Below are 57,671 nucleotides of genomic sequence, written 5' to 3' on the forward strand. Positions count from 1 at the left end.
CGGCGAAACTATCGACTACGGCCCGTGTGCAATGATGAATACCTTTGATTTTGATACCGTGTTTAGCTCAATTGATAAGCAAGGTCGCTATGCCTATGGTAATCAGCCAAATATTGTAAGTTGGAACTGCGCGCGTTTAGCTGAGAGCCTAATCCCGCTAATAGATGAAGATGACGAACAAGCTGTAAGTTTAATGACGCCGCTAATTAATCAGTTTTCTACGTTATTTAACGCGCAATATAATCAAATGTGGGCACAAAAATTAGGCTTAGCAGGTTATAACGAAGACGATGTAGAGCTTGTAAGTAAGTTATTATTGTTATTTCAAGAGCATAAGCTCGATTACACCAATACCTTTGATGCCCTAACCGAGTCGCTAAAGGCTGGCAAAGTGCCAGATGAATTAACGCAATGGGCTCCGTTATGGCAAAAAAGATGTGATGAAAACAGCTATAATCTAATGAGAGCGGCTAACCCAAGGGTTATACCGCGTAATCACATCGTCGAAGAAATACTTGCGCAATATAATCAACACGGCGAGAGCGAACTACTAAGCGACTTCTTAGCGGTGATGAGTAACCCATATGATAAAACAGCTAATTTAGCCCGCTTTCAAGAGAAAGGTAAAGATGACAAGGGCTATCAAACTTTTTGCGGTACTTAAGTATTGTAATTAATTGTAAGTTTTTGATTATAAATAGTCATTTTTGAATAATGCAGTGTACAATGATTGAGCAGTTACACACTCGGTGGTATTGTGCGCATTCATAAAAAGTAACTATTTATAAATTACCATAATTTATTAATTGCAGATTAGGTAAAAATTTTTACTTAACCTACAATTGGTGGTTGGAATGCCTGTAGATCGTTGAAAAAATTTATAAACTTTATTTTTCGTTAAGTATCGATTAACAAAAGCTCGGGTAGTGTGTACAAAACTGGTTGAGCTAGTATTGATTAGCTACAATTTTCTAAGTTGTTAAAATGGGAAGAAAACAATGAAATTAAAATCACTTACAATTGCAATTGCGTTAGCTGCAACTAGCGCGTCTACATTCGCTGCCGATAAAGAAGAAGGTTTCTACATTGGTGCATTTGGTGACTACTATGATGCGTCATGGGAAAACATGCGCGCTCAAGCTGGCCTTGACGTAAACGAGTCAACTGGTTGGGGTGTAGAAGCAGGTTACCGTTTCAGCGATTACTGGAGCGCACGCCTTGAGTATGCAGATATGGACTTTAACGCGTTCGATAAAGCTGCGGGCAATCGTAATAATATCGACGGCGAGCGTTACGGTATTGATGCGCTTTACCACCTTGACGGCGGTCCTTTCTACGGTCTATTCGGTATTAAAGAAATGGACGTAGTAGATGACAACACATTCTTAAACGCAGGTGTTGGTTACCAACACTTTATTACTGATGGCTTTTTCGTAAACGCTGAAACTGCGGTATACCAAGGTCTTGATAAAGGTTACACAGATGTAGGTGCTAAAATTGGTATTAACTACTTATTTGGCCAAAACTCTATGCCTGCACAGCCTGTAGAGCCAGCGCCTACAGCAGTAGTAGAAGTACCTGTAGAACCTAAAGACAGCGACAACGACAACATCCTAGATAAAGATGATAAATGTCCTAACACGCCAATGACAGACGCTGTTGATGGCGATGGCTGTACTTTATACGAAGACCGTGAAGTAACAACAAGCTTATTAGTTACTTTCCCACATGATTCTGCACAAGTTGGTCAACGTTACTTTGACGACATTGCATCAGTATCTGAGTTTTTAAAAGAGCACGAAGATACAACTGTACTACTTGAAGGCCACGCGTCAGCGGTAGGTAATGCAAACTACAACAAGATGCTTTCTAAAAAGCGTGCTGATGATGTAGCACAAGAGCTAATTAAAGATGGCATTGCTGAAGATCGCATTACAACTGTTGGCCTAGGCGAAGAACGTCTTAAAAACACAGCTAACACGAAAGAAGCTCACGCTGAAAACCGTCGTGTAGAAGCACATGTAAAATCTATTGAACGTGTAAAAGTTAAGCGTTAATAGTTACTTACTTTATTTTAAAAACCCAGCTTAGTGCTGGGTTTTTTTATGCCTTTAAAACAGCATATGCAGTATTAGCCTGATTAAACAAGAATGATTATTACTTAACAAACATTCACGAAAATAGAATTTATGCTTACCACTATTCATAATATTTATAGTCGGTATAATCAGTTGCTTAGCTGGATGGATTTTCATCTATACATAAAAGCTTTATAATCCCGCGTTAGAATACTATAAGTATTGGGTTACTTTTTTTGCGCATGAGGCGCTACCGAATACTTTCACGTCACCAAGAGGGCAATATTGTGCTACAAGAATATCGTAAACACGTAGAAGAACGTGCCGCGTTAGGTATCGTACCAGCGCCATTAGATGCTCAGCAAACGGCTGATCTTATTGAACTAATTAAAAACCCACCAGCGGGTGAAGAAGAGTTCATCTTAGATTTACTAATCAACCGCGTACCACCAGGCGTTGATGATGCAGCATACATTAAAGCAGGCTTTTTAGCGGCAGTTGCTAAAGGCGAAGCACAATCTCCATTAGTATCTAAAGAAAAAGCAGCAGAATTATTAGGTACAATGTTAGGTGGTTACAACATCGCCCCAATGATTGAGCTACTTGATGACGAAACACTTGCGCCTATCGCTGTAAAAGGTCTATCAAACACATTATTAATGTTTGATGCATTTTACGACGTAGAAGAAAAAGCAAAAGCAGGTAACGAGCACGCTAAAAAGATTATTCAATCTTGGGCAGACGCTGAATGGTTTACTAACAAGCCAGCTGTTGCTGAAAAAATCTCTGTTACTGTATTTAAAGTAACCGGCGAGACAAACACTGATGATTTATCACCTGCACCAGATGCATGGTCACGTCCAGATATCCCACTTCATGCTTTAGCAATGCTAAAAAATGAGCGCGACGGTATCACTCCTGACAAAGCGGGTGAAGTAGGTCCAATCACTAAACTTGAAGAATTAAAAACTCAAGGTTTACCGCTTGCATACGTAGGTGACGTTGTAGGTACTGGTTCTTCTCGTAAATCTGCAACTAACTCTGTGCTTTGGTTTATGGGTGATGATATCCCATACGTACCTAATAAGCGCGTTGGTGGTGTATGTTTAGGTAACAAAATTGCGCCTATCTTCTTCAACACAATGGAAGATTCAGGTGCGTTACCAATCGAGTTAAATGTTGATGAGTTCAACATGGGTGATCAAATTGATATTTACCCATACGAAGGTGTAGTTAAGCGCCACGGTACAGATGACGTTATCTCTACTTTTGAGCTTAAATCAGACGTAATTTTAGATGAAGTACGTGCCGGCGGCCGTATTCCTCTAATCATTGGTCGTGGTTTAACAGACAAAGCACGTACCTCTTTAGGTTTAGGTGCTACTGACGTATTTAAAGTACCAGCAGTAACAGAAGTGTCTGATAAAGGCTTTACACTAGCGCAAAAAATGGTTGGTAAAGCATGTAACGTAGCAGGTATTCGCCCTGGCCAATACTGTGAGCCAAAAATGACGACTGTAGGTTCGCAAGATACTACAGGTCCTATGACACGTGATGAGCTTAAAGACTTAGCATGTTTAGGTTTCTCTGCAGATTTAACAATGCAGTCATTCTGTCATACCTCTGCTTACCCTAAACCAATTGACGTAAACACCCACCATACGCTTCCTGATTTCATCATGAACCGTGGCGGTGTTTCACTTCGCCCAGGTGATGGTGTAATTCACTCTTGGTTAAACCGTATGTTATTACCAGATACTGTAGGTACTGGTGGTGATTCACATACACGTTTCCCATTAGGTATTTCGTTCCCAGCGGGTTCAGGTGCAGTAGCGTTCGCAGCAGCAACAGGTGTTATGCCACTTGATATGCCTGAGTCTATTTTGGTTCGCTTTAAAGGTGAAATGCAACCAGGTATCACTTTACGTGACCTAGTACACGCAATCCCTTACTACGGTATTAAGCAAGGCTTATTAACAGTAGAGAAAAAAGGTAAAATCAACGAATTCTCTGGTCGCGTACTAGAAATTGAAGGTGTTGAGCACTTAACTGTTGAACAAGCGTTTGAATTATCAGATGCATCAGCAGAGCGTTCAGCAGCAGGTTGTACTGTTAAGCTTTCTAAAGAGTCTATCAGCGAATACCTTGAGTCTAACATTGTTATGCTTAAGTGGATGATCTCTGAAGGTTACGGCGATGTACGTACAATCGAACGTCGTATTAATGCAATGCAAGAGTGGTTAGCAAACCCAGAACTTATGGAAGCTGACGCTGATGCAGAGTACAAGCACGTTGTAGAAATCGACCTAGCAGAAATTAAAGAGCCAATCCTTTGTGCTCCAAATGACCCAGATGATGCGCGTTTACTTTCTGATGTTACTGGCGAGAAAATCGACGAAGTATTCATCGGTTCTTGTATGACTAACATTGGCCACTTCCGTGCTGCGGGTAAATTACTAGATGGCTTTACTGGTCGTATCCCAACTCAACTTTGGGTAGCTCCACCAACGAAGATGGATAAAGACCAACTAACTGACGAAGGTTACTACGGTATCTTTGGTCGTGTTGGTGCACGTATCGAAACGCCAGGGTGTTCACTGTGTATGGGTAACCAAGCACGTGTTGCTGATAAAGCAACGGTTGTTTCTACCTCAACACGTAACTTCCCTAACCGTTTAGGTACAGGCGCAAATGTATTCTTAGCATCAGCTGAGCTTGCTGCAGTAGCGGCAATTTTAGGTAAATTACCTACACCAGCTGAGTACCAAGAATACGCAGAGAAAATCAATGCAACGGCTGCAGATACATACCGTTACTTGAACTTCCACCGTATGCCTCAGTACACTAAAAAAGCAGACAACGTAATTATTCAGCAAGCTGTATAATTTAAAGCTGTTTTAAAAAACCCGCTTAGGCGGGTTTTTTATTGGCTGAAATAAAATTGAATATTTCATGCTGTAATAAGTTTTAAATGAATTAAATATAACCATTACCCACTTTTTATATAAATAATAAAGCAAATATTCCTTTCTACATGCATTAAAATCTCTTTCAATATTCTCATTATTTTAAGCGAGATTTTATGACTGCATTAAACAACCAGAATTTACTGCAACTTCGTTTTATTAACCAAGCAAATATTGATTTGGTTAAGCCTTCTTTTGATAACCTACCTGCTAATCCATATGCAGATGGTGAATTTCGTAAGCGTCGTTACTCGGTAATTAAATTTCAAAATGGTGAGCTAAAACTACAAGCTGCCAAAGCGTTTGTTCAAGACGATTCTATTAATACCTTTCAGGGTAATGTTGAGCGTACTTATGAAAACTTAGAGCAAAGCTTACTTGAGTCAGAAGGTATGAAAAGCATTGTAAGTGAGTTTTGTGAGCTTACCGGCATTGATGAAGGCCGTGATATTGAAATTCACCAATTTAGAATGCTTGCCATTGATAGCGATACGCCCGCAGCACCTGAAGGTGTGCATCAAGATGGGTTTGACCATGTTTGTGTATGTGGTGTTTCTCACGAAAACTTAGAAGGCGGCGAGCTGCTTGTATACGAAAACAAGCAAGCAGAACCGTGTTTTAAAATGGAAATTAAAGACGGAATGTTTGCACTAATAAACGACCGTCAAGTTTGGCACAATGCAACGCCAATGAACAAAGTAGATACAAACAAGCCAGGTTACCTGGATTGTTTTGTACTTACCTCTTAAGGAATGCTCATGAACATAGCGCAATTACGTGAGCAGTTTCCTGCATTAATACAAACCGTTGATGGTAAATCGCCAATATTTTTAGATGGCCCAGGTGGCTCTCAAGTGCCGCAGTCTGTACTAAGTGCAATGACTGCTTATTTAGGGCACTACAACTCAAACTTAGGCGGTGCGTTTTTTTCAAGTGATAAAACCGTTGAGTTAATGGCAAATGCGCGCCAAGCAGCAGCCGATTTACTTAATGCGCCAAGTGCACAAAATATAGTGTTTGGCCCTAACATGACCAGCCTTACCTTTAGCTTTAGCCGTGCTATTTCACGCGATTGGCAAGCCGGCGATGAGATTATTGTGACTAATGCTGATCACTTCTCAAATGTATCGTCATGGCAGCAAGCAGCGCAAGATAAAGGCGTTAAAGTTCAAACAGCTTTAATTAACGAGGCTGATTGCAGCTTAGATATGGCGCAGTTTGAAAGCTTATTAAACAGCAATACTAAACTGGTTGCGGTAACTTACGCTTCAAATACTACGGGTTCTATTAACGATATAAAACGTATTATAGAGCTTGCCCATGCTGTAGGCGCATTAGTGTACGTTGATGCTGTGCATTATGCACCGCACGAGCTTGTTGATGTTCAGGCCCTTGATTGCGACTTTTTGGCTTGTTCTGCATATAAGTTTTTTGGTCCTCACTTAGGCATGGTGTACGGTAAAACACAGCATCTTGAAGGTTTTACGCCTTACAAAGTAGAACCAGCTAAAGATGTAGCACCAGGTCGATGGGAAACAGGCACGCAAAGCTTCGAAGCTTTAGCGGGTTTTATTACCGCTGTTGATTACATTGCTGCAATTAGCGGGCTTGATGAAGGCCACACGCGCCGTGAAAAGTTAGCTGCGGCTTTTGCTAAAACAAAGCAGCACGAAATGGCGCTTAGTGAGTACTTTTTAACGCGTTTAGTTAATTACCCGCGCATTAAGCTATTTGGCATTGATGACCTAGAGCGCTTAAACGAGCGTACGCCTACATTTGCTTTAACCTTTGAAGGGCTAGAGCCGCGTGAAGTGTCTGAGTTTTTAGGCAAACAGCATATTTGTGTATGGGATGGTAATTTTTATGCACAAGGCTTATGTGAGCAGTTAGGCGTACTTGATAAAGGCGGAGTAGTGCGCATTGGTTGTATGCATTACAACACCACCGAAGAGCTAGATAAGTTATTTGATTTGTTTGATCAACTTCTTTGAAACTGACAGATTATACCAATCCGCATAATTAAGTATTATCGCGGATTGGTATGAATACAAATCTGCGCTTTTGAATAACTCTTATTAAAGCTCAAATGCATTAAAGTAGTCAGTGGTTAGTTAGTTTTTGCCCGCTGACTGTTTTAGCTTTTAGGTGTGCCGTATATGTGCTCTGCGCGATTAAATAGCACCCATGAAGTTAATATATATTTATCGTTCGATACCGGCTTATTACCTCGATGGGTATGTGTAAAGTAGCCAGGGGCAATGACCATAGTGCCTTTTTTAGGCGCAATTTTACGTTTTTGATAATAAAACTCTGTTTCGCCACCTTCCTCTACATCGTTTAAATAAAACATAAATAATAATACACGGTGCAGCGCTTCATTGTGTTGTAGCTGTGGATACACTTCACTATGCCAGTAAGGGTAGCCGCCTTTATTTACCTCGTACTTTTGCGCCTGAATGTTCCCAAGTCTAAATATTTGCTGCACCAACACAGAGAGCTGTGGTTTGCCCACTTCGTCAAAGTTATCCTGTGTTAAATCCACCACATCCCCCGTTTTTGGGTGATAAACTTTTAAGCCAAATGCGCCAATTAGCATAAAAAAGTGTGCTTCTACATAGTTAAAAACATGCTGTGCAGTGGTTTGCTGAATATGCTTTAATTGTTGGGCGTATTCTGGGTAACTGTTTAATTGCAGGTCGTGGCTGTCTTTCTTTTTTAAGTCCACACCACCAGAGGTTACACCTTGTTTTACATGCGGGCTGTTAGAGAATGTGGTAATAAAGTTATCGCAAAAATCATCGCTTAACGCGTTATCAATAACGTGGATAAAGTCCGTCATGATTTACCTTTTTATTTAGTTATTATTTGGATTTTTATGTTTATTGAAAAAGTGATGCCGCGCTTTAGCGAAACAGATGCACTCGGACACATCAACAATACCGTACTACCTGTGTGGTTTGAAGCCGCACGCGTCCCTATTTTTAAATTTTTTACCCCCGATCTAAACCCACACGACTGGAAACTGATCATTGCTAAAATAGAAGCATCGTTTGTAGGGGAATTATTTTATGCTCACGAAGTGACGATTAAAACAGCTGTTGAGCATGTAGGAAATAGCTCTTTTACCATTAAGCAAGAGGCGTGGCAGCAAGGTAAATGCTGTGTTGTGGGTAAAACTGTATTAGTGCGTTATAACTTTAAAAACAAAGCTAAACAAAATTTAAGCGAAGCAGAAGTCGCAGCACTCAGCGATCACCTAGTTTAACTAGGTGCATTTACTCCATGCAACGAGGAGCGGTGATGTAAACCACAAGCGACAGCTGTGAATTATTATAGCGTTATTTTAACGCATTTTGATTGAGTTACGCTTCTCACTTATATACTATTTATATTATATATTGTTGCACCGCTATGACAGGTACTGTTGAGCTGGTAGTTTATGGAGAATGAATGTGGCATCTACAACTGGCAATAAATCGTTAGAGGTAATAACGCTTAGCGATGGTAAAAGCTTAACTGCAGAAATATTGCCATTTGGCGCTATTATCAAAAGCATAAAGTTTAATAACCAAGAGATGACACTGTGCGTTAACGAACCTGCTTATTATTTAGAAAACCCATTTTATTTAGGGGCAACAGTCGGGCGCTACGCAAATCGTATTGAAAACGGACGTTTTGTATTATCAGGCACAGAGTACCAACTTAAAGCAAATAATGGCCCAAATAGCTTACACGGCGGCGAAAAAGGCTTTAATAAAGTACTGTGGCAAGTCACTAAACAAAGCAATAATGAAGTGGAGCTCTATTACTGCTCGGCAGATGGAGAAGAAGGCTTTCCTGGCCAATTACAAGTTTGGCAAACAATTACTGCACGCAATGGCGAACTAATCCTCATTTACAAAGCCATTACCGATAAAGAAACTCTCGTTAACTTTACCAACCACTGCTATTTTAATCTTGAAGGCAGTGAGAGCATTAATAATCACCTGCTGCAAATAAATACCGCAACGTATTTACCTATCGATAGTAACAGTATACCGCTTGCCCATCATGAAGATGGCTCGGGCAGCTGCTTTGATTTTACTCACCCTAAGCCCATAGGCGATGCACTTTGCGCACAGCATGCACAGCTTGATGCCGGTAGTGGCTTTGATCATTGCTATATTTTTAGTGATGACAATCGTTTAAAAACAATGGCTACATTAACCTCGCCACACACGGGCGTTAATTTAACCCTTAAAAGTACCCAACCTGGTATGCAGCTTTATACGGCAAATTTTGTAGGTTCTCCTTTTAAAGCACGCCAAGCAGTGTGTTTAGAGGCTCAAAACTGGCCCAATGCAGCAAATAGAAGCGATTATCCAAAAGCTAATTTATTGCCGGATGAAGAATATAATCAGCAAATAATTTTTGCGTTTTCGCAATAACATACTAATTCCACTGTTAAATTAAAGAAAACAAAAAGAAAAATACACGTAACAAAAAGATAGCCATAATTAAGGAAAAGGTTGCACTTTTGCTCAATTTAAAATATTTATATTATAAATAGTATTTGAAGCTATACACACCACACAACGACAAAATGACTACACACAATCAGGAGTTTTTAAAAAATGATAATTAACAATAAGTTATCGTTCAACAAAAAACCGCACTCAGTATTGCTATTACAGGCATATTGGCAAGCGGCCACGTTGCAGCTCAAGGCGCTGAAGGCGACACACCGACAGTAGTAGATAAAGATGTTGAGGTTATCGCAGTAACGGGTATTCGCAGCAGCTTACGTTCATCAATGTTAGATAAAAAAGCATCTAATGTTGTAAGCGATGGGATTAAAGCAGAAGATCTTGGTAAATTTCCTGATTTAAACGTAGCAGAGTCTCTGCAACGTATTACAGGTGTAGCCATTGACCGTAGTGGCGGTGAAGGGCAAGCAGTAACAATTCGCGGTTTTGGCCCACAATTTAACACGGTACTTGTAAATGGTCGTCAAATTGCGACTGATAGTGCAGGGCGTGAATTTAATTTTGATGTATTAGCGGCAGATCAAATCACCGGTGCTGATATTTATAAAAGTAACAGTGCAACGCTTCAAGAAGGCGGCATTGGTGGTACGGTTAACGTAACCACAGCTCGTCCATTCGATTTTGGTGGCTTACATGTGATTGGTTCAGTAAAAGGCATGTACGAAAGCCTTTCTGAAGAAGTATCGCCATCGGCTTCATTTTTAGTAAGTAATACGTTTAACGACGACAAGCTCGGTGTGCTTTTTGCCATCACTAACCAACAACGTAAGCTGCAAAACAACCAAATTTTAACGGCTGGTTGGCGCGGTGGACAAACTATTTCAAATCCACAAGATGGCGTATTGTACGACAATGCATACATCCCACGTAACTGGGACCAAGTTGTAGATGAGCAAGACCGTGAACGTACTAATGCAAGCTTAGTATTACAATATGCACCGTCTGACGATATTACTATTACCGTAGATGGTTTAATTTCAAAATTTGAAGTGGACTCATCAGTACGCGATTTAGCTTCTTGGTTTGAACCAGACCGCGTAGGTAGCGCAACAATCGATCCAGAAACGGGTACCTTGCTTACCTTTACGCAAGAAGTAGGTTTAGGTAACGCCAGTGGCAATCCTGCAACCGACTTTGTATCACACACACGTAACTCGCGTGATGTAACTAACAAAGCATTTGGTATTAACGTTGACTGGCAAGTAAACGAGTCATTAAAAGCAAAATTTGACGTATCTCGCTCAACAGCTGAAAACGACCGTGCTGGTAATGACCGCTTTAACGTAGTGGGTATTATTAACAGCTACAGCTTTGACGGCACCGGTAGCGTTCCTACCGTACAGCATGATGGTTTTGAAAATGGCTCGCTGCCAGATGCAAGCCTTGCGCGTCTTCACTACAACGAAATTGGTAACCAGTTTACTGATGAAGATGAAATTACCGAAATCAAAGCCGATTTTGAATACGTACCAGATAAAGGCCCAGTTGATCGCATTAACTTTGGTGCTTATCGTCAAGAACGTGAAAAATCAAGCTTCCAAATTTTTGGTAGCCAATGTCAATTTTGTGGTTACGGCACTGAAGCGCCACTTGATGAAATTGATTTTGAAGCTTACTCAGCAAGTAACTACTTCCCAGGTTTAATCGATACATTTTATAGCTACGACGGCGACAAAATGCTTGATTACCTTGCTGACCAAGGTTTCCCTGTAGAGCCAACACTACAAAATAACCGTTACACAATTAACGAAGATATCACTAGCCTTTACATGGACTTTACCATTGGTTTCGACCTAGCTGATATGCCAGTTACGGTTAACATGGGTGCACGTTACTCAGAAACTGATATTGAAGTAGCGGCTGTACAAAGCTTTATCAGCGATGTTATTCCTACCTCTGATGCCACTTTATTCCAAAACGTATTTGGCCCGGCAACAGACATTCAAGAAGGGACGAGTTACTCAAACTTACTTCCTTCTTTTAACGTTAAGCTTGAACTGCAAGACAACATGATTTTACGCTTTGCAGCGTACGACAGTATTACTCGCCCTACTATGTCACAGTTATCGCCTGCGACCACGTTTAACGAGCCTCGTCGTCAAAACTTAACAGCAAGTGGTGGTAACCCTGCACTTAAGCCGTTCCAATCTGAAAACTGGGATATTTCTTACGAGTAGTACTACAACGACGCTAACTTATTTAGCTTTGCCGTATTTAGTAAAGAAGTGGATGACTTTATTGTTACCTTAACCGGCGACGAAACATACGACATGACTGACCGTACAGGCCCTGATTTTGCGTGTACAACCTGTACTGACCAAACCGATGCCGAACTTAACGGTAGCTCAGAAGTTTACACTGTAAGTCGCCCGCAAAATGGCGAGTCTGCAACGGTAACGGGTTACGAAATCGGTGTAACTCATATGTTTGAAAACGGCTTTGGTTTTATTGCTAATGCCACGGTAGTAGATAGCGACATTAGTGTTGATGGTGATACAAGCCAAACATTTGCGCTTGAAGGGTTAGGTGATTCACAAAACTTAGTGCTGTTTTACGAGCAAGATAACTGGCAGGCACGCGTTGCATTTAACAACCGTGAGGGCTTTTTACGCTTAGTTGATAACGGCTTTAACGGCGAACCAGTGAACGTAGAAACGTACGGTCAATGGGATATTAGTGCAAGCTACGATATCAACGAAAACTTCACTATTTTTGCCGAAGGCATCAACATTACTGAAGAAGAGCTAGTGCAAACGGGCCGTTTTGCTAATCAAATCTACTCTGTAGAAGATAATGGCTCACGTTACGCGTTTGGTATTCGCGGTACGTTTTAATTGATAGCAGAGGCAGCGATTGCCTCTTAGTTTTCATTGCAGTGCATTATAAGTACTGTTACTAATAAAGTTAGTAGCTAATTTGCACAAAATGAGACTAATTTAAACAAATGCCCGAAAGGGCATTTGTTGTCTAACCGGTTATCAATAAAGTACTCAAAGAGTAGTCCGTTATGAATAAAGCAATAAAAACAATCGCCGTAATTGGTGGCGGCACAGCAGGATGGCTGAGCGCTGCAATTATCGCTTCGTATCACCAAGGTAATAAGGGTGATGGCTTAAAAGTGATATTGGTAGAATCATCTGATATTCCAACAATTGGTGTAGGTGAAGGTACCTGGCCCACTATGAAAAACACACTTCAGCAAATTGGTTTGCGAGAAGTGGATGTATTTAAAGCCTGTAATGCCACCTTTAAACAAGGTGGTAAATTTGTAAACTGGACGCATGGCAACAACGATTTTTACTACCATCCCTTTACGGTACCGCTAGGCTACGGCCGTATAGATTTAGCCCCCTATTTAGATAATGTTGAAAACTTTGCTCAGCAAACTAATTTTCAGCACGATATTTGCGAAGCAAACCTAGCACCGAGAGGTATTGCGCAAGGCGAGTATCAAGCAAATTGTAATTACGCATACCATTTAGATGCCGGCGCCTTTGCTGAGCTATTAAAACAGCATTGTAAGAGCAAACTAGGCATTGAGCACATTATTGGCACCGTTGATCAGGTAAAGCTTGATGAAAGCGGGGCTATAGACACGCTTACCTTAACCGATCAAACCCGCACCATAAACGCTGATTTATACATAGACTGCACGGGTTTTTCATCGCTGTTATTAGGCCAAGCCCTTAACGTGCCATTTAAAAAAATGGATCACGTATTATTTAACGACAGCGCCCTAGCTATGCAAGTCCCCTACGATGAAGGTGATGAGTCACTGGCCAGTCATACTATTGCCACCGCACAAAATGCTGGGTGGATTTGGGATATAGGCCTAACGCATCGCCGTGGTGTAGGGCATGTATATTCAAGCAAGTTTTTATCAGATGAAGAAGCCGAGCAAAACTTACGCAACTATTTAGGTGATGCCGCTAAAGGCTTAACTGCCCGAAAAATAAGTTTTGAGTCAGGCTATCGCGAAGAGTTTTGGCACAAAAACTGTGTTGCAGTGGGAATGTCGGCAGGTTTTGTAGAGCCCCTCGAAGCAACCGCCATTATGTTGGTTGAAATTTCGTCTCGCTTTGTTGCAGAGCACATGCCAGCCGATACCCAAGTAATGCCCATTGTTGCAAAGCGCTTTAATGAGCAAATGGATTATCGTTGGCAGCGTATTATCGACTTTTTAAAACTACATTACATGTTAACTAAGCGCCCAGAGCCTTATTGGCAAGCGCACGTACAACCACAAAGCATTCCGCAAAGTTTACAAGAAGACTTACTGCTTTGGGGGACGCGTGGCACTCTTATTCAAGATTTTCATGGCGCATTAGAGCTATTTCCTGCCGCCAGTTACCAGTATGTTTTATACGGTATGGGCTTTAAGCCCGACTTTACTAAGCAAGCGTATTTGTACTCAAACGATGCGCAAGCAAATCAAATAATTGAACGTAACAGCCAGCTTACACAGCAGATGTTGCAAACGTTGCCGCCTCACCGTGCTTATATTGAGCAGTGGCTTGCGGCTAACCCAGTTTAAGGATGTGTAACTATGGCAATTAGTGAACTATCAAATACTCAACACCAAGCAATAAAAATTAACCCTAATGCGGGTGTTGAATACGCAAAAACACAGCATTTAGTTAATCTACGTGCAAACGAAGTAGCAAAAGCGGCCTGCGATTTACCTATTTTTTTAGCGCGTAACGCACACAACGGCAGCTACACTATTTCGGGCTTAACCAGCTTTAGTGCTCAGCAAAGTTTATTTGTGAGTAACAATCAATGGCAAGCGCTGTACACGCCTGTGTGCATGCAAACCCAGCCGCTTTATTTACTCACTCGTGAGGCAAATAGCAGTGATTACTTTATTGCTATTGATGAGCAAAGCTCAGCCGTTAATACCCAGCAAGGCGAGCCGTTATTTGATGCCAAAGGCAACCCAAGCCTGTATTTAAGTGCGCAGCAAAAGCTACTAGAAAGCGATTTAAAAAATGATTACCAAACGTATCAATTTACCCAAGAAATTGCCCGCTTAGGGCTTATTAAAAACATAGATATTGTTTTGCAGTTTGAACAAGGCGAGGCGCAAACTATTCAAGGTTTGAGCACTGTTGATGAAGATAAACTGCAAACTTTAGACAGCGATACCATTGCCAATTTACACAAACAAGGTTACCTGAGCGTACTTAACAGCATGCTTATTTCGTTGTTTCAGTTAAATGCGTTAGTAAAGCGTCACAACCAGCATCATGAACTTATGCCATTAAAGCAAATTACACGCACTGTAAGGTGCAATTTATTAATTAGCCTTCATAGGTTAATACGTTCACATAGACAGACATTGCGTTTAACGCGCTGGAGACACACACATGTCAGACAACATTTTGCAGTTGGTGGTTTTTTTCTTTGTAACCGCTTTAATTGGTGGACTTACATATTGGAAGTGCCGAGGCCAAAACCGTAATAGTGGTGATAATCAAACAAAAGAGTATTTTTTAGCGGGCGGTGGCCTTACTTGGATGTTTGTAGCAGGCTCAATTACGCTCACAAATTTAAGTACCGACCAGCTGGTGGGCATGAATGGCAATCAAATGGCCCTGCTTGTGTGGTGGGAATTGGCGGCTATTTTAGGGCTTATTATTTTAGCCAAAGTATTTATTCCTGTTTATTACAAGTACAACTGTACAACCACCACGGAGCTGTTAGAAAAACGCTACAACAACAAGCACATTCGCGCTGTTATTGGTGGCTTATTCTTTTTAGGTAATGCGCTAATTTACATGCCTGCGGTTATTTATTCTGGTGCGCTATTTATGCAAACCATGTTTAAAGTTGATATTCCGCTAATGTACATAGCGACCGCATTTGCTTTAGTAGGGGCTATTTATGCATTTTTTGGTGGCTTACGTGCGGTTGCCGTATCCGATACCTACAATGGTTTATTAGTGTTAGGTATGGCAATACTGGTCGTATTTTTAGCGCTTAACGCGATTGATTACGACTTTAGCGGTATTCCACAAGAGCGCTTAACATTAATTGGTGACGCTGACTCGCCAATCCCGTGGCCTACGCTTTTAACTGGTATGCTCTTTATTCAAATGTATTACTGGGGTACTAACCAAACCATTACCCAGCGTGCAATGGCTGCGCCAAATGTTAAAGAAGCGCAAAAAGGGATATTTGCAGCAGCGGGTATTCGCTTTTTAATTGTACCGGCGATTGTGGTGCTACCGGGTATTATTTCGTACAAACTGTATGGCGACATTGGCGATGCAGCTTATGGCCGAATTGTAGGTGATGTAATGCCTGCATGGTTAACGGGTGTGTTTGCCGCAGCAATGGCGGCAGCAATGGCGGCAGCAGTGCTTTCTACTTATAACAGCTTATTAAACTCGGCTACGGCACTTTACGTGTGTGATATTCACGAAGCTTACTTTAATAAAGAGCCAAGTGTAGTAAAGCTAAGTGGCTACGTTACGTTGTTACTTACTAGTTTAACGCTTGTGCTTGTGCCAATTTATCAGCAAGCCGACAGCATTATTAACTTACTTCAACAGTTAAACGGCTTATTAAGTATGCCTATATTCTCAATTTTTGTAGTGGGCTTATTGTTTAAAAATGTGGATGCGCGTGCAGGTATTGCCGCGGTAATTTTAGGCGTGGTTATGTATGGCATGCTGACGTTTGAAAATTCGCCGCTACATACTGAACTACACTATATTCACTTAATGCCAATTACACTTATTGTATGTGTAGCCTTTGCGTTAATCGTTAATAAAGTAGTGTTTGGTTTAAATGCACAGTGGGCAGGCAAAACACCTGCTATTGAAGATACGCCACCAGTGCACGCACCAAAATAACCAGCAATAAAAAGTTAAGTCACTTTTTATTAGCCAGTTAACACATTACTAAATCGGCCTAAGGTAACTTAGGCCGATTTTTATTTATTCAATTAACCGACACTGTAGATAACACCCATGGGCAATAATACTTAATCATTTTGCGGGTCTAAACGTGTGACTACCTGCTGGGGTTTTACAGACTACCCCAGGCTAAAAGCCCCTAAATATAATATTGCTCAAGGTGGTATTAAATTTTTTAACCGCTGTTTAAGTTAATGACTGGTATAGCCAGTAATAATATTGGCTAAATTACACCGTAAACACTATCTAAAAGTAATTTGTATGATATATACTATTATTTTAAAATCACTGACTGCAATTTGATGCAGTAAGCGGCGAGTAAGCACACATATAATGTACTCGCGTATTAAACTCATCTTCATTAAAGAGGACAGGAGAATCATGGCTGATATTAAACCATTCTTTCGATTAGACAGCGCAAACAGCACCGTTATTTTCGACTGCCAGAGCAAAACCCCAGCGTTACTTTATTTTGGTAAGCGCCTATCTGAGCAAACAACTGAAACAATGCTAACTCAGCTTGCTACTCGTCAGGAAGTAAAATGTGCCGTGGTTGAAGAAGCACCTATTTCTCTTTCTCCACTATTAGGTGAAGGCTTTACAGGCGCGCCAGGGCTAGAGCTGTCAAACGACACCATAGCTTGGTCAGTTGGCCCTGCTCTTCAAGATGTTCGTCAGCCAACCCCTTCTAGTTTAGAGTTTGTAAGTGTTGATGAGCTGCGTGGTATTGAAGTAGTGCACAGCATCACACTTGATAGCAACACCGATGTGCTAAGTGCGCATACTGTATTAACTAATTTAAGTGATGCACCGCTAAGCGTTAATTTTTGCGCCGCACCCACGTTCCAACTACCCGATAGCATGAACAAGCTAGTGAGCTTTGAAGGACGTTGGTCTAACGAGTTTCAACGCCAATCGGTTGATTTAGTATTAGGCAGCTTTGTACGCGAAAACCGCAAAGGTAAAACATCGCACGACGTATTCCCTGGTTTATTAGTTCATAGCGAAGGCGCAGGCGAGCAACAAGGCGAGTGTTATGGCTTCCATTTAGGTTGGAGCGGTAACAACAAGCTACGCGCTGAGCTATTACCAGAAGGGCGCCGTTATGTGCAAATGGGTGAGTTATTATTACCGGGCGAGCTAACCCTTGCTAAAGGCCAAACGTATCAAAGCCCAAGTATTTATGGCTCGTTTTCGAGCGATGGCTTTAGTGCGCTGTCGCGTAATTTTCATCGCTTTGTTAAAGCTAACTTACTTAGCCAGGCGCAGCGCGAAAAAACACGCCCAGTGCATTACAACACGTGGGAAGGTATTTACTTCGATCACGATGTAGACACGCTAAAGCAGTTAGCCGATAAAGTAGCGCCATTAGGTATTGAGCGTTTTGTACTGGACGATGGTTGGTTTAAAGGTCGCCGAGGTGATTATGCAGGCCTAGGTGATTGGACCGTAGATTACGAAATTTACCCAGACGGCCTATCGCCAGTGATTGACCATGTAAACAGCTTAGGCACGGAGTTTGGGATTTGGTTTGAACCTGAAATGGTAAACCCAGATAGTGACTTATACCGCGCTCATCCTGATTGGGTATTAGGCTCAGAAAATAACGAGCAACTTAGCTTTAGAAACCAGCTAGTGCTTGATTTAACGCGCACTGAGGTTGTTGAATACCTATACAAAGCGATTGATGACATTTTAGTTGAATACCCAACAATTAAGTACATTAAATGGGATATGAACCGCGATATAAACCACGCGGGTAACTTCTCAGGTAAGCCTGCGGTGCATCAGCAAACACTGGCACTGTATCGCTTAATCGACCGTATTAAAGCGGCGCATCCTGGCCTTGAAATAGAAAGCTGTTCGTCAGGTGGTGCCCGTGTAGATTATGGTGTGCTTGCACACACAGACCGTGTATGGACGTCAGATTCTAACGATGCACTTGACCGCCTTGAAATTCAACGCGGCTGCTCGTTCTTCTTCCCATCGTCGGTTATGGGTGCACATGTAGGCCCTCGTGATTGTCATATCACAGGTCGTAATGTCAGTATTGAAATGCGTGCTGCGGTATCTATGTTTGGTCACATGGGTATTGAAATGGACCCACGCGAGCTGACCGATCACGAATACAATGCGCTTAAAGCGGCTATTGCGCTGCACAAAGAGCACCGTGAATTTATTCATGCTGCCGATTTGTACCGCCTCGATAGCGACGATTTATCAATTAATTTTGGTTTAATCGACGAGCAAAAATCAAAAGCGTTATTTGAGTATAACAGTGTACGCGAAACACCGCGCACTGCGCCTAATAAGCTTCGTTTTGTTGGTTTAGATGCAGATACGCAGTACACACTTAATTTAGTGTGGCCTGTTAAATTTGAAGAATACCGACCTTCGTTTATTGCCGCTGTTAACGGGCAAACCTTTACGGGTGAAGCGTTGATGGAATTTGGCCTACAAATGCCAATTTCATTCCCGCAAACATCGCTTATTTTTGAGCTTAACAAAGCTTAAAATATAGCAAGCAGTAAAAAGGGAGCTAATTAGCTCCCTTTTTTAATAATGTTTTTTAAGCTATTAGTCGAGTTTAGACTCAATCAGCTCAAGCGCTTCTTCTAAAATGGTTTCTACTGCTTTTTTAGCGCGCTCTGGATTGCGCGATTTAATCGTATCTAAAATATCAGCATGCTTTGCAACGTCGGCCCCTGGCACACCTTTAATATGGTTTGTGTAACGAATACTTACGCGCAGCGCAGTGCTAATAAATTCAGTGAGCTGTACAAAAAAGCGGTTATTACTGGCTACTAAAATACTGGTATGAAAGGCAATATCGGCTTCAAGCGGATCGTCTAAGCCTTGATCTGCATCGGCCATGCGGGCAAGTGCGTTGTCTATTTCAGCAAGTTGTTCGGCGCTGGCATTTTCAGCTGCTAGGGCAGCGGCTTGTGGCTCAAGTGCGACACGTACTTGCGTAAACTCTTTTAATAAAGAAAGCGACGGTTTACTGCTTAAAATCCAGCGCAGTACATCTGTGTCAAACATATTCCAGCTGCTTTCTGGCAGTACGCGGATCCCTTGCTTAGGGCGAGAAGATATTAAGCCCTTAGCAGAGAGCATTTTAACTGCTTCGCGTGTTGCACTGCGGCTCACATCGTATTTTACGCATAGGTCAGCTTCTGAGGGCAGGCCTTCGTTAACAGGGTAAACGCCACGCACAATTGCAAAGCCTAAATCATGGGTTAATTGTTGTGTTAAATTTTGACGAGGTTGGCTTTTCATTGAGCGTTATCCGAATGAGTTATTGCTTTATTATATATCATATATCATATTAATGTACGAAAGGATATGTTATAAACTTTGTTAAAGGCAAGTATTTTAACACAGCTGTAACAGTAATCCTCTTTAGCAAATAATTATAAATATTGAGAGGGGCAGTCTGTATTATGGAGAAACGCATTTGAATAATCACGCTCACTACCCCAGTATTTCTGGCAAAGTTGTTTTTATTACCGGGGGCGCTTCAGGCATTGGCCGTGCAATGGTAAAGGCGTTTGCCGCTCAAGCTGCCAAAATTGCCTTTATAGATATTAATAACGAGGCTGCCCAATCTCTTATAGCCTCACTGCCTAACGCCAAATTGTGGTTTAGACAGGTTGATGTAACCGACTCAAATGCTTTACAGCAATCTTTGGTAGATGCATGTGCTGAACTAGGCGCTATTAATGTACTGGTAAACAATGTAGCCAACGACCGCCGCCAAGCCAGTGAAGACGTTACAGTACAAGATTGGGATCAATGCCTACAAATTAACTTAAATCCGGCGTTTTTTGCCTCGCAAGTGGCTATGTCTTTTATGAAAAGCGAAGGCGCGGGGAGCATTATTAATTTTAGCTCTATCAATGCCATCATGGGGCAGCCACAAATGGCGGGTTATGTAACGGCAAAGGCCGGCCGGTTTAATCGGCATGACTAAAGCACTGGCACGCGATTATGGTGAGTTTGGTATTCGGGTGAATGCTATTTTACCGGGTTGGGTTGCCACCGACCGCCAATTAGCCAGTTGGTTTACCGAGCAAGAGCAAGTGAAGTGGATGGAAGCCATGGCACTTAAAAAGTTAGTAACCCCTGAAGATGTAGCTAATTTGGCACTTTTTTTAGCTGCCGACGAAAGCAGTATGATCACCGGCCAAGGTATTAAAATTGACGGTGGGAGGCTCTAAGTTGCAGCACTTAAACCTTTTTATAGCCGTAGATTGGGGCACGAGTCATTTACGCGCCTATTTATGCAGCGTAAATACCACAGGGCAATTAACTTTAATTGCTCAGCGCGACGGCCCAGGTGTGATTAGAGATAAACAAAACTTTGAACATACTTTAATTGGTGTCGTTGCACCATGGACCAGCGAATACGGCGTTTTACCTATTTATATGGCAGGGCAAATCACCTCAAGTATTGGCTGGAAAGAAACCCCTTATTTAGCGTGCCCCATAAACCCCGAAAGCCTGCTTAGTGGCGCAATTAATTTTGATTGTGCAGGTAACAAAGTCAGTGCTTTACCTGGTACAAAATGCACATTACAAAACAATTTATTTGATGTAATGCGCGGCGAAGAGCTGCAAATTTTAGGTTTTTTAAAGCAAAATCCGGCCTATCAGCACGGCAACGTACTCATTTGTTTACCCGGTACCCATACTAAATGGGTGCTATTAAAAGATGGCCAAATTATCTGTTTTAAAACCGCAATGACCGGCGAATTATACGACTTGCTATGTCATCAAAGTGTACTTATTCCTAACGACTGTGAAGCGGGGGAGTTTGATTGGCATGCATTTGAGCAAGGCTGTGAACTCACGTTAGGCAGTGACAGCGGTAATTTGGCGCACGGTATTTTTAGTGTCCGTACGCGCCAGCTTTCAAAAGAGTTAACACCAGTGCAAGCCAAGGCATACTTGTCGGGCGTACTTATTGGTAGTGATGTACGCGCTGCACGCCATGCCAGTGAGTGGCAATTGGTGAATAATTCTAAAGTAGTGGTTATTGGCACAGAGCAACTAAATACCTGCTTTACCCATGCGTTAAATTGCATTGGTGTGCAATGTTTAGAGTTTGACGTGAAAGAGGCTACGTTAAGTGGTTTTAACTACTTATTTAATAGTAATAAAACCAAGCAAACATAAAAAAGCCCCCAATATTGATTGTGCAATCATTGGGGGCTAGTTGTTAAATTAAATAAGGGTTAAAGCTGCTGTTAGGCTGTTTTAGCCGCTTGGCTTTGCGTAATATAATGATTAAGCGTTGCCACTTGTGCTTCATTAAAGCGCAGTCCTAGTTTACTTCTGCGCCATAAAATATTGTAAGCGTTACCCGCCCATTCTTCATTTAGTAAGTAATCGACTTCTGCTGCAAATAAGCCATGGCCAAAATCTTGGCCTAAATCACTGAGCTGGGTTGCACTGCCTAAAATTAGTTTTGCACGAGTCCCGTAGGTACGTACAAAGCGTTTAAGAGTGATTTCTGGTAACCAACTATAAGTCGCTTTAAGCTCATTGGTCAGCGCTTCTACCGAGCTAAAATCGCCACCGGGTAAGGCGCTGTGTTTGGTCCACGCTTCACTCATTTGCGGGTAAAATTCTTCAAGCTTATTCACTGCAGCTTCGGCAAGTTTACGGTAGGTGGTAATTTTGCCACCAAACACACTTAACAGTGGTGTGTGTTTGCCTTCACTTGAAAGCTCTAACTTGTAGTCACGCGTTACTTTTTGTGCATTCACTGATTCGTCATCAAGCAGTGGGCGCACACCCGAAAAGGTATGTACTATGTCTTCGCGTTTAATGTGGTTTTTAAAGTAGCTGTTAGTAATATCGATTAAGTAATCGATTTCTTCATCACTAATTTTTACATCTTGCGCTGCGCCTTTGTGTTCAACATCGGTGGTGCCTACTAGCGAGTAGTCATCTTCAAACGGTATAACAAACACAATGCGCTGATCTTTATTTTGTAAAATGTAGGCTTGTTTTTCATCGTGAATACGTGGCACCACAATATGGCTGCCTTTAACAAGGCGAATATTTTGTGGCGATTTTTCTATCAGTGCTTCGTCAAATAATTTTGCAACCCAGGGGCCTGCTGCATTAACAATACCTTTGGCTTTAATAGTCTGTTGCGCCTTAGTTTGTTGTTGCTCAAGCGTTACTTGCCATTGGTTATCGATGCGTTTTGCACTTACACACTTGGTTTGCGTAGCAATGGTTGCGCCTTTGTTTTGGGCTGCTAAGGCGTTTAAAATTACCAAACGTGAATCATCAACCCAGCCATCTGAGTATTCAAACCCTTTGGTAATTGAAGGTTCTAATACGCTGTTTTCACCAAACTTAATGCCACGCGAGCCAGCAAGTGTTTCGCGCTTAGCTAGGTTGTCGTACATAAATAAGCCAATACGGATCATCCATGCAGGGCGTAGGTGCGATTGATGCGGTAGCCTAAAGGTGAGCGGCCACATAATATGCGGGGCATTTTTAAGCAGCACTTCGCGCTCAGCCAAGGCTTCTTTTACCAATCTAAATTCGTAATGTTCAAGGTAGCGTAAACCGCCGTGGATCAGCTTAGAACTATTTGAAGACGTTGCACTGGCAAGGTCTGATTGTTCACACAATAGAACTTTTAATCCTCTGCCTGCTGCATCAGCTGCTATTCCAGTGCCGTTTACACCGCCACCGACGACGAGTAGGTCGTATTCGTTATCTGCTAATTCCACCGAGCTAACCTTTTTATTTGTAATATAAATAAGGCATATAGCATCATAAAGCTGCGGCTCTTATTTGACAATAGATAACCGCGCTTTTTGCTTGTTAATTTTTAATCCTGATCTTTTTAAAACATACAGCGTACAACGCGCCATTTAAGCGCAGTTGCCGGTGTTTTGTAAGCCGCTAATTTTAATTAGCGGCTAGGCGTATTACGCTTGTTTGCTATCGTCACTAGAGAGACAAACTTGCGCTACACAGTGCTGCCACTTTGCGTATAAATCGTTACGTTCGTCAGCGCTCATTGTTGGCTCAAAGCGTCGGTCGCAGGTCCACATTTTTGCTAATTGCTCAGTTGACTCATACACACCGGTTTGTAAGCCTGCTAAGTATGCTACGCCTAAAGAGGTGGTTTCGGTCACTGTTGGGCGCTCTACCGTTGCGCCTAAAATGTTTGATAAAAAGGTCAGTACCCAGTTATTTTTAACCATACCGCCATCTACCCGTAATACGCTTGGGCGTAAGCCATCACGCTCCATTGCTTTTTGTAAGTCTTTGGTTTGATACCCAACCGATTGCAGCGCAGCAGCAACAATGGTGCTAATGCCCGAATCGCGGGTTAAACCTAAAATAGCGCCACGTGCATTTGGGTCCCAGTAGGGCGCGCCTAAACCTGTAAACGAAGGCACTAAAAATACCCCATGATCAAGCGGTACATCTTTTACTAACGATTCGCTCTCTCCGGCATGGCTTAATAGTTTTAAGCCTTCAACAATCCACTGCATCGTGGCGCCTGCCATAAAAATGCTGCCTTCAATGGCATATGTTGGTTTGCCGTTTAGCCTGTAAGCCACCGTGGTTAGTAAGCGATTTTCTGAGGTAAGCGCTTTTTCGCCGGTATTCAGCATTAAAAAACAGCCCGTACCGTAAGTGCTTTTTGCCATACCTTGCTCAAAACATGCGTGGCCAACAAGGGCAGCTTGCTGATCGCCGGCAATACCACATACGCGTATTGGTGCGCCAAAAATATCGTCGCTGGTTGAGCCAAATTCGTCGGCTGAGTCCATCACTTGGGGCAACATAGATTCAGGAATTTCGAATAAATCGAGGAGTTCTTGATCCCATTGCTGAGTATGAATATTAAATAACATAGTGCGTGATGCATTGGTGGCGTCGGTGCGGTGCTCTTTACCACCGGTTAACTGCCATAGTAAGTAGGTATCAACGGTACCAAACGCCAGCTCACCTGCAAGGGCTTGTTCGCGTGCGCCTTCAACGTTGTCTAAAATCCAGCGTACTTTAGTGGCCGAAAAATACGGGTCTAGCAGTAAGCCGGTTTTATCGCTTATGGTTTGGCAAAGCTCGTCAGTGCTTAGGCTTTCGCAGTAATCGCTGGTGCGGCGGTCTTGCCACACAATGGCGTTATAAATAGGTTTACCGGTTTTTTTGTTCCACACTAAAGTGGTTTCACGTTGGTTGGTGATACCAATGGCAATAATTTCTTCAGGCTTAACGTTTTTATCTGCTAATACTTCGCGGCTGGTACTTAGCACGGTTTGCCAAATATCGTTAGGGTCGTGTTCTACCCAACCATTTTGTGGAAAATGCTGCGAAAATTCTTGTTGTGCTGAGCCAAAAACGTCTGCATCTTTTGTAAACAAGATGGCCCGAGAGCTTGTGGTTCCTTGATCAATTGAGAGTATGTATTTTGACATGATATTTGTGTTATTTATCTTATCTTATATATGACTAGATTGCCTTTAACTTACATTAATGGCAATGATTTTTTCTTAAAATAGCCGTTTAAAAAATAAGCACGCTGTTTTTATTTGCTAACTCTTTTAAATAACAGGTGTTTCATAGCAGCATTATTTTAAGTGCGTATGCGGCTAAATATAAAAATAGCCGCCAAAGTTTGTGTTACTTGGTGCGCGGTTTAGCTTGTTGCCAATCCATACCAGTAGAAAAACGATTATCAAACCCATGCCATGCTGGTAGTGGCTTACCATTAACCACAGCTTGGTCGCCATTTTGTGGTAAGTCTAGGTATTCACATTGGCTGGTAATGCCTTTTACGTGGCAGTCCATCATAGCAAGTACAAAGTGTTTGTTGGTCTCGTTTAGGGTGCGCATTGACCACGATGGCTCGTAGTAATGGCCTATATCTAATTCGCTGCTACGTTTGGCAATAGCAGGAGCAGGGTGCGGCGCAATATTATGGCGCGCATTTTTGTAAGTAAGCAGGTACTTGTCGGGGCTGCCCGTTTGGTTATATAGGTTTTTAATGCCTTCATAACCGGATATATCATCTAAGCTACCCGCTACATAAAGCGAAGGCACTTTAATGTTTTGCATAGCACTGGCATTAAATAAGTTATGTTGCCCGCCCCAAGGCGCAAAGGCCACCATGGCTTTTATGCGTGTATCTACTTGCGGATTTTTATATTGCCCACCCGCACAGCTATTAAGTAATTGCTGCACTTGTTTAATTTGCGCCGAATCTTTTATACCGGTAAACATTACAGTGGCTTGCTCGTTAAAGTCATAACAGCCACCAATTGTATTAACCGCGCCAAAACCACCCATAGAGTAACCAATTACGCCTGCGTTTTTGCTATCTACTTGCTTGCTGGCAAAGTTGTTTTGTTCGTTAAAGTAGTTAAGTACAAATTGTTGATCGCGTGAGCGGTTAATAAGGGTACTAAAAAAGCCCGAAAACGGCGCATTTTTAAAATCAACATCTGCATTGGTTGAGTCGGTATGATCTATGGCTGCCACAATGTACCCATGCGATGCTAAATGTTCGCCCAAGTAATACATAATTGTACGATAGCCGGTATATCCGTGTGAGAGCACAATAACAGGGTAGTGCTCTTTGTTATTAATGGCTACATCGCGCATGGCATCGGCTTGTAAGGTAAAGGCTTTACCTGTACGGGTTATGTCGCTGTAGCTGGTTAAGGGTGCGTTTGCACTGTTTGCTGCTGGGTACCACACTTCTACTTTTAAAGGGCGATCTCTTTTCCCTTGGGTTGCAGGGTCAAACTGCGCGGGATTTACTAAATCAAGCGTTTGTACGCCAACGCGGTAACTACCTTTAGCAGCAAGCTCAGGAAGTACTTCGCTGGTTAAAGGTGGGTAGAGTTGCTCAGGCGTTTTTTGATCTGCAAAAACACTACTTGCTGTTAAGCAGCCCGTTGCTAGCAGCAAGGCTTTTGAAAGCGCCTTTAACGTGTGTGTGGTTGTCATTGTGTATCCTTGTTGTGTGTATTTTTTATTATTAATCTAGCTGATGGGCTTCAACGCTATCGCTGTATTTAAGCTGCCACTGCGCCCGAAGCGTATCCATTATGTGCATTACCCGCAGGCTTGTGCTGAGCGGTAATACATTGCTTTGTGTTTGTTGTTGTAAAATACATTCGCTAACGTGAGCAATTTCAAATTTAAAGTTTTCATCGTCATTAAAACTAAAGTCAAACTGCTGCACTTGCTGGGTGTTTAAATGAAGCTCTAGCGACTGTGCACCGACAAATTCAGCAATGCGAATATACCCGTGCTCCCCTAAAATACAGGCTTCGGTAGGGCCATTTTGTTGTAACGCGCTACTAAGCTGCGCAAATTGCCCTTGGCCGTAATTTATAAGGGTTACACTGCGCTCATCTACGCCGGTCGTGCTTTTGTGTACTAATGATTTAATTTGTTCAGGGGCTTTATTAAATACCACATCGGCAATTGATATAGGGTAAATACCTAAATCAAGCAATGCGCCACCTGCGGTCGCTGGGTTCATTAAACGGTGTGAGTCAGCAAAGTTGCCCGCTAGGCTAAAGTTGGCATTCACACTGTGTACTTTGCCTATTACGCCCTCGCTTAATAGCTGCTGCAGTTTTACTATGGCAGGTAAAAAGCGCATCCATACACCTTCCATTAAAAAGCAGTTTTGTTGTTCGGCTAACTGGCTAAGGGTTGTGAGTTGCTGTGCATTAACAGTTATGGGCTTTTCGCTGAGTACATGCTTATCGTGCACTAAGCATTGCGCAATAGTATTAAAGTGTTGTTCGTGGGTATTAGCAATATATATGGCGTCAATGTGTGGGCATTGCATAAGGGCTTGGTAGCTCTCATAGCCTTTAACTGAATAGTGTGTGGCAAATTCTTTTGCGCGTTGCTCGCTGGTCGATGCAGCGCCAATAAGCTGTGCATTAGCGCAATGCGCAATGCTTTTAGCAAAGGTGTGAGCAATATTGCCACACCCAATAATACCCCAATTAACCTTTGCCATGCTTATTCCTTAATGATGTTTAAAAAGACGTAATTTGTAATCCTGAACCTGCTGAACATACGTAAATGTCGGCATTTAAATTAAAACGTTCAAAGTAGTGCTGCTCAACCGCTGCTTTAATAAGTGGTACTTCTGCATCACGGCATAAACACACAATCGCACCGCCAAAACCGCCACGGGTCATACGTACTGCACCGCGCTCGCCCATCGCTTCTTTACAAATTTCTACTAGACCGTCGGTCGCTGGTACGGTTACTTCAAAGTAATGCTTAAGCGATTGGTGCGATGCCGCCATTAGCTCGCGCAGCGTATCAATGTCGTTATTTTGCAGTGCTTTAGTTGCTGCAATTACACGCTCGTTTTCGCTAATTACATGGTGTGCACGTTTGTATTCGTTTTCGCTTAGTGCATCTTTAGTTGCTTCAAGCGTGTCCATGGTGGCTTTACGAAGCGTGGCTACATTCATTTTTGCAGCTGCTTGCTCACAGTCAACACGACGTTGGTTGTACTCGCTATCTACCAATTTACGTGGGTAGTTAGAGTTAACAATAACAATGTTTAAATCATCGGGTACTTTTACTGATTCAGTCGCTAAGTTTTCACAGTCAATTAAAAGGGCATGGCCGTTTTCACCTTTTGCCGAAATAAGCTGATCCATAATGCCCGATTGGCAATGCATAAAGTCGTTTTCGGCTTCTTGGCCTAGTAAGGCAATTTTTTCTTCGCTTAAACCAAGCTGTGCAATATGGTTAAACATACCACCAATGGCCACTTCTAATGCCGCCGATGACGATAAGCCACTGCCTTGCGGTAAGTTACTGTCAATAAGTAAATCAGCGCCGCGTAAAGTATGGCCCGCGCGCTTTAGTACAAATGACACGGCACGGATATAGTTACCCCATTGCGATTGCCCTTCGCTGATGTCTTCATCAACACTAAAGCTGTCTTTTTCGCCTGGGTAATTTAACGAATGCACAGTAATGATGTTGTCGTCGCGCTCTTTAAACATAACTTGAGTACGAAACTCTAACGAGCACGGAAATACAAAGCCGTCGTTATAATCGGTAAATTCGCCAATTAGGTTTACACGCCCAGGTGCTGCAGCAATACCTTGAGCAGGCGCACCGTACAGTGATAAAAATTGTTGTTGAAAATCGTTAAGCGTCATCTGTGTGTCCTGCTGTTTTTTTGTAGTGTATGGTACTAGCTGCTTGTAAAATAGAGGCAGCTGTTTCTGCGCTTAAATCGCGCTGGCTTTCGCCTAACATTTCGTAGCCAACCATGTGTTTTTTAACGGTGGCAGAGCGAAGTAGCGGCGGGTAAAAATGGGCATGTAAGCGCCAATGTTGCTCATCTGAGCCACGATTAGCCGGTGCATTGTGCCACCCCATAGAATACGGGAAGCTACAATTAAATACGTTGTCGTATTTAGTGGTTAATACTTTAAGCGCTTGTGCTAAGGCGTCTGTTTGCGCATCGTTTAGCTGGCTAAAGTTTTGAATGTTATCTTTAGTTACAAGCAGTGTTTCAAACGGCCATGCTGCCCAAAATGGCACCACAACAAGCCAGTGCTCGTTTTCAAATACGACACGGGTTTTATCTGTTTGCTCTTTTTGCACATAATCGGCAAGCATCGCGCTGCCATGCTTTTTATAATAAGCAAGCTGCTGGGTATCTTCGGCTTCTATTTCAGTTGATAAATGCGCATGTGCCCATACTTGGCCATGTGGATGAGGTTGCGAGCAACCCATGATCTCGCCTTTATTTTCAAATACCTGAACACACTCATAGTGTTGTGCAAGTTCTGTGTAGTTGTCTTTCCAGGTTTTTACTACTTCGTGTAGGGCATCGTGCTCAAGCTCTGGCAGTGTTTTGTTATGCTCTGGTGAAAAACAAATCACACGGCATTCGCCGCTTGCTTCATCAGCAATAAATAAATCGCTGTCTGAGTCTAAGCTTTGCGATTGCTCGCTCTCATTAGGCGTCAGTGCGCCAAAGTCATTTCTAAATACATGGGTGTATTTGTAATCTGGGTTGCTGTCGCCATTTGCACGGGTGTTGCCTGGGCAAAGTGGGCAGCTTTCATCGTGTTTTGGTAATATGCTTTCGTTTACTGCTTCTGTAGCACCTAACCACGGGCGGTTATTACGATGCGGTGATACTAATACCCAGCGCCCCGTTAGCGGGTTTTTACGTCTGTGAGTACTTTCTAATAAAGCCATGTTAACTCTCCAACCCACTTGGGTAATTAGTTTGCCAGCGCCATGTGTCGTTGGTCATGTCGCTTAGTGTTAGTTCTGCGTGCCAGTTAAGGGTGGTTTGCGCTTTTGTGGCATCGGCGTAATTACAGGCAATATCGCCTGCTCGGCGCGGTGCACTTTTATACGGAATATCTTTATTGGCTGATGCGCTAAACGCTTTGATCATATCAAGCACCGAATAACCTTGGCCGGTGCCTAGGTTGTATGCATGAAAGGCGGTATCTGTTTTATGTTGCATAAAGGCCGCTACATGGCCCTTAGCTAAATCTAAAACGTGAATATAGTCGCGCACGCCGGTGCCATCTTTGGTGTCGTAGTCGTCACCAAAAATATTAACCACTTCGCGTTTACCCACCGCAGTTTGAGCAATAAATGGCATTAAGTTATTTGGGATACCATTTGGGCTTTCGCCTAATAAGCCGCTTGGGTGCGCACCAACAGGGTTAAAGTAGCGAAGAGCAATGCCCATAAATTGGCTGTTGGCATTACATACGTCTTGCATGGCTTGTTCAACCATCACTTTAGTCCAACCGTATGGGTTAGTAGCGCGTATAGGGTGTTTTTCATCAATAGGTAGGTAGTCTGGCTCGCCGTACACAGTGGCCGATGAGCTAAATATAATATGGTTAACGCCTACCTCTTGCATGTTTTGTAGCATGCTTAATGTGCCCGACACATTATTTTGGTAATAACGCAGTGGTTGCTCGGTTGATTCACCTACCGCTTTAAGTGCTGCAAAGTGAAATACAGCCTCAGCTTGGCTGTGTTTAAGGGCAAGTTTAAATTGCTGCTCGTCTTGAATGTCACCTAAAATAAACTCAAAACGGGTACCGGTAATTTTTTCGAGTTGATCAAGCACACGGGGGCTTGCGTTAGATAAGTTGTCGTAAATAACTGGGGTAATGCCTGCCTCATGAAGGGCAATACATGTGTGGCTACCTATATAACCCATACCGCCTGTAACTAAAACTTTCATGTGTTTTCTCGAAAAGTGTATTTGTATGATAAATACTACTATTAAGGTAATTTAAAAACAATAGTTATGATTGCCCGTTATTTCAAATAAACGCTTAAAATTCACCCAAGCAAAGGCACAATGGCTATACCTACTTAATAAGGGCGGATAGGTTTATCAATTAATTCTATAAACTGATTCTACTGAGCCACTAATTATTAGTCGCTAAAAGTGGTGGTACTATTAATGAATAGCAGTGAGCTAATGCGTGTGTAATTTGTCGTTATTGCAATGGCCAAAGTCTTAATACAAAAAGGAACGTTCAACATGAAAAAAACAATTTTATTAACCGGTGCCACCGAAGGTATTGGCCTAGAGACCGCTAAAATGTTGTTAGCGCAAGGGCATACTGTATTATTACACGGGCGCAACCAAGACAAGTTAAATACTGTACAAGCAAGCTTAAACGCTGATTACCCGCAAGCAAGCACAGCGACCTACATTGCCGATTTAAGCGATATGGCGCAAGTAAACACCTTGGCTCAGTCAGTGTTAGCCGACTTGCAAAACGCGAATAAAATACTTGATGTAGTTATTAATAACGCCGGTGTTTATAAATTGGCAAATATCACTACTGTAGATGGGCTAGATGCACGGTTTGCAGTTAATACGTTAGCGCCTTATTTACTTACTAAAGCGTTACTGCCTGTGATGAACACGCAATCACGTGTGGTTAACGTGTCATCGGCTGCACAAACCAGCGTTAACTTTGACTCGTTAGTGGGCAACAAGCCGCTATCAGATAGCGCAGCCTACGCGCAAAGCAAATTGGCTATTACTATGTGGTCGCGTCATTTAGGTTTAGCACTTAAAGGCAGCGGGCCGTTAGTTGTTGCGGTAAACCCTAAGTCGTTACTAGGTAGTAAAATGGTAAAAGATGCCTACGGGCTTGCTGGTGGCGACTTAAAACTAGGCGCTGATATTTTTTGCCGCGCCGCATTAAGTGACGAATTTAAAGATGCCACTGGCCTTTATTTCGATAACGATGCAGAGCGCTTTGCACCGCCACATCCAGATGCGCTCAACCCTACTAAAAATCAGCAGTTAGTTGATACGTTAGATAGCCTGCTTGCTCAGCTAAATGCTGATAGCTAGTAGCAATTTAACGCGAAAAAATTCACTCATGCCTTATAAGGCCTAGTTGTTTTTTATAAAGCCGATATGTGCTTTAAATGTTTTACCCTTTGTTGATCGTCAAAGAGTTCACCTAACGGTGAACTCTTTTTTTTTGCGTGCAACATTACTCTTGTTGTAAACGCTCGTACAACCAATCTTTTAATTCTGAACGCTCATGTTTTAGTTGATTCATTTGCTCATCGCTAATGGGCGCATCTTTAAGCTCTAAAACACGAATTTCTTTATCTAGCTTGTCGTATTTATCTGCCTTTTTAGCAAATTCTGTGTCGCTTTTATTTAGCTCTGCAATGGTATTTAGGTACTGTGGAAAGTCATTGGTAAGTGAGTGGTCTTCGCCTAACATATTCGCTCCTTAGTAGGATAAATGAGTTACTTAAGTGAATTACTACCTTTTCATATATTACTCTGGGGCTTAGACAATAATAAATCAACCATAGCTAGCTTAAATTGGTATAGCGCAGCGACTAGTAGGATGTTGTTTAACGCCTACTTTTAAACAGTGATGGAGTGATTTTTAAACTCTATTATAAATATTATTTTGAAACTGATTGTATGTTTAGCCTTATTATCATTTGTAAAGGGTGTGTCTACAATGAAGCTTCATTACACAGTTACTTATCAACAGATAACAGAGGCAATACCCATGAAAGCAATGACAATTAATAATTTTGGTGGCACTGAAGAGTTTGTAGCAGCTGAGGTTGCAAAACCACAAGTAACAGCAGGTAATGTGTTAGTTCGTATTGCCGCAACAAGCGTAAATACAATTGATATGATGATTCGTCAAATGGGTGCTGACTTACCCTTTGCTCCAAAACTACCGGGCATTTTAGGGATGGACTTTGCAGGCACCGTTGAAGCTGTTGGCGAAGGCGTAACAGACTTTGCAGTAGGTGATGAAGTATATGGTTGTGCTGGTGGCCTAGGCGATTTACCAGGTGCACTTGCTGAGTTTATTCTTGCTGATAAGCGCTTAATTGCTCACAAACCTAAAAACCTAAGCATGAAAGAAGCAGCCGCTATTCCACTTGTAGGTATTACAGCACTTGAAGGCTTAACACGTGCAAGTGTAAGTGCAGGCCAAAAAGTATTAGTACACGGCGGCGCAGGTGGTGTAGGCCATTTAGCAGTACAACTAGCCAAGCATTTTGGCGCTGATGTTTACTCAACTGGCGGTAACGCAGAGCAACTAGCACTAATAGAAAGCTTTGGCGCTACAGGCATAAACTTTAAAGACGAAACCGTAGAGCAATACGTTGAAAAGCACACTAATAATGTTGGTTTTGACATAGTATTTGACACCGTAGGTGGTGGTAACCTGACTAACTCATTTGCTGCAGCAAAGCTAAATGCACAGGTATCTACAACGCTTTCTTTATTAGAAGTCGATTTAAGCCCAGTACACTTTAAAGGGTTATCGTTAAACGTAATCTTTATGCTTATTCCAATGATACACGACTTTAACCGTCAAGACCACGGTGACAAACTGACTAAACTTGCACAAATTGTTGAAGCAGACGGTATGCGCCCAGTACTTGATGAGCAAGACTTTAGCTTAGAAGAAGCAGCTAAAGCGCATGACCGCTTAGCAAGTGGCCAAGCTATGGGTAAAGTTGTTATTTCTGTACAATAAATTATACCAATTCGCATAATTAAGTGATCTATTTTGAGGATGGAAAAGCGTGTTGATAGCAAGGCAAAAAATTCGCTATTTAGTTGCTCTAAATGAGAGTTTTTTAACGTAGATAGCGACACGTTTAGCCCCTGAAAATGATTAAGTATTATTGCGGATTGGTATCATTAAGGCCGGCATTCTCGCCGGCCTCTTTCTTTTTTATGCCCGCCTGATTAACGTTTGCGCACCCTTTTTTATAACCAAATATAAACAATAGTGCTTTTATTAATCGTATATAATTACGCTTTAAAATGAGTTGTTAATATTTTAGGGTCAGATCAAGCGTTTATATGAAAATATTCACTAATAAATTTGCCAGTAAAGCTAAGCAGTTTTATATAGGTATTGTGCTGGTAGGCTGTGTACTGTCTGCAATGTTTATTATCAGGCAGAAACCATTAAGCGCACCTCATCGACCTTAATGGAACAACAAATTCCGGCGCTACGCGATATTCGATTAATCGAAACCTACCTAGTAAAGCAAGAGCGCTTATTATATGAGTATTACGCAACGAGTAAGCGTGAACTTTATTTAATCGACTTTTTAGAAAACCATGTACGTATACTTGCGCTAATAAAAAACCTAGATCAAAACCACAGCACATTAGCGCTAGAAAGTAGTTTAAGTGATGAGTTTAAAAGTGGTTTAGACTTAGCACTTAAATTACACGAAAACTTATCAAGCAGCACTAGTTGGGATTTAGCCAGAGCGCAACTAGAGCAACTCACCGAACTGCAAGCCCAAGTGATGGGGCACTTAACAAATGCAGAAACGGTTATTTCAAATGCGGTTGATAGCGGCTACAAAGACACCGAAAGCAACCTGCACACCACAGTCAATATTGTGTTTTTGTTTACGTTTGCCATAGTGCTGGTAAGCATTTATACAGGGCGTTACGCATCTAAATTTATAAAGCTAAGTGCCCGTAACGAGCGTTTAGCGCTATTTCCAACGCGCAACCCTAACCCAATTGTGAGTTTAAGCGCCAACCTTGAGCTTAACTACTGTAACCCTGCCGCTATTGCTATGCATAAAGCGTATGTAAGCGATAAACACAGCACGCCCATTGCATTACTAAGCCCTAATATAAAGCAGCAACTAATAGACACTAAGCAGTCGGCTAGTCATGTTGAGCGTTTTTATACACAGCTAGATAACCATTACCTCACTTACCAAATACATTGGCTGCAAGAAATAGATGCCTTTGATATACACATACGCGATGTAACAGAGCAATTTGAGGCAGAGCGCTCATTAGAGTATTTAGCCTTTCATCACCCGTATTCAAAGTTGCCAAACCAAGCCAGTTTAGAAACATACACCAATGAGCTAATTTCGCTTGAGCAGCCTTTTAGTTTAATGCTGATTGATGTAAGCCACTTTAAGCTATTGCTTGAGCAATATGGTTTATCGGGGGCTAACGAGTGTATAAATGCCTTTGCTATGCACTTATCGCGCAGCGCTAATAAATTTTCTCAGCAGTTAAAAAGTAAAAACAAACTGACCTTTTATCACATTGCCGATGCAAACTTTGTGGTTATTTATACCGAGCAAGATTGCTCAACAACCCTAGATGACTTACTCAAAGGCGTACAAAGCCGTTTAAGCCAAGCTATTAGCACACCGTACGGTGAAATGCGTATGAGCTTTAACTGCGGTGTAACACGCTACCCAACCAGTAATGACTATAAAACGCTTCTACTGCACGCCAATATTGCCTTAGAAGAGGCGGTAAAACGTAATATTCCCTACGCTTATTTTGATACCGAAAGCGGAGTTAAGCATGCCCAGCAGCTGCATATTGCTCGGCGCCTTGATACCGCCATTGAAAAGCAGCAGTTTGAGCTTTATTTTCAGCCTAAAATGCACCTTAAATCGCAAACCATAAACAGCTGCGAATGTTTAATTAGGTGGTTTGATGATGGGAAGTTTGTTTCTCCGGCGCAGTTTATTCCTATTGCCGAGTACAGCGGGTTTATATTGCCATTAGGCGAATGGATACTCGATAGTGCCTTTGCCCAAGCTAAAAAATGACATCAGCAAAACTTAAATATCCGCTTGGCTATTAATATATCGGCAAGGTAATTTACACAGCAAGACTTTGTGCAAAGCATAAAACAGCGGTTGGCACATTTTAACGTGCCCGCGCATTTAATTGAGCTAGAAATTACCGAAACCGCCATTATGGACGATGAAGAGTTTGGTATTTCAGTACTGCAGGCACTGAGTGCACTGGGTATTAGCTTATCAATTGATGACTTTGGTACGGGCTATTCGTCGCTGGGTTACTTACAGCGTTTTCCGGTTAATAAATTAAAAATAGATCAGTCGTTTGTGCGCAATATGGCCACAGACACACGCGATCAGGCTTTAGTATTGAGTATTTGCCAATTAGCTAAAAACTTAGGGCTCGATATTATCGCCGAAGGTGTAGAAGAGCATGCCCAACTTGAAAAACTAAAAGAGTATAACTGCGACCTAATTCAAGGGTACTTGTTAAGCCGGCCAATACCAGCAAACGAATTTGAAGCATTTTTAGCTAAAGGCGTAAGTTTTTAAGGCGTTTTGCTAATGTATGTTGGGTAATTATTAGTGATAGAATGGCCCTATAAAAGCTTCTATCGCTCATTTTACAAGCCGCACATGTGAGCAAAGAGCACTACATTATTAAATAAGGTCGTTGTGTAATGCTGTTGATGATCGACAACTACGATTCGTTTACTTATAACCTAGTACAATATTTTCAGCGCTTAAACCAAGAGGTGCTGGTAAAGCGTAATGACGAAATATCTGTTGCGCAAATTAAGCAACTTAACCCCAAGCATATTGTTATTTCTCCGGGGCCTTGTACGCCAAACGAAGCGGGTGTGTCACTCAATGTCGTTGAGCAGCTAAAAGGCATTTACCCTATTTTGGGTATTTGCTTAGGGCATCAAACCATCGCGCAAGCGCTAGGGGGCAAGGTTATACGTGCTAAGCAAGTCATGCATGGTAAAACCTCACCTATTGTTCATAATAATAAGGGGGTATTTACCGGTTTAGAAAACCCGCTTACTGTGTGTCGTTATCACTCGCTGGTGGTAGAAAAACATAGTTTACCGAGTGAATTAGCCATTACCGCATGGAGCCAAACCGAGCAAGGTGAGTTTGACGAAATTATGGGGCTACTTCACACAGAGCTTGCTCTTGAAGGCGTGCAATTTCATCCCGAGGCTATTTTAACAACTCAAGGGCTCGAATTGCTTGCTAACTTTTTATCTCGCTTCTAACCTTACAGTAACCACCGAATGGTAATACTTATACTGAATGGACTTTATGACTGAACTTGCGTCGCAAAAGCGAATAGCCTCAATGCTTGACCAGCGTGCTCACGACTTGCTGCTTGGCCATAGTTTTGCACATCAACAAATTGGCTTTATTCATACGCTGGAAATTGATTATGGCGAACCAATGAAGCAACGCACTTTATTAGAAGTAGAAGTTGCCGCACAGCATAAACGCCAGCAAAGTAGCACCGCGCATCATAAGTACCGAGCACAAGCGAGCAAGCAACTTCATAAAGTAATAGAAACAGCCATATTTAAGCAATTAGAAGATATGGATGCTGTTATTCAAAACACCATAGGCATAGAAGATAACGTTGCTACCATGCTAGATATACTGGCGGTTAAGTCGGCAAGTGTTGGGCGTTTAGAGCCATTGGTAAATGATTCAAGTTGGCTTGGCCGCGAATTAGTGTCATTGGTAAATCTGCCTTACTACCGAAAGCAGCGCAGCAAAAGTACCTCAGTTAAAGTAGACAGCCCCGCACTTGCACTGCGTTATATTGGCCTTGATAACTTACAATTGGTAATTCCTACTTTTGCTATGCGCCATTGGATGCCACACAGCACAGAGCCATTTCCATTATTAAAACGCCGCCTGCGCGACGCCGCCATGGCCAATGCAATTGCAGCGCAAAAAATTGCAGAGCTTAATGATGTAAACCCCGTACATGCGTTTACACTTGGCATGCTTATAGATGTAGGGCGTATTGCCTTAGTGCGTTTGTACTTAAAAACCTTTGAACAGGTATGGCAACGTAAAGTGCAAATAGCACGCGAAGCACAGCAAAAAGATTTACACACGGCATTGATGGAACTAAAGCCAGATCCCTTATTTTTAACCACGTTGTTAAGTAATAAGTCGCTTGAGTTAAGTGCTAAAGTTATTCGAAAAATGGCTTTTAAGTTTTTGCCGTTTAATCATGTTATGGCGCAACTTGTTCATGGTATTGAGCAAAGTAGTGATGTTTTCCCTATGAGTGAAGTCATGCTTAAAGCGCGATGCTACTCGCAGTATTTAAACCTAAAACAGCACCAACTTATTGAACAAGATGAAATGCAGGCATGGTTTTCGTATCATCAATTCACTAAAAACGAGCTAAAAGCCCTCGAAAACAACAATTTTACCAACCTTGCTATTCAAATTGACTAAAAAGCAGCTTACTCGTTGGTCCTTATATCGGTAATTTGCCGCTGGTGGCAGCAAATTTTCATTAACTATTGAATTTTTTGTTAATTTTTTTGCGACTATTCATTCATTAACATCTCCCCGAGCACACCTCGCTTTAAGCACTTAATGTAAGGCGCGACTCACTGCGCAGGCGCATAAGTATTAAAAAATGGCATTTATTTTCTATGCAGATAGTTATTCACTATCTATGAAATAATATCCCAAGGCCTTTATTTTAAAGGCCTGCATGAAAGTTTTTAACGAGACAGCACCACAAATATCTGAAATAATGAGCGCCTGAAAATTGAACCACAAGGCAGTTTTACGCTCAACCTTTTGCTATTTAGTGCGTAAATATCTTGGTTACATTTATAACCAAACACCTATTTTGATGTTTTGTGTTGCTCACAATTAAGAGGAAAAAAAATGACAGTCAATCGCGAATTATTTGATCACGTAATGGTTCCTAACTACGCGCCTTCAAGCGTTATTCCTGTTCGAGGCGAAGGCTCTCGCGTATGGGATCAACAAGGTAAAGAATTTATCGACTTTGCCGGTGGTATTGCTGTTAACTGTCTTGGCCATTGCCATCCTGCATTAGTAGGTGCATTAAAAGAGCAAGGCGAAAAAATTTGGCACCTATCAAACGTAATGACTAACGAGCCTGCGCTGCGTTTAGCTAAAAAAATGGTCGATGCGACCTTTGCTGAAAAAGTTTACTTTGCAAACTCAGGCGCAGAAGCAAACGAAGCTGCACTTAAATTAGCTCGTCGTTTTGCACTTGATAAATTTGGTGCTGAAAAATCACAAATTATCTCATTTAACAAAGGTTTTCACGGTCGTACGTTCTTTACCGTAACCGTAGGCGGGCAAGCTGCATACTCAGATGGTTTTGGTCCTAAGCCAGGCGACATCGTACATTGTGATTACAATGACCTAGCTGCATTTGAAGCGCTAATTAGCGACAAAACATGTGCCGTAATGATGGAGCCACTGCAAGGTGAGGGCGGTATTATTTCGCCAACTGACGAATTTGCACAAGGCGTTCGTGAGCTATGTACTAAACACAATGCACTGCTTATTTTTGATGAAGTACAAACAGGTGTAGGCCGTACTGGTGAGCTATACGCATACCAAGGTTTAAACGTAGTGCCTGATATTTTAACGTCAGCTAAAGCTCTTGGCGGCGGTTTCCCTATTGGCGCTATGCTAACTACTACTGAGATTGCACAGCACTTAAAAGTAGGGACTCATGGTTCTACTTACGGTGGTAATCCACTGGCGTGTGCAGTAGCCGAAGCCGCATTTGATACTGTAAATACCCCTGAAGTACTGGCGGGCGTAAAAGAAAAAGCAGCATTATTTAACGAGCTTCTTAACGCGGTAAACGAAAAATACAACGTGTTTAGCGAAATTCGTGGCCAAGGTTTATTAATTGGTGCAGCCGTTAACGAGCAATACAAAGGCCGTGCTAAAGAGTTTTTAGTAGCAGCTACCGAGCAAGGGCTTATGTCGCTTGTAGCGGGTGCTGATGTAGTACGCTTTACGCCATCGTTAGTAATCACCGAAGCGGATATTCGCGAAGGTATGGCGCGTTTTGAAAAAGCAGTAGCAAGCGTAGTAAACGCTTAAGCGCGTTAAACCACCTTATTAAGGGCAAGCCTGCTTGCCCTGCATATTCTATTTACCGTTATTGATAAGGGAGCAAGCGGACTCATGATGATCCTTCGCCCAATCCAGCAAAATGATTACGCAGCGTTATTAAAAATTGCCCACGAATCGGGCCATGGTTTTACATCTTTGCCGTTAAACGAAGAGTTACTGCAAAAGAAAATTGACCATTCTGTAAGTTCATTTGCTAAACAAACGTCACAACCTGGTGACGAAGGCTACCTGTTTGTTCTTGAAGATACCGAAACCGGTGAAGTAGTCGGCACTTCAGCTATTGAAGCTGCAGTAGGGCTTGATGATGCGTTTTATCATTACCACTTAAGTAAAGTAATTCACTCATCACGCACGTTAGATGTATACAAAGCGGTTGATATTTTAACCCTATGTAACGACTACACCGGCGCGACAGAACTATGTACCTTATTTTTGAAAGATGGCTATCGTAAAAACTGTAACGGTAAACTTCTTTCAAAAGCGCGCTTTATGTTTATAAAACAACATGAGCAGCGTTTTGCACAAACAGTAATAGCAGAAATGCGCGGCGTGTCTGACGAAAACGGCAGCAGCCCGTTTTGGCAGTGGCTAGAAGAGCACTTTTTCTCAATGGACTTTCCTACCGCCGATTACCTAACAGGTATAGGCCAAAAAGTGTTTATTGCTGAACTAATGCCAAAGTACCCAATTTACGTAAACTTGCTTAGCAAAGACGCTCAAGCGGTGATTGGTAAAGTACACGACAACACACGCCCAGCTATTGAGCTATTAAAAAATGAAGGATTTACCTTCAACGGTTACGTCGATATTTTTGATGCGGGCCCTACAGTAGAAGCAAAAGTAGATAACATTGCCACTATTCGTAATGCAAAAGACTTTAAAGTAGAAATAGGCGAAGCATCGGGCGATACCATGGTACTGCTTGCTAACGGCAAGTTAGAAGATTACCGTGCAACGGTTGCAGCGCTTAGCTTTGATGAGCGTGCAAGCAGCCTTATTTTATCGCAACAAATAGCCGATGCCCTACAGCTACAATCGGGCGACACCGTAAGCGCAACCCCAGTTTAATTAAGGAGAAAGTATAATGACTCATCCTGCACAATTTATTAATGGTCAGTGGTCACAAGGCCAAGGCAACGCATTTAACTCAGTAAACCCTGCAAATAACGACGTTATTTGGCAGGCATCTTCAGCGACTGCAGAGCAAGTAGATAGCGCGGTAAATTCGGCGCGCGAAGCATTTTACAGCTGGGCAGATAAAAGCTTTAACGAGCGCCTAGAGATAGTTAAAACCTTTGCTGCAGCACTTAAAGAGCACAGCGAAGAACTTGCTGTTGCGATTGCCCAAGAAACCGGTAAACCACTGTGGGAAACGCGTACAGAAGCGGGCGCTATGGTAGGTAAAATTGCCATTTCTGAAAAAGCATTTTTAGAGCGCACTGGCGACGTTGAAAACGCTATGCCAGTAGGGCGTGCGATGATCCGTCATAAACCACATGGTGTAGTTGCCGTATTTGGCCCATATAACTTCCCTGGGCACTTACCTAATGGTCACATTGTGCCAGCGCTTTTAGCCGGTAACACCGTGGTATTTAAGCCATCAGAGCTTACGCCAATGGTTGCTGAGCTTACGCTTAAACTATGGGAAAAAGCCGGTTTACCTGCCGGTGTAATTAACCTTGTTCAAGGTGAAGTAGAAACAGGTAAAGCCCTTGCTGCTCATAAAGGCATAGATGGTTTATTCTTTACGGGTTCTTCGCGCACTGGACATATTTTACATGAGCAGTTTGCGGGTCAACCGGGTAAAATTTTAGCGCTTGAAATGGGTGGCAATAACCCACTGATTATTAAAGATGTGGCAGATACTAAAGCCGCGGTACACGATATTATTCAATCGGCGTTTATTTCAAGCGGCCAACGTTGTACTTGTGCTCGTAAAGTATTTTTACCTAAAGGCCAACAAGGCGATGACATTTTAGCGCGCCTTATCACTGCAACTAAAGCCATTAAAGTAGGCAACTACGATGATGAAGATCAGCCATTTATGGGCTCTATGATCTCATCTGCGGCTGCAGCAGGTATGGTAAAAGCACAAAACGAGCTGGTTGAGCTTGGCGGTGAAGTACTAGTAGAGCTTGAGCACACAGCCAATACTGGTTTTGTAACACCGGGTATTATTGAGTGCTCAGCAATTAGCGACTTCCCAGATGAAGAGCACTTTGGCCCATTATTAAAAGTGTTCCGCTTTGATGACTTTGACCACGCAATTGATAAAGCAAACGATACCAGCTTTGGTTTATCAGCAGGTTTATTAAGCGACAGCGAAGCCGACTACAATCACTTTTTACGCCGTATTCGTGCCGGTATTGTTAACTGGAACCGCCCAATTACAGGTGCATCAAGTGCAGCCCCATTTGGTGGTATTGGCGCATCAGGAAATCACAGAGCAAGCGCATATTACGCAGCCGATTACTGTGCATACCCTGTTGCTTCGGTAGAACTTGAAAAAGTGACGATGCCAGCAACACTAAGCCCAGGCTTAAAAATAGATTAATTACTGTTCTATTTGTAGTTATAAAGAATGAGAAAAGCAGCTTAGGCTGCTTTTTTTGTATTGGTATCGCGCAAAGCTAGTAATTAGTGGCGCTTTCTGCTTAAATCTATGCAATTAGTTATTCAAAGGTGAAAATCACAATGGTTTTAGACAGGCAAGGGTACGATGACTTGATCATGTATCTAACTCAAAATTTAGCGTTATTTGAGAAGCCAGGCGAAATCAAACCCGGTGCCCCTACCGTTATGGAACTCATAGAAGACGTAATAGCGCATAACGTTATGCTAATTTGTGAACAACATACCAATCTTAATACCGAACAACGCAGCCAAATAGTGCGCGAGGTAGACGGTATTGTTTACGACTTACAAGAAGTGCTAAGCAGCATAACCTCACAACCCGTTACGGTTGAACAACACGCATTTATAGATGAGTTTGCTGGGCTTATTAAAAACTTATTTGATAACGCGGTAACACAAACCTCTTAACGTTACCCGTTAACACAGCGCAGTATGACCTAATGATTGCGCTTCTATTACTTCTCGCCTTATTAATAACACCACAAAATTTAATCTCAGCGCTCACGTATCGTTGCAGATTGTTATACAATCAACAAAATTTTTTTAGAGATAAACACATGCAAGCAAATGTAAAATGGGTTGAAGGCGACACCTTTATTGGCCGTTCTAATTCTAATCACAATGTAGTTTTTGATGCCGGTAGCGACAGCGCTGCACCAAGCCCAATGGAAATGGTACTTATGTCGGTAGGCTGTTGCTCGTCGGTAGATGTTGTAAGTATTTTAAAAAAAGCCAAACAAGATTTTTCTGATGTGCAAGTACAGCTAAGCTCAGAGCGCGCCGAAACAGCGCCTCGTGTATTTACTAAAATTAATTTACACTTTGTTGTTACAGGCAATAATGTCTCGGAAAAACACCTAGCGCGTGCGGTTTCGCTCTCTGCTGAAAAGTATTGTTCTGTTGCTTTAATGCTTGATAAAACAGTAGAAATTACTCATAGCCACGAAGTTGTGCAAGAACAGGTAAAATAACGCTTTTTCCGTGAGGAAAATTCGTATAAAATCCGCGAACTTTTCATTCTGCAGGTGCAGATTTCACTAATTTATAGGTTGGTTTATCATGAACAAACCCTTCGATAAACTTAAACTTCATGGCTTTAATAATTTAACCAAAAGTTTAAGCTTTAGTATTTACGACATTTGCTACGCAAAGACCGAGCAACAACGTAAAGAATATATTGAATATATCGACGAGCAGTACAGTGCAGATAGACTAACCGACATACTAGGTGATGTTGTTGATATTATTGGTGCTAACATTTTAAATGTGGCGCGCCAAGATTATGAACCACAAGGCGCAAGTGTGACTATTTTGGTTTCGGAAGAGCCGGTAGAAGAGCAGCAAAATTACGATGCTGACGAAGCGCCAGGCCCATTACCAGATTCTGTTGTTGCGCACCTAGATAAAAGCCACATTTGTGTACATACCTACCCAGAAGCACACCCTGATGATGGTATTTGTACATTCCGTGCTGATATTGAAGTATCTACCTGTGGCATTATTTCGCCACTTAAAGCGTTAAACTTCTTAATTCATAGCCTTGAGTCAGACGTAGTAACCATTGACTACCGCGTACGTGGTTTTACCCGCGACGTAAACGGCGTTAAACACTACATTGACCATGCAATTAACTCGATTCAAAACTTCATGACAGAAGATACCAAAGAAGCGTACCAAATGATGGACGTGAACGTGTATCAAGAAAACCTGTTCCACACCAAAATGATGTTAAAAGAAACCGACTTAAACACTTACCTGTTCGGCCTATCTACTGATGAGCTGTCGGATGAGGAAGAAGAAGAAATTCGCTCTAAACTAACCCGCGAAATGCAGGAAATATTCTACGGTCGTAACCTACCAGACGCAGAATAAATTAGTTTAAAAGCAATTTAGTTGTATTAAAAATGGCGCTCAGTGAGCGCCATTTTTTATGGGGGTATTTATAGCAATTCGCTTAATTAAGCATGCTGTAAATAAGCGCGCATACGGCCAATGAGCCCACAGCAAGTACAAACAAGGTGCTTAAGCGGTTGCGATATTTACTCAGCGCAGGCACTTTGTATACGGCAATCATTGGCATAATAAATAAAATCATCGCAATGATAGGGCCAGATAGCTGATCCATCATGTCTAAAATGCTTGGGTTTTTAACCGCGCAAAACCAAATAGCAAAAAACATAATGAGTACGCCAATTTTGTCGGCTACTTTAGCACTTAAGCTGGTTTGCTTAGTCACCAAACCGGTAAAGCTTTCGCGTGCACCTAAAAAGTGCCCTAAAAACGATGACGTAATCGCAATAAAGGCAACCAGCGGCCCAAGGGTCGCGATATACGAGTTGCTGGTGATATTAGCAAGGTAAGATAAAATCGATACGTTAGCCGCTTTAGCAGCCGCCATTTGCTCGCTAGTAAGCGAAAGCACGCACGAAAACACAAACAGCAGTACAAATACAATAAGTAGTAAGCTAGTGCGCTTTAAAATAGCCTCAGCCTTATTAGTGGCCTGATTGCCATAATGCCCACGCTGCACGTTCACAAAGCTTGAAATAGCCGCCGCATGACTAAACGAAAACACAATAATAGGAATAGATAACCACAGCGTTTTAGTAAAGCTGCCCGCCTCAGGTAGGCTCATATCTGGCATTTGCCAGCTAGGGATTAAATAGAGCGATAAGCAAAATAAAATACCTACAAGCGGATACACCAAAATAGCAAAGGCACGTAACATTAAACGCTCACCGCCCATCATTAGGCTAATCATACCGGCAACCAATACACCCGAAAGTAACACGCGAGAAGGTGACTCAAGGCCCATTTGGTTAACCATAAAGCTGTCAACGGTATTAGTTAAGCCTACGCCGTAAATAAGCAAAATGGGGAATATAGATAAAAAGTATAATAAAGAGATTAACCTACCCGCCGTTACACCAAAGTGCTCTTCAACAACATCAGTAAAATCTGAATCTTTATTTTTAGACGACAACACAAAGCGGGCTAAGCCGCGGTGTGCTAAAAAGGTCATTGGAAAGGCTAAACACGCCATAATAATAAGCGGCCAAAAACCACCTATACCAATGTTGATAGGTAAAAATAAAATGCCCGCGCCAACGGCGGTACCAAAAAGGCTTAACGTCCACTGCGTATCGTGCAGGTTCCATTTAGAAGTAGGTGTGTGTTCACCTGTTGTTGATGCATTTGAAAGCGTTGCATCTTGTGATGGTGTCATGTGTGTGCTCATCCATTATTTAAATAATAATCGCGCGCAAGAATATAGTTTTTAGCTAAAAGTTTCATGTTTTGAGGGGGTTTGTAGACTAATTAATTAGACGCGGTTGCACCAAAAGTGTCATGAATACGAAACAGCGCTGTAAAAATAAACAAATACCTCAACCAGCACAGTTGTAGGTTGGGTAGAGCGAAGCGAAACCCAACACGCCATAGCGTCATTCGAGCGGTAAAGCCAAGAGGCGGATTTCATAACGTGAAAATAGGAGAGGCCATTTTTATTGGTTTCAACTAAAAATCAAAGTTTGTTTATAAAATCTGTTAAGTAGAAGCCATTGCTTAGAACTTCATAAGAGATTTATTCTAAACTCCGTTATACTTCCTGCAATTAAATATGCCAAACGAAGTAAACAGGCCGCTAACTGCAATGAGCAAAGACATTCTTTTCCATACTACTTTTGCGCACGAAACCAGTAAAACATGGGTTGTATTTGTTCATGGCGCAGGTGGTAGCTCGGCAATTTGGTTTCGACAGCTTAAAGCTTATAAAAAAGAATATAATGTGTTGTTGCTCGATCTTCGCGGTCACGGTAAATCGAATAACTTAGTGCAAAACTTTGTTGATAATAATTATTCGTTTAATAAGGTCTCTAAAGACATTATCGATGTGCTAGATCATAACAACATTCCCAGTGCACACTTTGTTGGTATTTCATTGGGCACCATTCTTATTCGAAATATTGCTGAAATTGCGCCGCAATATGTTTCTAGCATGGTGTTAGGTGGAGCGGTTACTCGGTTTAATACTCGCAGCAATACCTTGGTTTATTTAGGTAATACTTTTAAACACTTCTTGCCTTATATGTGGCTATATCGCTTATTTGCTTTTATTATGATGCCGAAAAAGCGCCATAAAGAATCTCGACTTTTGTTTGTTCGTGAAGCAAAACGCTTATGCCAAAAAGAGTTTATAAAGTGGTTTAAACTAGCCATGGATGTAAACCCTTTAATGCAGTATTTCAAAGAAAAAGACATTGATATACCCATTCTTTACATTATGGGTAAGGAAGATCATATGTTCCTTGGGCCTGTTAAAGAAATGGTTAAACGCCATAAAAATAGCGTACTGCAAACTATTCACCAATGTGGCCATGTTTGTAATGTGGAACGCCCAGACTTATTCAATCAGCACTCGCTTGCTTTTATCGCCCAGCAAAATCGTTAAGGGTTTTAAAAGGAGTAGCTCTTTTTTTACTTTCGCCCTAAATTCGAAACAGGACCTGTCCAGAAAGAATACCGAAAGAATAAAACTCCATTTTATACAAAGCGTAGGCTGGGTAGAGCGCAGCGAAACCCAACATGTCATAGCTTCATTCGAGCGGTAAAGCCAAGAGGCGACGTTATTTCTTCAACTTGCTTATTCAAAAATCTTTAATTGATATACACTGGCTAGGTAACGTATTGATAAGGATATTAAGTTGTCACAAGTTAAAACACTCCCCATTACAACCATGCGTTGGCTCTCTCTTTTATTGTGCGCAATGGCTGCTACAACAATTACTGTGCTTTTAAGCAAAGTTGGTTTTGTACAAAAGGCATATTCAAGTTGGAGCGCTATTTTAAATGCCAGTCCTGTTCTGCATTACAGTAGCGCATTTTTAGCAGGGATTGGCTTAAAGCTGCTGCTTGATAAGTTTTATATATCGCATCCTAAGCGCAGTATTGGGTTTAACTGGCGATACCCGCCAGTGACAATGAGCTTATGGTTATCGGTAACTATTATAGGGGCTACTTTGTATTTCACTTCAAACCAAGAAGAGTTAATAGCTGCTACTTCTTGTTTTGAGTATTTCATCGTATTAATTTTAGGCTCTTCCATAATTACAGCTTATCAACAAAGCAATGAAAGAATTAGCCTTAATTTAGTTGTATGCTTTTCTCTTATCGCAGTGATTAGTACAGCTTTCATTTATTGGGATATCAGTCATGCGGGCTTTAGTTGGCCGCTTTTTATAACAGTAGATATTTACATATTCTCTGCAATATTTTTGATAATCAAATATATAAATGAATGCATTAAAGCTAAATGGAAGCGTAATCAAATAACTTTAGAGCGTACGACAAGTGTTAACCCTAGTGATTTTAAAACATTAGGTCAGTTTAAAAATTGGTTTAAAGACGATTCAACTATTAAAAGCACAGAGGAATTAGAACCCGATTTACAGGTTTACGCCACACGGATCACCGAACGGTTAAAAAATGGTGGTGGTAAGTATGAAAAGGATTTAGCGCAGCACATAGCTTTATGTGGGCCTTATGGTTGCGGAAAAAGCAGTATAGTAGAAAGTATTGTGAATGATTTAGCAAAAAACGCTAAAAAACAGAGTACTTGGATACACAGTGATATATCTACGTGGGGGGCAGCCAGCGGCAGTGTTGCGCATGTTGTACTGAGCCATATTATCGATGATATAAGCCAACATATTGATATGTGTGCCTTTCGTGCGTTACCTAAACATTACACCGAGGCACTTAAATCTGGTGGTAGCGTATTTCAGTTTGCATCTACCTTGCTTGCTGGCCCTGTTGATATTGAGAGAAGTTTTCAAAAGCTAAACGATGTTCTTTATGCAACCAACCACAAATTACTGATCACTTTGCAGGACGTAGATCGTGGTACAGGCGATGAAAACGAAAAACGTTTAAATGATATAGCTGTACTGTTAGATAGATTGAAAAATCGAGATTTGAGTCATATCAATTTTATAGTTGCGATGGGAAATGAGAAGCCAAATCATGCTGTGGTTTTAAGTAAAGTTGCTGATCATATAGAGACAATAATATCTCAAGACTTCAAAAGCATACTGTGTAAGTGGGCAAAGTTATGCACTAAAGAAGTATTCGAGAAAGATATGTTATTAACACATTGTCCAATAAGTAGCTCTGAACGATATTTTAATCAGAACCCTCTTATCTTTGGTCAGACTTTTTATCAGCCAGCTATTATTTCTAATAACTTTATAGTCTCAATTCGAGTTTTGAAGCGAGTGATGCGACGTGTAAGTAAGTGCTGGACTAAAGAAAAGTTATTGGGAGAGGTTGATTTTGGTTCTTTGTTATTACTCACTACATTACGTGAGGTTGAGCCTGTGTTATTCAATGCATTTGCAAACTCTTACACAAGCTTAATTAATGGTAAAGTAGAAAATGGAAGGCAGAAAACAATAAATGAAACCCTCTCAAACTTGATAGCTGATTTTACAAATAGTGAAGCTACGCATGTTTACAATGCTTTATTTAAAGAATTATTAAATCTTATAGAAGATATAAATGATAAGAGCGGAAATAGTTTAAAGAGGAGTAAAAATAGTGACGAGCAACATTTAGGTGTAAAACCAGACTCTGTTGATTATTTAAAGCGGGTATTACTGGAAACCGTCCCTGAAAATGAGCTTAGAGACCAAGAGGTATTGAAAGAGTTTAAAACGATACTCCCTGAGAATATTGAAAAACTGGCCAATCGTATTTGTATAGATCATCGTTGGTTAGTTAGCTTTGAGCGTTTTAATGGTATCTTTGGAGCTGGTGACGATATTGAAAATAAGAACAAAAGAAAGTCATTAGCCTTTGCAATTTTAAATAATAAACATGCTGAAAAATCGAGCGTACTTTCTCCTCAGAGTACCTTTGAAAACACGTTGTTACGAACAGTTGTTATTGAAGGTCACTTTGAAAAAGTGTTAAATAAATTAGCTGGAATTGAGTCTGCTCAAGCTTTGTTATTCAGAATACTTACTTGGCATTACAGCTCCCTTTTTATAAGCCAAAAATTACCTGAATTAAGAGTTTCAAAAGACTCTAAAGGTCATTATTTTGATGTTGAAGAGTCAGAAGATCGCCGGAAGATCGCTGAAAAAGCCAAAAGCTTTACGCAGAATATAGATTTCAGAAAGTTTTTAATTGAAAACTTAGACCAACTAAATATGGAATCCATTGAGTTAACAATACATTATTTAGTATTTACACAATTCGATGACTCAAAATTCAACTTTGATGAAAAGAGGATGGAAAATATTTTAAGTATTTGTCTAGCTAGTGTTTCAGCAAATGCGACATTACTCCTTATAAATAATGCTAAGTTTGCTGAACATGAAACTATTTATTTTCGAAAGTACCTACTAAAAGTTACGACAGATCATAAAGTAGACTTAAAAAACAAAATTCAATGTTTTCAGCATGAAGATATTACAGAAGATCAGAAAATTAAAGTCATCAATAATTTAGGTTTATCAGAAGAGTAAGTTAGAGTTGAGCTTAGGCGGGATTACGAGTTATTGTTTATAGCTTAGGTCTCAAACCTCTTTGTAGCGAAGCGACTCTGTACTCTCGGTGGTGAAATTGTTTTTTAAATAGAATGCTGGACATGATTAGTTACAGGGTCAATTACTCGTGGCTTAAGCTATCTTACTGTAAATGAAAATTCAGATTTCTTGGTGCCTGCTTAAAGTGCATGACTTAAAGATGTTGGGTTTCGTTCCACTCAACCCAACCTACGGTGTTTAGGTTTACATTGAGCTGCTCGTGGCTAACAGCTCGAAGCTCTTAGCTTTTATTCTTCCACCGCACTCACTACAAAATACGGATTCAAATACTCATCTTTGGTGTTATAAATAAGCGGGCTGCCATCGAGCTTGGTTACTTTAGCGCCGGCTATTTCAGCAATAGCATGGCCAGCTCCCGTATCCCACTCACAGGTTGGGCCTAAGCGCGGGTAAATATCAGCACTGCCTTCGGCAACTAAGCATAATTTTAGTGAGCTGCCTTTTGAGACCATTTCAACGTCGTCAAAGCGTTTTACAAACTCGGCTAAATCGGGTGATGGGTGCGAGCGACTGTCAACAACGCGGATTAACCCTTTATTAGGTTTGGTGGTTACTTTAAGCTCAATGCGCTCATCGCCTTTATCTTTAAACGCGCCAATGTCGTTACTGGCTAAGTACGATACGCCAAGCGCGGGCGCATCAACGACAGCAAGCACAGGTTTGCCGTTTTCGATTAGGGCTATATTTACGGTAAATTCGCCGTTCTTTTTAATAAACTCTTTAGTGCCGTCGATTGGGTCTACTAACCAGTAGCTTTTCCATGTTTGACGAATGTCCCAGCTTATATCAGCGCTTTCTTCGCTAAGTATAGGTGTGTCGGGTGTGAGCTGTTTTAGCCCTGTCACAATGACTTTATGAGCTGCTAAATCGGCGTCGGTTACTGGGCTTTCATCGGCTTTGTATTCAACGTTAAAGTCCTTTTCGTAAATCCCCATTATGGCTTGGCCTGCTTTGCGGGCAAGGATGAGGGTTTCTTCTAGTAGCTCGGTTTGGTTCATTGGGGTTAACCTATAATATGCTTTTGTTTTAGATACGTTATCAGTTGTGTAACCGATTGGTCTAGGGTGTTTTTACTGGTATCTAAAATTATTTCTGGGTTGTTGGGTACTTCGTAGCTTGAGTCGATACCGGTAAAGTGTTTAATCTCACCTGCGCGGGCTTTTTTGTATAAGCCTTTAGGGTCGCGGCTTTCACATACATCAAGCGGGGTATCTATAAATACTTCAATAAACTCGCCGTCATCTACTAGGCTGCGCACCATGTCGCGCTCTGCTCTAAATGGCGAGATAAACGCGGTAAGCACTAATAGGCCGGCATCGGTCATTAGTTTTGCGGTTTCGCCAACGCGGCGTATGTTTTCGATGCGGTCTTCGTCGCTAAAGCCAAGGTCTTTACATAAGCCGTGACGTACGTTGTCGCCATCAAGCAGGTAAGTGTGCGCACCTTGCTGATTAAGCGCCGCTTCTAATGCATTTGCTACGGTGCTTTTGCCAGAGCCAGAAAAACCGGTAAACCATAAAATGGCCGGTTTATGCATTTTTTGCTCACTACGCTGTGCTTTTGTGGTTGCGTAGTTATGCCAAACTATATTTTCATCCATAGTGGTGTGTCTCTTGTACTGTAAGCGCCCGTATTAAAAAGGAAATACGAGCGGGATCAAGGTTAATACCGTGATTGAATAAATAATAGAAAGGGGCAAGCCCATTGTTATGTAATCTTTTAAGCGGTAGTTACCCGCGCTGTAAACCATAAGGTTTGTTTGATACCCAAACGGCGATATAAAACTGGCTGATGCACCAAACGCTACCGCCATAATAAAGGGTAGTGGGTCTACATTAAAACCCACTGCTAGCGAGTAAGCCACAGGGAATGAAAGCGCTGCTGCGGCATTATTAGTAATAAGCTCGGTGAATAATACGGTCATTAAAAATATGGCGATAAACGCGCCATAAGGGCCAAAATCACCTAGTACCATAAATAGGGCATCTGATATTTGCCCGGCAAGCCCGGTTTCTATCATTAATTTAGCAAGCCCTATGGCACTGCCTACAACGGCGAGTAGCTCAATGGGAAAGCGACGTTTTACTTCGCTTAGTTTAACTGTACCGCTAAGCAATAAGCCAATGAGTAACACCAGCAGGCCTTTTACTAAAGGGACTATACCTACAATGCTTAACCCTAACACGGCGGCAAAGCCTGCCAATACAATATTAGATTGTTTAGGTTTTAGGTGTGTTTGTAAGTCAAACCCCGATATATACACAAATTCGCGGTTTAAATTAGGTAAAGAGTAAAAGTTTTTACCTGGGGCGAGTATTAAGGAGTCGCCGGCTTGCAATTGCACTTGCCCAAGGCCGCCTTGTAAGCGGTCGTGCCCTCGGCGAATGGCAATAACAGCGGCATGAAACTGCTCTCTAAAACGTGCCTCTTTTACGGTTTTGCCAATAAACTTTGATGATTGGCTTACAACCACTTCAACTAAGTGTTCTATGTCTTTTTCGTGGTTGTCGTGCACCACTTTTAATCCGTCAAAGCGTCTTAATAAGGGCACCGATTTAATATCGCCAACAAACAGTAGTACGTCGTTTTGTCTAATAATTTGCTGAGGCGTTACTGCGTATATACGCTCATCGCCACGAATAATTTCGGCGAGAAATAAATCTTTTAAATCGCGTAGGCCGTTTTCTTCTACGGTGCGGCCAATAAGTTTAGAGCCTGCCTGCACTTTTCCCTCTAAGTAAAAGGGAATAACCTCTTGTGTGTTTTTGCCGTTGTCGGGCAGGTATTTGAGCATCACTAAAATAGTAATGAGGCCCACACTTAATGCGCCAATGCCCACTAAGGTAAAATCAAAAAAGCCCAGTGGCGCCATACCAGCATCTACGGCAAAGCCGTTCACTATTAAATTGGTTGATGTACCAATAAGTGTAATGGTGCCGCCTAATATAGCGGTGTACGACAGCGGTAATAGTAGCTTTGAGGGTGAATGATTTGGGTTGTCTTTTATGGCGGTGATAAGCGATGCCACAACCGCGGTATTGTTAGTAAATGACGATAAAAACGCGGTTGATAAACCAAGCTTTGTTACCGACTTTACTAAGCTTCCTTTAGATAACGATTGGGAAAGCTGTTGTATGAGTGTGGTTTTTTCAATAGCGATTGAAACAAGCACTAATAATACTAGGGTAATGAGCGACGGGTTTGCGTAGTTTACTAACATGCTTTCAAGGTCAATCAGGCCTGTTAAATAACCCGTACCAATAGCGCTTACAAATAACCATGCTGGATTAATACGGGTGCCAAAAAGGCACCCAACTAAGGTAAGCATAATGCCTGTTAAAACGAGCTGCTCTACCATGCTTTTATATTCCTAACAGACATTTTTATACTTACAGTTTTGAAATATCAAGCGCTTGCCAATGTGGGAAGTGCTTGCGTACTAAGCTATTAAACTCAATTTCAAAGTCGCTGAAATCGCTGTTTTGTTTTTCGCTTTTTAGTACTTGCTCAATCATACCTGCGGCAACCGTTAAGTTAGATAAACGGTCGATAAGGATAAATGAGCCAGTTTCGTGGTTGTTGTGATACTCGTCAGCTAATATTGTTTCGCTTAGTTCAAGCGTGACAATGGCAATTTCGTTTAGCTGAAGTGAATCGGCTGTGCCGTGCTCTAAGGTGTTTACATCAATAGTGTGGTCAATCTTTTTAACCACGGCTGATGTATTTTTACTACCTAGTTTAATGTTGTAGCTTTTACCTAGTACCAGCGGCTCTTCGTGCATCCACACAAGTTTAGCTTGTATAAGGTTAGTAACCGTTGCACTTGAGTTTTGCGGCACAATAACATCGCCGCGGCTAATATCAATTTCGCTATTGAGGGTAACGGTAATTGCTTGGCCGGCCTCTGCGTGATCTAGGTTGCCATTAAAGGTCACAATTTCTTTAATGCTTGATGTTTTACCCGACGGTAATACTTTTATTGCATCGCCAACTTGTAATTTACCTGATGCCAATGTGCCCTGAAAACCACGGAAGTCTAAGTTAGGGCGCACTACATATTGCACAGGCAAGCGTGCTTCAAAGCCGGTATCGGTTTCGGCCGCTGGTGAGTCTTCTAAAAGCTCAAGCAATGGCTTGTCGGTGTAATAAGGCGTATGTGCAGAGCGTGTTACTACGTTGTCGCCTTTAAGCGCCGACATAGGCACAAACTTAATGTTTGATACGTTAAGTTGCTCAGCAAATTTAAGGTAATCGGCTTTGATTTTTTCATAAACGGTTTCGTCAAAATCAACGATATCCATTTTATTAATTGCTACCACAAACTGTTTAATACCTAGCGAGTCACAAATAAAGCTATGACGCTTAGTTTGTACTTGCACACCGTAGCGGGCATCAACCAAAATAATGGCTACATCGCTTGTTGATGCGCCTGTTACCATGTTGCGTGTGTATTGCTCGTGCCCTGGGGTGTCGGCAATAATAAATTTACGCTTAGCCGTTGAAAAATAACGGTACGCTACGTCAATAGTAATGCCTTGCTCGCGCTCAGCTTGTAGGCCATCTACTAGTAGCGCTAAGTCTAGCTCTTCGCCTGCGTTACCTACTTTTTCGTTATCTTTATGAAGAGCAGCTAGCTGATCTTCATAAATTTGGTGGCTGTCGTGCAGTAGGCGGCCAATCAGTGTTGATTTACCGTCATCTACGCTGCCACAGGTAAGCATACGCAATAAGCTTTTATCTTGTTGGCGTGCTAGGTAGGCGTCTATGCCAATCTCTTTTACTTCGTTAATGGTGTCGTTAGTATTGGTAGACATTAGAAATACCCCTCACGTTTTTTCTTCTCCATTGAGCCTGCTGAGTCGTGATCTATTACACGGCCTTCACGTTCAGATGACGTAGATAGCAGCATTTCTTCAATAATTTCTGTTAGGTTACTGGCTGTAGATTCAACTGCACCGGTAAGTGGGTAACAGCCTAAAGTACGAAAACGTACCGACTTCATTTGTGGTACTTCGCCCTCAGCAAGTGGCATGCGCTCATCGTCAACCATAATTAAGGTGCCGTCGCGCTCTACTACAGGGCGCTCTTTCGCTAAATAAAGCGGAACCATTTCAATGTTTTCTTGGTAAATGTATTGCCAAATATCAAGCTCAGTCCAGTTAGACAGTGGGAATACACGAATGCTCTCACCTGGGTTAACTTGGCTGTTGTAAGTATTCCAAAGCTCCGGACGTTGGTTTTTAGGGTCCCAACGGTGGTGTTTATCGCGGAACGAGTAAACACGCTCTTTAGCGCGAGACTTTTCTTCATCGCGGCGTGCGCCACCAAATGCAGCATCAAAGCCGTATTTATCTAGCGCTTGCTTTAAGCCTTGGGTTTTCATTATGTCGGTATGTTTACCCGAGCCATGCTCAAACGGGCTAATACCCATTGCCATGCCTTCTGGGTTTTTGTGTACCAGCAGGTCAAAACCGTATTCTTTTGCAAGGCGATCGCGAAACTCAATCATTTCACGAAACTTCCAGTTGGTGTCTACGTGTAATAACGGAAACGGAATTTTTGCAGGGTAAAATGCTTTACGCGCTAAGTGCAAAAGTACCGATGAATCTTTACCAATAGAGTAAAGCATTACTGGGTTCTCAAACTCAGCGGCGACTTCGCGCATGATTTTGATACTTTCAGCTTCAAGTTGCTGAAGGTGAGTTAAAGCCATTGTTAGTCGTCCTACTAAAATGATTAAAAGTGATTAAGTAAAATATAATTATGTATTTGATACGCCGGTTAGCGGCTGAGCAAAGCTACTGGTTTGCTCGTTTTGGCCAAACCATGCAAGCTGCGAGTGCAGGGCGGCTACTTCGCCAATAATAAGTAATGCTGGCGATACCACACTGTTGCGCTCTATTAAATCTGCAAGCTCACCTAATTGCCCCGTAACAACACGCTGGTTTTTACGCGTGCCGTTTTCGATTATGGCAACTGGCGTATTAGCGCTAAGCCCATGTTTTAAAAGCTGAGCCTGTATATGTGGCGATTTAATAACGCCCATATAAATAGCTAAAGTTTGATGCGCTTTAGCAAGCGATTGCCAATCGAGTTCTTGGCCATCTTTTTTACAATGCCCTGTTACAAACTGGATGGCTTGTGCGTGGTCGCGGTGAGTAAGCGGAATACCCGCATACGCGCTACAACCAGCGGCGGCAGTTATACCCGGTACTATTTGATAATTAACGTTATTGGCAGCTAGTACTTGTACTTCTTCGCCACCACGGCCGTAAATAAATGGGTCGCCGCCTTTAATGCGGCATACTTTTTTGCCTTGCTTAGCAAAATCAACCAGCATTTGGTTGGTATCTTCTTGCGCTACACTGTGATCGCCCATACGCTTGCCTACGCAAACTAAATCGGCATCACGGCGTACTAATTCCATAATTTCATCAGACACTAAATAGTCGTATACAACGACATCGGCTTGCTGCATTAACTGCAATGCTTTAAGTGTTAAAAGCTCAGGGTCGCCTGGGCCTGCACCCACTACATACACTTCGCCTTCTGGCTCGGCTTTAGCATCAAGCATTTGCTCTAGTTGTGCTTGTGCTGCATCGGTATTACCTGTTTGCACTTTGCTTACGACTGATGAATCAAACACGCCTTCCCAAAACTGGCGGCGATCGGCAAAGTGCTTAAAGCGCTGTTTTACTTTGTCTCTAAAACTGCCAACTAAAGTAGCCAGTGGGCCAATGTGTTGTGGGATTAACGTTTCGAGCTTTTCACGTAGTCGCCGAGCAAGTACTGGCGCGGTGCCTGCACTTGAAATAGCTATGGTTATTGGGTCACGGTCTACAATTGATGGGAATATAAACGTACATTTAGGTTGGTCATCAACCACATTTACAAATACATTGCGTGCGTTAGCTAGCTCAAATACATTGTTGTTTACTTCGTCTAAGTCTGTGGCTGCTATAACCAGCATTTTGCCATCAAGGTGCGACTCATCAAAATAGGCATCAATAAGCGTTACTTCATTGTTTTGTGCATGTTCTTTTAGTTCATCACAAAACCAAGGTGCCACTAAGGTTACATTTGCGCGGGCTTTTAAAAACGCGCGACATTTGCGTAATGCGACCTCTCCACCGCCAACAACCAGCACGGGTTTGTTGTCGAGTTTGGTAAAGATAGGTAAATACTGCACGTGGTTAACACCTCTAAATAAAATCTAAAATAAAACGCTATTGAGCAGGGGGCAGAATATAGCGCGCACTAGTAAGTAAAAAATAATTAAAACCAAGTTTATATAACCAAAAGTTATAATGGGTGGTTGTTTTAGGTTTAAGCCTTAATCTATAGGGGATTAACGCGCATTACACGCAAAATAATGTGCTTATAGTGTTTGGTTATGAGCTATAGCGAGATTACGTTAATTTGTTACTATGGCGCTAAACCTAATTTATCGCCTACTTAAAGGGATCACGTATGACTGAACAACACAACGATGCACACTTAGCTGTGTCGCTTATGGATTTAACAAGCCTAAACACCTCAGACACGGCCAGTGATATTCAGCAGCTTGTAAATAGTATTAACCCTAAATTGGGCACGCCTGCTGCAGTATGCGTTTACAGTGATTTTGTAGATGATGCAAAAATAGCACTGGCTGCGCGTGAGCTTA

Annotated in this window: 42 protein-coding genes and 3 pseudogenes (2 of these 45 cut by a window edge); 28 read left to right on the forward strand and 17 right to left on the reverse strand. The window is 41.9% G+C overall.

Annotation, left to right across the window (positions count from 1 at the left end):
* The 5 genes from VOI46_RS01200 to VOI46_RS01220 form a co-directional block, all read left to right on the forward strand.
* On the forward strand, positions 1-664 hold the end of the coding sequence (locus VOI46_RS01200) for a protein adenylyltransferase SelO family protein (protein WP_004588160.1). The gene continues 743 nt to the left of window position 1, outside the view; 664 of the gene's 1,407 nt are visible here — the last part of the coding sequence; its start codon lies off the left edge, out of view; its stop codon occupies positions 662-664.
* Between the two features lie 334 nt (positions 665-998).
* Positions 999-2,057, forward strand: a complete 1,059-nt coding sequence (locus VOI46_RS01205; protein ID WP_004588161.1) for an OmpA family protein — start codon at positions 999-1,001, stop codon at positions 2,055-2,057.
* A gap of 308 nt (positions 2,058-2,365) precedes the next feature.
* The gene (gene acnB / locus VOI46_RS01210) at positions 2,366-4,963 is read left to right on the forward strand and encodes a bifunctional aconitate hydratase 2/2-methylisocitrate dehydratase (RefSeq protein ID WP_004588162.1); all 2,598 of its coding nucleotides are present in this window, start codon (positions 2,366-2,368) and stop codon (positions 4,961-4,963) included.
* Between the two features lie 197 nt (positions 4,964-5,160).
* On the forward strand, positions 5,161-5,793 hold the full coding sequence (locus VOI46_RS01215; RefSeq protein WP_004588163.1) for a 2OG-Fe dioxygenase family protein: 633 nt from the start codon (positions 5,161-5,163) through the stop codon (positions 5,791-5,793).
* Between the two features lie 9 nt (positions 5,794-5,802).
* The gene (locus VOI46_RS01220; protein ID WP_004588164.1) at positions 5,803-7,035 is read left to right on the forward strand and encodes a cysteine desulfurase-like protein; all 1,233 of its coding nucleotides are present in this window, start codon (positions 5,803-5,805) and stop codon (positions 7,033-7,035) included.
* Between the two features lie 143 nt (positions 7,036-7,178).
* Here the strand turns inward: VOI46_RS01220 and VOI46_RS01225 are convergent, their stop codons facing one another.
* The gene (locus tag VOI46_RS01225; RefSeq protein WP_004588165.1) at positions 7,179-7,883 is read right to left on the reverse strand and encodes a 2OG-Fe(II) oxygenase; all 705 of its coding nucleotides are present in this window, start codon (positions 7,881-7,883) and stop codon (positions 7,179-7,181) included.
* Between the two features lie 36 nt (positions 7,884-7,919).
* On the opposite strand from VOI46_RS01225, the gene VOI46_RS01230 reads away from it, so the two are divergent.
* The 7 genes and pseudogenes from VOI46_RS01230 (at position 7,920) to VOI46_RS01260 (ending at position 19,004) form a co-directional block, all read left to right on the forward strand.
* Positions 7,920-8,309: a thioesterase family protein gene (locus VOI46_RS01230; protein WP_004588166.1), complete on the forward strand. Its 390-nt coding sequence runs from the start codon at positions 7,920-7,922 to the stop codon at positions 8,307-8,309.
* Positions 8,310-8,496: 187 nt separating this feature from the next.
* On the forward strand, positions 8,497-9,471 hold the full coding sequence (locus tag VOI46_RS01235; protein ID WP_004588167.1) for an aldose epimerase family protein: 975 nt from the start codon (positions 8,497-8,499) through the stop codon (positions 9,469-9,471).
* Between the two features lie 186 nt (positions 9,472-9,657).
* A pseudogene (locus VOI46_RS01240) lies at positions 9,658-12,404 on the forward strand (TonB-dependent receptor).
* A 173-nt stretch (positions 12,405-12,577) separates the two neighbouring features.
* Positions 12,578-14,104, forward strand: coding sequence for a tryptophan halogenase family protein (locus tag VOI46_RS01245; RefSeq protein WP_004588168.1), 1,527 nt, complete (start codon positions 12,578-12,580; stop codon positions 14,102-14,104).
* A 12-nt stretch (positions 14,105-14,116) separates the two neighbouring features.
* Positions 14,117-15,031, forward strand: a complete 915-nt coding sequence (locus VOI46_RS01250) for a SapC family protein (RefSeq protein WP_004588169.1) — start codon at positions 14,117-14,119, stop codon at positions 15,029-15,031.
* Positions 14,937-16,427: an SLC5 family protein gene (locus VOI46_RS01255; protein ID WP_004588170.1), complete on the forward strand. Its 1,491-nt coding sequence runs from the start codon at positions 14,937-14,939 to the stop codon at positions 16,425-16,427. The genes VOI46_RS01250 and VOI46_RS01255 overlap by 95 nt, the downstream gene beginning before the upstream one ends.
* A 444-nt stretch (positions 16,428-16,871) precedes the next feature.
* Positions 16,872-19,004 (forward strand): alpha-galactosidase, encoded by a 2,133-nt coding sequence (locus VOI46_RS01260; RefSeq protein WP_324738128.1) that lies wholly within the window; start codon positions 16,872-16,874, stop codon positions 19,002-19,004.
* Positions 19,005-19,067: 63 nt separating this feature from the next.
* Here VOI46_RS01260 and VOI46_RS01265 read toward each other — a convergent pair whose 3' ends face one another.
* Positions 19,068-19,769 (reverse strand): FadR/GntR family transcriptional regulator, encoded by a 702-nt coding sequence (locus VOI46_RS01265; RefSeq protein ID WP_004588172.1) that lies wholly within the window; start codon positions 19,767-19,769, stop codon positions 19,068-19,070.
* A 178-nt stretch (positions 19,770-19,947) separates the two neighbouring features.
* Here VOI46_RS01265 and VOI46_RS01270 point away from each other — a divergent pair.
* Positions 19,948-20,710: pseudogene (locus tag VOI46_RS01270) on the forward strand (SDR family NAD(P)-dependent oxidoreductase).
* Between the two features lies 1 nt (position 20,711).
* Positions 20,712-21,668, forward strand: a complete 957-nt coding sequence (locus VOI46_RS01275) for a 2-dehydro-3-deoxygalactonokinase (protein ID WP_039972272.1) — start codon at positions 20,712-20,714, stop codon at positions 21,666-21,668.
* Between the two features lie 71 nt (positions 21,669-21,739).
* Here VOI46_RS01275 and glpD read toward each other — a convergent pair whose 3' ends face one another.
* The 7 genes from glpD to galE form a co-directional block, all read right to left on the reverse strand.
* Entirely contained in the window at positions 21,740-23,245 is a 1,506-nt protein-coding gene (glpD, locus tag VOI46_RS01280; RefSeq protein WP_004588174.1) for a glycerol-3-phosphate dehydrogenase, read from the reverse strand.
* A 201-nt stretch (positions 23,246-23,446) separates the two neighbouring features.
* Positions 23,447-24,949 carry a glycerol kinase GlpK gene (gene glpK / locus VOI46_RS01285; protein ID WP_039972273.1) on the reverse strand — a complete coding sequence of 501 codons (1,503 nt, stop codon included), beginning with the start codon at positions 24,947-24,949 and terminating at the stop codon, positions 23,447-23,449.
* Between the two features lie 205 nt (positions 24,950-25,154).
* Positions 25,155-26,483 carry a dienelactone hydrolase family protein gene (locus VOI46_RS01290; protein ID WP_004588176.1) on the reverse strand — a complete coding sequence of 443 codons (1,329 nt, stop codon included), beginning with the start codon at positions 26,481-26,483 and terminating at the stop codon, positions 25,155-25,157.
* 31 nt (positions 26,484-26,514) lie between these two features.
* Positions 26,515-27,516: a Gfo/Idh/MocA family oxidoreductase gene (locus tag VOI46_RS01295; RefSeq protein WP_004588177.1), complete on the reverse strand. Its 1,002-nt coding sequence runs from the start codon at positions 27,514-27,516 to the stop codon at positions 26,515-26,517.
* A 19-nt stretch (positions 27,517-27,535) separates the two neighbouring features.
* The gene (galK, locus tag VOI46_RS01300) at positions 27,536-28,684 is read right to left on the reverse strand and encodes a galactokinase (protein WP_004588178.1); all 1,149 of its coding nucleotides are present in this window, start codon (positions 28,682-28,684) and stop codon (positions 27,536-27,538) included.
* The gene (locus tag VOI46_RS01305; protein ID WP_004588179.1) at positions 28,674-29,738 is read right to left on the reverse strand and encodes a UDP-glucose--hexose-1-phosphate uridylyltransferase; all 1,065 of its coding nucleotides are present in this window, start codon (positions 29,736-29,738) and stop codon (positions 28,674-28,676) included. Before VOI46_RS01305 ends, galK begins: the two co-directional genes overlap by 11 nt.
* A gap of 1 nt (position 29,739) precedes the next feature.
* Positions 29,740-30,753: a UDP-glucose 4-epimerase GalE gene (gene galE / locus VOI46_RS01310; RefSeq protein ID WP_004588180.1), complete on the reverse strand. Its 1,014-nt coding sequence runs from the start codon at positions 30,751-30,753 to the stop codon at positions 29,740-29,742.
* Positions 30,754-31,059: 306 nt separating this feature from the next.
* Between galE and VOI46_RS01315 the strand changes: the two genes are divergently transcribed.
* Positions 31,060-31,887 carry an SDR family NAD(P)-dependent oxidoreductase gene (locus VOI46_RS01315; protein WP_004588181.1) on the forward strand — a complete coding sequence of 276 codons (828 nt, stop codon included), beginning with the start codon at positions 31,060-31,062 and terminating at the stop codon, positions 31,885-31,887.
* Between the two features lie 145 nt (positions 31,888-32,032).
* On the opposite strand, the gene VOI46_RS01320 is transcribed toward VOI46_RS01315, so the two are convergent.
* Positions 32,033-32,272 carry a YdcH family protein gene (locus VOI46_RS01320; protein WP_004588182.1) on the reverse strand — a complete coding sequence of 80 codons (240 nt, stop codon included), beginning with the start codon at positions 32,270-32,272 and terminating at the stop codon, positions 32,033-32,035.
* A 300-nt stretch (positions 32,273-32,572) separates the two neighbouring features.
* Here VOI46_RS01320 and VOI46_RS01325 point away from each other — a divergent pair, with 300 nt between their 5' ends.
* From VOI46_RS01325 to speD, 10 genes and pseudogenes are all read left to right on the forward strand, one after another.
* Entirely contained in the window at positions 32,573-33,562 is a 990-nt protein-coding gene (locus VOI46_RS01325; RefSeq protein WP_004588183.1) for a zinc-dependent alcohol dehydrogenase family protein, read from the forward strand.
* 1,069 nt (positions 33,563-34,631) lie between these two features.
* Positions 34,632-36,164 (forward strand): annotated as a pseudogene (locus VOI46_RS01330) (bifunctional diguanylate cyclase/phosphodiesterase).
* A gap of 128 nt (positions 36,165-36,292) precedes the next feature.
* Complete coding sequence (locus VOI46_RS01335; protein WP_004588186.1) at positions 36,293-36,874, forward strand: aminodeoxychorismate/anthranilate synthase component II; 582 nt, start codon at positions 36,293-36,295, stop codon at positions 36,872-36,874.
* Between the two features lie 46 nt (positions 36,875-36,920).
* Positions 36,921-38,081, forward strand: a complete 1,161-nt coding sequence (locus VOI46_RS01340) for an HDOD domain-containing protein (RefSeq protein ID WP_039972274.1) — start codon at positions 36,921-36,923, stop codon at positions 38,079-38,081.
* A gap of 444 nt (positions 38,082-38,525) precedes the next feature.
* Positions 38,526-39,731 (forward strand): aspartate aminotransferase family protein, encoded by a 1,206-nt coding sequence (locus VOI46_RS01345; RefSeq protein ID WP_004588188.1) that lies wholly within the window; start codon positions 38,526-38,528, stop codon positions 39,729-39,731.
* Positions 39,732-39,815: 84 nt separating this feature from the next.
* Positions 39,816-40,832: an arginine N-succinyltransferase gene (gene astA / locus VOI46_RS01350; RefSeq protein WP_004588189.1), complete on the forward strand. Its 1,017-nt coding sequence runs from the start codon at positions 39,816-39,818 to the stop codon at positions 40,830-40,832.
* Between the two features lie 16 nt (positions 40,833-40,848).
* On the forward strand, positions 40,849-42,318 hold the full coding sequence (astD, locus tag VOI46_RS01355; RefSeq protein WP_004588190.1) for a succinylglutamate-semialdehyde dehydrogenase: 1,470 nt from the start codon (positions 40,849-40,851) through the stop codon (positions 42,316-42,318).
* A 140-nt stretch (positions 42,319-42,458) separates the two neighbouring features.
* Complete coding sequence (locus tag VOI46_RS01360; RefSeq protein ID WP_004588191.1) at positions 42,459-42,806, forward strand: DUF3802 family protein; 348 nt, start codon at positions 42,459-42,461, stop codon at positions 42,804-42,806.
* Positions 42,807-42,955: 149 nt separating this feature from the next.
* Positions 42,956-43,369: an OsmC family protein gene (locus VOI46_RS01365; RefSeq protein WP_004588192.1), complete on the forward strand. Its 414-nt coding sequence runs from the start codon at positions 42,956-42,958 to the stop codon at positions 43,367-43,369.
* A gap of 88 nt (positions 43,370-43,457) precedes the next feature.
* Positions 43,458-44,270, forward strand: coding sequence for an adenosylmethionine decarboxylase (gene speD / locus VOI46_RS01370; RefSeq protein ID WP_004588193.1), 813 nt, complete (start codon positions 43,458-43,460; stop codon positions 44,268-44,270).
* Positions 44,271-44,352: 82 nt separating this feature from the next.
* On the opposite strand, the gene VOI46_RS01375 is transcribed toward speD, so the two are convergent.
* The gene (locus VOI46_RS01375; protein WP_004588194.1) at positions 44,353-45,624 is read right to left on the reverse strand and encodes an aromatic amino acid transport family protein; all 1,272 of its coding nucleotides are present in this window, start codon (positions 45,622-45,624) and stop codon (positions 44,353-44,355) included.
* A 426-nt stretch (positions 45,625-46,050) separates the two neighbouring features.
* Between VOI46_RS01375 and VOI46_RS01380 the strand changes: the two genes are divergently transcribed.
* Positions 46,051-46,848 (forward strand): alpha/beta hydrolase, encoded by a 798-nt coding sequence (locus VOI46_RS01380; protein WP_324738228.1) that lies wholly within the window; start codon positions 46,051-46,053, stop codon positions 46,846-46,848.
* A 253-nt stretch (positions 46,849-47,101) separates the two neighbouring features.
* On the forward strand, positions 47,102-49,924 hold the full coding sequence (locus VOI46_RS01385; RefSeq protein WP_282338015.1) for a P-loop NTPase fold protein: 2,823 nt from the start codon (positions 47,102-47,104) through the stop codon (positions 49,922-49,924).
* 308 nt (positions 49,925-50,232) lie between these two features.
* Here VOI46_RS01385 and cysQ read toward each other — a convergent pair whose 3' ends face one another.
* From cysQ to cysG, 6 genes are read right to left on the reverse strand one after another with little or no spacing between them, the layout of a single operon-like run.
* Complete coding sequence (cysQ, locus tag VOI46_RS01390) at positions 50,233-51,003, reverse strand: 3'(2'),5'-bisphosphate nucleotidase CysQ (protein ID WP_004588195.1); 771 nt, start codon at positions 51,001-51,003, stop codon at positions 50,233-50,235.
* A 5-nt stretch (positions 51,004-51,008) separates the two neighbouring features.
* Entirely contained in the window at positions 51,009-51,605 is a 597-nt protein-coding gene (cysC, locus tag VOI46_RS01395; protein WP_004588196.1) for an adenylyl-sulfate kinase, read from the reverse strand.
* A 33-nt stretch (positions 51,606-51,638) separates the two neighbouring features.
* Complete coding sequence (locus VOI46_RS01400) at positions 51,639-53,363, reverse strand: SLC13 family permease (RefSeq protein WP_004588197.1); 1,725 nt, start codon at positions 53,361-53,363, stop codon at positions 51,639-51,641.
* A gap of 31 nt (positions 53,364-53,394) precedes the next feature.
* A complete protein-coding gene (gene cysN / locus VOI46_RS01405; protein ID WP_004588198.1) occupies positions 53,395-54,819 on the reverse strand; it encodes a sulfate adenylyltransferase subunit CysN in 1,425 nt (474 codons plus the stop codon).
* The gene (gene cysD / locus VOI46_RS01410) at positions 54,819-55,718 is read right to left on the reverse strand and encodes a sulfate adenylyltransferase subunit CysD (RefSeq protein WP_004588199.1); all 900 of its coding nucleotides are present in this window, start codon (positions 55,716-55,718) and stop codon (positions 54,819-54,821) included. Before cysD ends, cysN begins: the two co-directional genes overlap by 1 nt.
* A 48-nt stretch (positions 55,719-55,766) precedes the next feature.
* Complete coding sequence (cysG, locus tag VOI46_RS01415; RefSeq protein ID WP_004588200.1) at positions 55,767-57,194, reverse strand: siroheme synthase CysG; 1,428 nt, start codon at positions 57,192-57,194, stop codon at positions 55,767-55,769.
* Between the two features lie 281 nt (positions 57,195-57,475).
* Between cysG and deoC the strand changes: the two genes are divergently transcribed.
* Positions 57,476-57,671, forward strand: the 5' portion of a protein-coding gene (deoC, locus tag VOI46_RS01420; RefSeq protein WP_282338014.1) for a deoxyribose-phosphate aldolase. 548 nt of this gene lie beyond the right edge of the window; only the first 196 of its 744 coding nucleotides appear in the window; it begins with the start codon at positions 57,476-57,478; the stop codon falls past the right edge of the window.

It is taken from the genome of Pseudoalteromonas sp. CuT4-3 (genome assembly GCF_035666335.1).
Classification (GTDB): Bacteria; Pseudomonadota; Gammaproteobacteria; order Enterobacterales; family Alteromonadaceae; genus Pseudoalteromonas; species Pseudoalteromonas atlantica.

Excerpts from the sequence above, each read along its gene's own strand:
- VOI46_RS01340 (WP_039972274.1), top strand. The coding sequence starts at position 36,921 with ATGACTGAACTTGCGTCGCAAAAGCGAATAGCCTCAATGCTTGACCAG.
- glpK (WP_039972273.1), bottom strand. The coding sequence starts at position 24,949 with ATGTCAAAATACATACTCTCAATTGATCAAGGAACCACAAGCTCTCGG.
- VOI46_RS01245 (WP_004588168.1), top strand. The coding sequence starts at position 12,578 with ATGAATAAAGCAATAAAAACAATCGCCGTAATTGGTGGCGGCACAGCA.
- VOI46_RS01290 (WP_004588176.1), bottom strand. The coding sequence starts at position 26,483 with ATGACAACCACACACACGTTAAAGGCGCTTTCAAAAGCCTTGCTGCTA.
- VOI46_RS01215 (WP_004588163.1), top strand. The coding sequence starts at position 5,161 with ATGACTGCATTAAACAACCAGAATTTACTGCAACTTCGTTTTATTAAC.
- VOI46_RS01365 (WP_004588192.1), top strand. The coding sequence starts at position 42,956 with ATGCAAGCAAATGTAAAATGGGTTGAAGGCGACACCTTTATTGGCCGT.
- galE (WP_004588180.1), bottom strand. The coding sequence starts at position 30,753 with ATGAAAGTTTTAGTTACAGGCGGTATGGGTTATATAGGTAGCCACACA.
- VOI46_RS01320 (WP_004588182.1), bottom strand. The coding sequence starts at position 32,272 with ATGTTAGGCGAAGACCACTCACTTACCAATGACTTTCCACAGTACCTA.
- VOI46_RS01380 (WP_324738228.1), top strand. The coding sequence starts at position 46,051 with ATGAGCAAAGACATTCTTTTCCATACTACTTTTGCGCACGAAACCAGT.
- VOI46_RS01325 (WP_004588183.1), top strand. The coding sequence starts at position 32,573 with ATGAAAGCAATGACAATTAATAATTTTGGTGGCACTGAAGAGTTTGTA.
- astA (WP_004588189.1), top strand. The coding sequence starts at position 39,816 with ATGATGATCCTTCGCCCAATCCAGCAAAATGATTACGCAGCGTTATTA.
- VOI46_RS01400 (WP_004588197.1), bottom strand. The coding sequence starts at position 53,363 with ATGGTAGAGCAGCTCGTTTTAACAGGCATTATGCTTACCTTAGTTGGG.
- VOI46_RS01220 (WP_004588164.1), top strand. The coding sequence starts at position 5,803 with ATGAACATAGCGCAATTACGTGAGCAGTTTCCTGCATTAATACAAACC.
- speD (WP_004588193.1), top strand. The coding sequence starts at position 43,458 with ATGAACAAACCCTTCGATAAACTTAAACTTCATGGCTTTAATAATTTA.
- VOI46_RS01345 (WP_004588188.1), top strand. The coding sequence starts at position 38,526 with ATGACAGTCAATCGCGAATTATTTGATCACGTAATGGTTCCTAACTAC.
- VOI46_RS01315 (WP_004588181.1), top strand. The coding sequence starts at position 31,060 with ATGAAAAAAACAATTTTATTAACCGGTGCCACCGAAGGTATTGGCCTA.
- VOI46_RS01205 (WP_004588161.1), top strand. The coding sequence starts at position 999 with ATGAAATTAAAATCACTTACAATTGCAATTGCGTTAGCTGCAACTAGC.
- VOI46_RS01360 (WP_004588191.1), top strand. The coding sequence starts at position 42,459 with ATGGTTTTAGACAGGCAAGGGTACGATGACTTGATCATGTATCTAACT.
- VOI46_RS01295 (WP_004588177.1), bottom strand. The coding sequence starts at position 27,516 with ATGGCAAAGGTTAATTGGGGTATTATTGGGTGTGGCAATATTGCTCAC.
- astD (WP_004588190.1), top strand. The coding sequence starts at position 40,849 with ATGACTCATCCTGCACAATTTATTAATGGTCAGTGGTCACAAGGCCAA.
- cysQ (WP_004588195.1), bottom strand. The coding sequence starts at position 51,003 with ATGAACCAAACCGAGCTACTAGAAGAAACCCTCATCCTTGCCCGCAAA.
- galK (WP_004588178.1), bottom strand. The coding sequence starts at position 28,684 with ATGACGCTTAACGATTTTCAACAACAATTTTTATCACTGTACGGTGCG.
- VOI46_RS01230 (WP_004588166.1), top strand. The coding sequence starts at position 7,920 with ATGTTTATTGAAAAAGTGATGCCGCGCTTTAGCGAAACAGATGCACTC.
- cysN (WP_004588198.1), bottom strand. The coding sequence starts at position 54,819 with ATGTCTACCAATACTAACGACACCATTAACGAAGTAAAAGAGATTGGC.
- VOI46_RS01225 (WP_004588165.1), bottom strand. The coding sequence starts at position 7,883 with ATGACGGACTTTATCCACGTTATTGATAACGCGTTAAGCGATGATTTT.
- cysC (WP_004588196.1), bottom strand. The coding sequence starts at position 51,605 with ATGGATGAAAATATAGTTTGGCATAACTACGCAACCACAAAAGCACAG.
- VOI46_RS01335 (WP_004588186.1), top strand. The coding sequence starts at position 36,293 with ATGCTGTTGATGATCGACAACTACGATTCGTTTACTTATAACCTAGTA.
- VOI46_RS01265 (WP_004588172.1), bottom strand. The coding sequence starts at position 19,769 with ATGAAAAGCCAACCTCGTCAAAATTTAACACAACAATTAACCCATGAT.
- cysD (WP_004588199.1), bottom strand. The coding sequence starts at position 55,718 with ATGGCTTTAACTCACCTTCAGCAACTTGAAGCTGAAAGTATCAAAATC.
- VOI46_RS01260 (WP_324738128.1), top strand. The coding sequence starts at position 16,872 with ATGGCTGATATTAAACCATTCTTTCGATTAGACAGCGCAAACAGCACC.
- VOI46_RS01375 (WP_004588194.1), bottom strand. The coding sequence starts at position 45,624 with ATGACACCATCACAAGATGCAACGCTTTCAAATGCATCAACAACAGGT.
- VOI46_RS01305 (WP_004588179.1), bottom strand. The coding sequence starts at position 29,738 with ATGGCTTTATTAGAAAGTACTCACAGACGTAAAAACCCGCTAACGGGG.
- VOI46_RS01250 (WP_004588169.1), top strand. The coding sequence starts at position 14,117 with ATGGCAATTAGTGAACTATCAAATACTCAACACCAAGCAATAAAAATT.
- VOI46_RS01255 (WP_004588170.1), top strand. The coding sequence starts at position 14,937 with ATGTCAGACAACATTTTGCAGTTGGTGGTTTTTTTCTTTGTAACCGCT.